The following is a 57,671-nucleotide window of genomic DNA, read 5'->3' on the forward strand; positions in this document are numbered from 1 at the left end:
GCCAGCCAGTACGCCAGCATCGGCCCGGCGACGCCCGCGCCGGAGATCAGTACGGTCTGCTCGGTCATGGTGGTTACCCCCATCAAGGTCCTGACCATCGGTCAGTATCGACCGTACGCTCCTGTCCAACGGTCAGGCAAGGGGGTTAGGCTCGGTCCATGACGGACGACACCCGCGCCCGGATCCTGCGCGCCGCGCTCGAGGAGTTCTCCGAGCGCGGCTTCCACGCGACGTCGGTCCGCGAGCTGGCCGAACGCGTCGGCGTCACCAAGACCGCGGTGCTGTACCACTTCCCCGGCAAGGCCGACATCGTGACGGCGCTGGCCCAACCCCTCCTGGACGACCTCGAAGCGACCATGACGAAGGCCGCGGACGCCGACGACCCCCGCGCGGCGGCGATCGAGGGTCTCCTCGGCGTGTGGCTCGATCACCGCTACCTGCTCCGGATGAACCTGCGAGACCTCGGGATGACCGCGTCGAAGGTCGTGTTCGAGCGGTTCCGCGACGGCATGCTCCAGGCGAACCACCTGGTGGCGGGCCCGGACGCGGACCTGGCCGGCCGGGTCCGCGCGGCACAGGCGATCGCGATGCTCAGCGACCCGGTGGTGTTGTTCGCCGACGCCCCGGTGGACGAGCTGCGCGCCGCGGTCCTCGACGGCGTCGACCGCCTGTACGCGCCGGCCGAGCCTGCGGACCGGCCCCGCGCCCGCCGGGGCCGGCCGCCGGTGATGAGCCCGGAGACCATTGAGGCGGCCCGCCGCCTCTACGACGCGGGCCACGCCCCGGCCGACATCGCGACGGCGCTGGGCGTCTCCCGCGCCACGATCTACCGGCACCTGCCCGGCGTCGAATAATGAGACGCCTTAATGAGACTTATTGAGACGCCACCTCGATGGCGGGCAACGCCGCCAGCTGGGCGGAAGTCAGCTTCGACGCCGCCTCGAAGACCTTCTGCTGGTGCTCCTTGATCCGCTCGTCCACCCGGCGGCTCAGCTCGAAGGCCAGCCGTCCGGTCTGGCGGACCGTGACGTCGTCCACCAGCGGCCGCACCGCCGAGGTGATGACCACTCCCGAGGCTTCCCCGGCCGGGGATTGTGAGACGCCCACCGAGTAGGTCTCGCGCGGGTTGACCGGCCCGTCGATCGAGAAGTCCCGGATCCGGCCGAGCAGCGCGTGCCACTCGGCGATCTCGCCCGGCACCTCGGTGGCCTTGACGTCGTCCACGGTCAGGCCCATCCCGCGGTCGCCGGCGCGGAAACACCGGGCGTAGGAGTTGAGCGCCGACACCCACAGCGCCTCGACGAGCACCGCGTCCACGCGCGGGTGGGCCAGCTCCGCCACCAGCCGTTCGCAGCACTTGAGCGTGAACTGCAGGTCGTCGAAGATCGCGACGAGGTCGGCCAGGCCCAGCGCGCCGGGCGTGGTGAGCTGCCGGGCGCTCGACGGGGCGGTCGTGGAAGAGGACATCCGTCAACGACACCGCATCCGGGAGCGTCCCGGGGTCTCAATTTGCGACACCACCCGCCACGGGCCGCAGCGAAAGGGTGAACGACGTCTTCTGCGGCACCAGCCGGTACGGCGGCAGCACCCCGGGCCCGCAGGCCGCCGTCCCCAGCCCGTGCTGGGCCGCGTCCAGCGTCAGGTGCACCAGCGACCCGGACTCCAGCTCGTCCGTGTGCCGCGCCGCCTCCAGAGCCGCCGCCGTCCAGCGGCGCGCCGTGAAGTCGAACGTGGGGTCGCCGTCGACGCGGAGGCCCGTGCCGTCCGGGTCCGTCAGGGCGGCCCAGCGCACCGCCGTGCGGTTTCCGTTCTCCTGGGGGTAGATGTACGGCGTCTGCAGGCCGTCGACGCTGCTCGAGAACCGCCCGATCCGCACCGCCTGACAGCTGTCCGGATACGCCTCGCCGGGGCCGCCGCCGAACCACTCCGCCGAGCCGAACGTGCCCGGGACCGCCATCGCCAGGCCGAGCCGGGGGAGCGTGCCGGGGAAGTCGCCGTCGGGCGTGACGTCCACGCGCAACCGGAGGCCGCCGTCGAACGCCGTCCACGTGTAGTCCGCGAACAGGCCGAACGGCTGCGCCGGCGGGGCGACCCGGGTCCGGACGACGAGCTCGTCGCCGTCGGCATCGACGGCGATCACGCGGTGCTGCAGCCGGTGCAGCCCCGCTTCGAGCCACTGCGACGCCTCGGGCGGCCCGGGGGACGACCCGCGGTCGTTGTCCGTCGTCGCGCGCCAGACGTCGAGCCGCGGACCCCGGACCGGATGCCCACCCAGTGCCGTCAGCAGGCCGGTCACCGCGTCGAACTCGCCGGCACCGAGGACGAGCTGCCCGGACGTGCGGAACACCGGCCCGCGCGCCTGCGGCGAAGGCCGGGCGGCTGCCGCCGACACCGGCAGCTGCCCCCAGCCGACGACGTGCCCTGCAGGCGCCCACGCGGTCGACGAGGCCAGCGACGCCGACACGGTCAGCCAGGATTCGCCGCGAGTGGGCGGCAAAGACGGCAGCACAACAGTGACGCTCTGTCCGGAGTGGACCGCCGGAACGTCGAGGACGCCCCGGGCGACGGCGGTTCCCTCGTCCTCGAGCACCCAGGCGAACCGCAGGTGCCCGGTGTCGGCGAAGTCGTAGTGGTTCTCGATCAAGACACCGGAGGGGTCCGCGGAGATCCGGACCGGCTCGATGACCTTCGCGAACTCCGTCAGCCCCGGCGACGGCGTCCGGTCCGGGAAGAGCAGGCCGTCGATGACGAAGTTGCCGTCGTGGAGGGGCTCGCCGAAGTCGCCGCCGTACGCGAAGTGGCCCGGCGCGGCGAGGCCGTGGTCGATCCACTCCCAGACGAACCCGCCCTGGCAGTTCGGGTACCGCTCGAACAGCTCGCGGTACTCCAGCAGCCCGCCCGGCCCGTTGCCCATCGCGTGCGCGTACTCGCACAGCACGAACGGCAGGTCCCGGCGCCGCTCGTTGTCGTCGTCCCGACGGCCGATCCGCTCCACTTCGGACGGTGTCGCGTACATGCGGCTGTGGACGTCCACATAGGAGCAATCGTGGTCGCCCTCGTAGTGCACCGGCCGCGTCGGGTCGCGGTGGCGCACCCACTCGGCCATCCGCGCGAGGTTGTCGCCGGTGTGGCTCTCGTTGCCCAGCGACCAGAGGATCACGCTCGGCCGGTTCTTGTCCCGCTCGACGGTGCGCCGCATCCGGTCCAGGTAGGCGTCCGTCCACATCGGCTCGGAGCTCGGGTTGCGGTCCCAGCCGAGCGGCCCGAAGCCGTGGGTCTCCAGGTCGCACTCGTCGACCACCCACAGGCCGTACTCGTCGCACAGCTCGAGGAACGCCGGGTCCGGCGGGTAGTGGCTGGTCCGGACGGCGTTGACGTTGTGCCGCTTCATCAGCAGGACGTCGGCCAGCGCGGTCTCCCGCGAGACGACGCGTCCGGTGCGCGGGTCGTGTTCGTGCCGGTTCACCCCGCGCAGCAGCAGCCGTCGGCCGTTGACCTTGAGCTGTCCGTCCTCGATGGACACCGTCCGGAAGCCGATCCGCACCGGCACGCGTTCGGCCACAGTGGACAGCGTCCCGTCGTACAGGCGCGGCGTCTCGGCGCTCCACGGCTCGACGGGGAGTTCCAGCGGCTCTCCGGCCGGGTGGCCGGCGACGCCCAGCGACGGGATGTCCAGCACGACGTCGGCGCCGGCCTCGACCCGGACCGTGCCCAGGCCGGTCGTGTGGTCGTAGTCCGCGCGGACCCAGAAGTCGCCGATGCCGCCCAGCGGCCGCGCCAACAGCGTGACCGACCGGAAGATGCCGGACAGCCACCACATGTCCTGGTCTTCGAGGTAGCTGCCCGCCGACCACTGGTGCACGCGCACCACGAGGACGTTGTCCCGCGGCCGCAGGAGCGGTCCGACCTCGAACTCCGACGGCAGCCGGCTGCCCTTCGTGACGCCGAGCTCGGTGCCGTTGAGCCAGATCCGGCCGCACGAGTCGATCCCGTCGAAGCGCAGCAGCGCCGAGCCGGACGGCCAGTCCGCGGGCAGGTCGAACCGCAGCCGGTGGTCGCCGGTCGGGTTCTCCGACGGCACGTGCGGCGGGTCGACCGGGAACGGGTAGTGCACGTTCGTGTAGGCGGGCTTGCCGTGCCCGTGCAGCTGCCACAGCGACGGCACCGGCAGCTCGTCCCAGCCGGAGTCGTCCGCGTCGAGGGGGTCGGGGGCGGCCGCGAGGCTCGGCGAGAGCCGGAAGCGCCACGTGCCGTTCAAGGACAGCGACGGGGCGTCGGAGCTGAAGGCCGCGCGCGGGGGCACCGAACCGTGGCCTGGGCCCGGGTCTTCGACGTACGACATGGAGTCCTTTCAGCCCTTGAGGGCACCGGCGGCGATGTTGCGGACGAAGTGGCGGGCCCCGAAGGCGAAGACGACGACCAGCGGCACGATCGCCACGAGCGTGCCCGCCATGACGACGCTGTAGTCCTTGACGTACAGGCCGTTCAGCTGCGAGAGCGCGACCTGGAGCGTCACGTGGTTCGAGTCGATCAGCACGACCAGCGGCCACAGGTAGTCGTTCCAGGCGTTGACGAACGTGAAGATGCCGAGGAACGCCAGCGCCGGGCGCAGCACCGGCAGGGCGACCGAGAGGTAGGTCCGCAAGAAGCCGCAGCCGTCGATCCGGGCGGCTTCCAGGAGCTCGTCCGGAATGGCGGTCTGCGCGTACTGCCGCATCCAGAAGATGCCGAACGCGTTGGCCGCGGCCGGCACGATCAGCGCCTTGAGGTCGCCGACCCAGCCGAGGTGCGCCATGGTCGTGAACTGCGGGATCGCCGACAGCTGCGTCGGCACGACGAACGTCGCGAGCACCACGCCGAACAGCAGGTTCGCGCCGGGGAAGCGGTACTTGGCGAAGGTGAACGCGGCGAGGGAGTCGAAGAACAGCACCAGCAGCGTCGTCACGACCGCGACGAGCAGCGTGTTGAGCAGCGAGCCGAAGAAGTCGATCTTCGCGAACACCTGGCCGATGTTGTGGAAGAACTCCCCGCCGAACGTCCACGTCGGCGGCGACGAGTAGATGTCCGCGGTCGTGTTCGACGCCATCACGACGAGCCAGTAGTAGGGGAACAGCGTGATCAGCGCACCGAGGATCAGCGCGGTGTAGGTGACGGCGCGTCCGGTCATCGGCCCGCCTTCAGGAAGCCGGGGCGCTGGACCAGCCGCCAGTTGAGGACCGCGAACAGCACCACCACGACGAAGATGCCCCACGCGATCGCGGCGCCGTAGCCGAAGTCGCTGTTCACGAACGCGTTGTCGTAGAAGTAGAGGACCATCGTCAGGCCCGCCTCGTCCGGGCCGCCGCGGTTGCCGAGCAGGATCTGCGACTCGGTGAAGATCTGCAGGCCGCTGATCGCCGACATCACCACCGAGAACAGCAGGACCGGGCGCAGCAGCGGGAGCGTGATGCGGAAGAACGTCCGCACCGGGCCGGCGCCGTCGACTCGCGCGGCTTCGTACACATCGGACGGCAGCGCCTGCAGCCCGGCCAGGAAGATGATCGCGTTGTAGCCGACCCAGCGCCAGACGATCATGATCGAGATCGCGCCGCGGATCGCCCACGGGTCGGTCAGCCACGGCACCGGGTCGATGCCGACGAGGCCGAGGAACCAGTTGAGGATGCCGAACTCGCTGCTGAAGATCGAGCCGAAGACCAGCGACATCGCCACGATCGAGGTGACGTTCGGCAGGAAGTAGGCGATCCGGAGCGCGCCCTTGAACCGGATCGAGGAGTGCAGCCCGACGGCGATCAGCAGGGCCAGCGCGGTCATCGGGACGGTCGACATCACCCAGATGACCAGGGTGTTGCCGAGGGAGTCCCAGAAGACCGGGTCGGTCACCAGGAACTGGAAGTTGCCGAGGCCGACGAACTTCATCGGCCCGACGCCGTCCCAGCGCTGCAGGGCGAGGTACAGCGAGTACAGCACCGGGTAGAGGCCGAAGACGGCGAAGAGCACGAAGAACGGCGAGATCGCGAGGTACTGGGGGAGGTACTTGAGCCGTCTGCGACGCGGGGGAGTCGTGACGCGCACCGGCGCTTCGGGACGGGTGAGCGTGGCCATCAGAGCACCCCCTGCCGGGTCAGCAGCCGTTCGACGGCGCGGCGGGCGTCGTCCCAGGCCTGGCCGGGGTCCTTCCCGGCGAGTTCGACGTTCGTGAGCTCGTCGGTGAAGGTGTCGCTGATCGCGATGTCCCACGGGCTGAAGAAGGCGGGCTTGACCTCGCGGGCGGCCCGGCCGAGCACGGCCATCGTGGCCTGGCCGCCGAAGAACGGCTCGGGTTCCAGTAGCCGCGAGTCGGTGAAGGCCGCCGGGCTGGTCGGGAAGAGGCCGGCCTCGAGGTAGGACCGGGGCTGGTTCTCCGGCGAGAGCAGCCAGCGGACGACCTCGAACGCCCGCTCCGGGTTTGGGCAGTACTTCGTGATCGCCAGGAACGACCCGCCCTGGTTGCCGGCGCCGCCGGGGGCGCGGCAGACCCGCCACTTCCCGGCCGTGTCCGGCGCGGACTTCTTGAGCTCGCCGACGATCCACGACGCGTTGACGAAGCTCAGCTCCTTGCCGGAGTTCCAGGCGGCGTGCCGTTCGACCGAGCTGCCGGGGTCCTGCGAACCGGCGTAGCCCGCGGTCAGCCCGGACCGGAACGCAGTGAGCGCGCGGTCCCAGGCGCGGCGGACCTGCGGCGCGTCGCCGAGGTAGGCGTTGTCGCGGGTGAAGTACTTCTGCGGCTCCTGCGCCATCGAGTACGTGTAGACGGTCTTCGTGTCGGTGATCAGGTGCCGCCCGGGCAGCTTCTCCTGCAGCCGTCTCCCGAAGTCGAAGTACGCGTCCCAGGTCGGCACGGCCGCGGCGACGTCGTCCGGCTCGCTGGGGAAGCCGGCTTGGGCGAAGAGGTCGTGCCGGTAGTAGAGGGCGGCCGGGCCGATGTCGATCGGGAAGCCGAGCCGGAACCCGTCCGGGCTCGTGCCGGCCTGCCACTTCCAGGGGAGGTACTGGTCCTTCAGTGCGTCCGCGCCGAGGGTGCGCAGGTCGGTGAAGTGGGCGGTGTCGGCGAAGTAGGTCGCGATGTCGTCGCCGAGCATCGTGATGTCGGGCAGGTACGCCTCGCCGGCGAGGGCGGCCAGCAGCCGCTGCTTGAGCTGACCGCTGACCTGGGACGGGTACAGCTCACCGAACCGCTTCCCGGCGTCGGTGACGACGGTGTCCGCGAGCCCGCCGCTGGTGTACCAGAGCGTGAGCTTGCCGGGGTTGGCGGTCGTCGGGCTGGTGCAGGAAGCGACTCCGAGCGATGCAGCGCCCAGCGTCGCGGCGGTCAGGAAACCACGTCGAGTCAGCGTCATCGAGGACCCTCCGGCAGTCTGCCGTGAACGCTCCCGTGAACGTTCACGGAACGCTCGGAAGTGTGCTTCGCGGCGGGACCGGGTGTCAAGGGATCAGGCGGATTCGCGCAGGTGGAGAGCCGCGCGGACGATCAGCTCGCCGGGTTCCAGGGGCGTGGCACCGGTCACGAGCCGCGCCGCCTGGTCGACGGCCAGCGCGCCGAGCCTGCGGGTGTCGATGGCGACGCTGGAGAGCTCCGGCTCGACGAGGGTGCCGAGCGTCAGGCCGTCGAACCCGATCACGGCGAGGTCGGCGGGCACGCGCAGGCCGAACCGGCGGGCCTCGCGCAGGGCGCCGATGGCGATCACGTCGTTGAAGGCGAACACGGCGGTGACGTCGGGGTGCGCGGCGAGCAGGGTGGCCAGTGCGGCACCACCGCCGTCGACGGTCTGGGCGGCACGCGCGATCCAGCCGGGCGCGACGGCGATGCCGTGCTCGGCGGCGGCCCGGAGGAACCAGGTCTGCCGGATGCTGGGCTCGGGCCGGCGGTCGTGGTCGAGCATCCCGATCCGCCGGTGGCCGCGCTCGACGAGGTGGGCGACGGCCTCGCGGACGCCCTCCTCGCCGTCGATCGAGATGCCGCTGAACCGCGGGGTGCGGGGTTCGCGGCCGATCAGGACCACGGGGATGCCGGGGGTGCAGCGGTCGAGGTCCTCGTCGGACCGGCTGAAGTACCCGACGACGGCGTCGACCTGGGTGCCGATGACGCGGAGGGTGGCGAGCTCCTGCTCGACGTCGTCGGCGGTGTCGTAGACGACGACGTGCCAGCCGCGGGCCCGGGCCGCCTGCAGCGCGCCGGAGGCGACCTCGGTGAAGAAGGGGTTGAGCAGGTCCGGCACGACGAGCCCGATGGTGGTGGTGTCCGGCCGGACGAGCCCGCGCGCGAACCGGCTCGGCCGGTACCCGAGCTCCCGCGCGGCGTCGAGGACGCGCTGCTTGGTCGAGCCGTCGATCTCGGCCTTGTCGTTCAGCGCACGCGACACGGTCTGCCGCGAGACCCCGGCCGAGCGGGCGACGTCGTGGATCGTCACGCGCCGGGGTTCCGTGCTCGAGGACACCGCCCACCTCCTGCTCCGGAGGACGAGTATGCCCGTCTCCGTCCCGCGCGCTACCCGAGCGGGTGCCTCAGAAGACGGACCAGCCGGTCAGCGTCGTGAAGCGGTCCAGCGCCGACACGCCCGCCACCGAGTTGCCGCGCGCGTCCAGGCCCGGGCTCCACACGCACACCGCGCAGCGGCCCGGGACCACCGCGACGATCCCGCCGCCGACGCCGCTCTTGCCCGGCAGGCCGACGCGGTAGGCGAACTCGCCCGCCGCGTCGTACGTGCCGCACGTCAGCATCACCGCGTTGATCCGCTTCGCCGCGCTCAGCTCCAGGAGCCGGGAACCGTCGTTGCGGATGCCGTGACGGGCCAGGAAGAGTGCCGAGCGCGCGACGTCCGCGCAGCTCATCGCGATCGAACACTGGCGGACGTACTGGTCGAGCACCGACGGCACCGGGTGGCGCATGTTGCCGTAGGACGCCATGAAGTACGCGAGCGCGCGGTTGCGGTCGGCGTGACCGGCCTCCGACTCGGCCACCTCGGGGTCGACGCCGATGTCCGCGCGGCCGCTCTCCTCGCGCAGGAACGCCAGCAGCGCGTCGACGGCGTCGCCGTGGCGGGCCAGCTCGTCGGTCACCACCAGTGCGCCCGCGTTGATGAACGGGTTGCGCGGGATGCCGTCCTCGTGTTCCAGCTGCACCAGCGAGTTGAACGGATCGCCCGACGGCTCGCGTCCGACGCGCTCCCACACGCCGTCGCCGCGGGACAGCACCAGCGCCAGAGTGAACACTTTGGACATGCTCTGCACCGAGAACGGCTGCCGCCAGTCGCCGACGCCGTGCAGCGAACCGTCCACTTCGGCCACCGCCATGCCGAACCGGCGGGGCTCGATCCGCGCCAGGGCCGGGATGTAGTCCGCGACGGCGCCGCGGCCGACCTCGGGCGCGACGTCGACGGCGATCCGGTCCAGCAGCGCCGCGAGGTCCACGGCCGTAGCGTAGAAGCCGCGTCCGGCGGGACGAACAGCGCCCCTGTCAAATCGGCCCTGTCAAATCGAAACTGGCGAATACCAGCGAAATGCCACCGGTGATCTCCGGCACACCTTAATTCTTCCTTAGCCCGCTTGGTGACCTGCCGCACACGGCTCTAGCGTCCGTGAACCATGGATTCCTCGCTGCTCACCGAAAAAGGTGAAAGCTACTCGAAAGCACTGGGCAACCGCCAGGTGCAGATGATCGCCATCGGCGGCGCGATCGGCGTCGGGCTGTTCCTCGGCGCCGGCGGCAAGCTCCACCAGGTCGGCCCGTCGCTGGTCCTCTCCTACGCGATCTGCGGGGTGGCCGCCTACTTCGTGATGCGCGCGCTCGGCGAGCTCGTCCTGCACGAGCCGAGCTCCGGCAGCTTCGTCACCTACGCGCGGAAGTTCATCGGCCCGTGGGCCGGCTTCGCGTCGGGGTGGATGTACTGGGTGAACTGGGCGATGACCGGGATCGCGGAGATCACCGCGGTCGCGATCTACGTCCACAAGTGGCTGCCGGACGTGCCCCAGTGGATCACCGCGCTGGTCGCCCTCGGCGTGCTGATCGCGGTGAACCTGCTGAGCGTCAAGCTGTTCGGCGAGCTGGAGTTCTGGTTCTCGGTGGTCAAGGTGACGGCCATCGTCGTCTTCCTGATCACTGCGCTCGGCCTGGTGTTCACCAGCGCCGACATCGGCGGCACCCCCGCCGGTGTGCACAACCTGACCGACCACAGTGGATTCTTCCCGGCGGGCATCGGCATCGCGCTGATGACGCTGCAGGCGGTCATCTTCGCCTATTCCGCCATCGAGGTCGTCGGCATCGCGGCCGGCGAGACCAAGGACGCCCGCAAGGTCCTGCCGAAGGCGATCAACGGTGTGGTGTGGCGGATCGGCGTGTTCTACGTCGGGTCCGTGCTGATGCTGGCGATGCTGCTGCCCTGGCCGTTCTACAACGGCGACGAAAGCCCGTTCGTCACGGTGTTCAGCCGGCTCGGGATCCCGGGCATCGGCGACGTGATGAACGCGGTCGTGCTGACCGCGGCGCTCTCCAGCGTCAACTCCGGCCTCTACTCCACCGGCCGGATCCTGCGCTCGCTGGCGGACAAGGGCGAAGCGCCGTCGTTCGTCGGCCGGATGAGCAGCCGGCACGTGCCCTACGGCGGCATCCTGTTCACCTCGATCGCCTACCTGCTCGGCGTGGTGCTGAACTACCTCGTGCCGAGCGAAGCGTTCGACATCGCGATCGCGATCGCCTCGCTCGGCGTGATCACCACCTGGGCGACGCTCGTGTTCTGCCAGATGCGCCTGCGCCAGGCGGCGTTGCGCGGCGAGCTGGAGCGGCCGTCGTACCGGATGCCGTGGGCGCCGTATTCGGGCTGGGCGACGCTGGCGTTCCTGGCACTGGTCGTCGTCCTGATGGGCTTCTCGGACGGCGCGGAGAAGGTCGCGTTCTACTCGATCCCGGTGCTCGTCGTGGTGCTGGCGGTGGGCTGGCGCGTGGTATCGAAGCGGCGGGAACGCGCCCCGCTCGGGTAAAAGCCGGCCTCCCCGGGAGACCCCGACCTCCCGGGGAGGCCACCCTTTCAGCGCAGGTAGTTGTAGACGCTGGCCCGGGAGATCCCGAGCAGGTCGGTCAGCGCCGGCACCGCGTTCTTCACCTCCAGGAACCCGCGCTCCTTCAGCGTCCGCACCAGGTCCTTCTTCCCCGTGGCCGGCAGGCTGCGCGGGGTGTGGCCGCGCTCGGTCGCGTAGTCCTCGACCAGCGCGCGCAGCTCGTCGGCCGTGCGGGCGCGCAGCGACTCCGTCAGCGGTGCCGGTTCGTCGGCTCGGGCGAGCCGGGTCAGCGCGCGGGCGGCCGAGCCGAGCAGGGAGACGTCGAGGTTGAGGCACAGCGCGGCGACGTACTCGCCGCCCGAGTTGCGGAGACCGATCGACGTGCTCTTCGCCGGCCGTCCGTCGGGGAAGCGGTTCGGGTAGTTCTGCAGCACGTCCGGGAAGCCGGGGTCGGCGATCCGGGCCAGGCCCAGCTCGGTCGCCGGGTCGCCGACGGCGCGCCCGGACAGCCCGCCTTCGATCGCGCGCACCGCGTGGGCCGGGTCGCGCAGGTCGTGCAGCACGACCTCGCACAGCCCGGGGAACATCCGGGCGACGGCCCGCGCGATCTTCTCGGCCTCGCGCAGCAGCAGCTCGTCCTCGGTCATCCGAGCAGCTCCCGCAGCTTGTCGGGTGCCTTGAGCCCGGAGCCGGTGAGGACGACGACGGTCGTCTCGTCCGGCCGGATCGCGCCGCGTTCCCGGAAGACGTCGATCGCCGCGGCGGCGGTCGCGCTGGTCGGCTCCGCGTAGAGGCCGAGCGACGCCAGCCGGCGGGCGGCCGCGGCGATGGCGTCCTCCTCGATCGCCGCGGTGTCGCCGCCGGACCGGCGGATCGCCGCGACGACCTCCGGGAGCCGGACCGGGTGCCGGATGGCGGTCCCCTCGGCGACGGTCGGGGCGAACGCCGGGGCCGGGCGGTCGTGGACGGCGGCGTCGATGGGGGAGCAGTTGCGCGGCTGGGCGACCAGCAGGCGCGGCCGCCGGGTGATCGACCCGGCGGCCAGGAGCTCGCCGAACCCCAGGTCGCAGCCGAGCACGATGCTGCCGGCGCCGGCCACCGTGACGACCGCGTCCGGGGCGCGGAAGCCCAGGTCCTCCCACAGCTCGTAGGCCAGCGTCTTGGTGCCCTGCAGGAAGAAGGGGTGCCAGTTGTGGCTGGCGTAGGTCGTGCGGGACGAGCGGCGGACGGCCTCGGCGGCGGTGTCGTCGCGCGTGCCGGGCACGAGCTCGACCTGCGCGCCGTACGCGCGGGTCTGCAGGACCTTCGCCGCGGACGTCCCTTCGGGAGCCAGCACGGTGGCCGCGATGCCGGCGGCGGCGCTGTAGGCCGCCACCGACGAGCCGCCGTTGCCGGAGCTGTCCTCCAGGAGCTCCGTCACCCCGGCGCCGGCCAGCGCCGAGATCATCACGCTGGACCCGCGGTCCTTGAAGCTGCCGGTCGGGCTGAACCACTCGAGCTTGAACCGCACGTCGCCGTCGCCCCAGGGGCGGGGGACCAGCGGCGTGCACCCCTCACCGAGCGAGACCGGGCGCAGGTCGCCGGGCAGCGCGGCCCGGTACCGCCAGAGCGACCGGACGCCGGTTTCGACGTCACCGGGAGCGAGCCCGGGCAGCGGGGCGACGGACAGCGGCGCACCGTCGTCGCCGCGCCACCGCAGCGGGTCAGCCGGGTAGCGCTTCCCCGAACGCTCGTCGGCGTACCAGTACTCCACGACCACCTCCGTTGCTGGACAGATAGTCGAAGTCTAGACGATACGTCCATAGTTACCGACTGGTACGCGAAACGCTTTCAGCTTTCTCTAAGGAAAATCTGTCACCGGAGTGTGGAAAATCCCTGACGAAGATCGCCGCGGGAGACTGGAGGTACCGATGGTGTCCGGCCGAATACCCGGAGTCGTCCTGGTCGCGACGGGTGCCGCCGCGATCCGGGGCGTCCGGGACCCGGAGCCGCCGTGGGCCGTTTGAGCACGCGGAACCCGGGTCGCGAAGCGGTCCACAGTGGACGTGCGCGATCCCGCCGGGGTAATCGGACGCGTTCCGGGTACTACTTTCGGCTGTGGGTAAAACTGCCGGGGAAATAGCGGCCGGACAATCGGGAATAATGACGTTTCCGCGTTGCCGGCGATCGACGAGTCGTGACCGGATTCACCGTCACGACAGTTTGTGGTGGGCGGCCGGAAACCGATCGGACCGCCGAACGTCGTGGTCCGGTGTGGCCAGTCGCACTCCGTCCACCGGGTGAGAAGGCTTGCCCCATCTGGGCGCGTGTGCCAAGTGAGGCGCAGGTCCGGCCACTGTGGCCGGCCGTTGTCCCCCGTACAACCGCAATCCGGCGTGCCTTCCGGAGTGCGGAACGTGACGGCGACGTTAAATTCTTGCGTCCTCCGGCTGGTCGATCCCGAATTTTCTGAACCATCACGACGAAATCGTGGTGGGTTGTTGACGGAACCCGTCGGAACCCGCTTAAGTACACCCCGTTACCCATCACCCATTCGTGCGTAGCGGGAGTGCCCATGCGTGTCCCGAAAGCCGACCTGATCGTCGCCGTGTCGCCGGTGCGGTGGCCGTCGGCGCGCGGGGTCGCGGCCGCCGCGCGCGGGGGCGCGCTCGGTGTGCTCGACCTGACCGGCGGGGCCGCCAGTCCGTTCCAGAATGACGAGCTCGCAGCGCTGGGCGAATGGGGCGTTCCGGCCTTCGGCGTCCGGGTGAGCGGCCCGGCGACCGAGCTGCCCGAAGCCGCGACGACCGTCCTGCTGACCGAGGACTCCCCGTGCACCGCGGCGGACTTCCCCGGTCGCCGGGTGCTGGCGGAGGTCACCGGCCGGGAGTCCGCGGCGCGAGCCGTCGCCGGCGGTGCCCACGGCCTGATCGCCCGCGGTCACGAGTGCGGCGGCCGGACGGGTGAGCTGAGCACGTTCGTGCTGCTGCAGGCGCTGCTCGCTTCGGTCGACGTCCCGGTGTGGGCCGCGGGCGGGATCGGCCCGCACACCGCGGCCGCCGCGATCGCGGGTGGGGCGGCGGGCGTGGTCGTCGACACCCAGCTCGCCCTCCTGCCCGAAACCGAGCTCCCATCGGCGCTCACCCGCGCGTTGACCGGGCTGGACGGCTCCGAAACGACGGTCGTCGACGGCGTCCGGCGCCTCGCGCGACACGGCTTCGAGCCGGTCGAAGCCGGCCAGGACGTCTTCCTCGCCACCCGCTTCCGGGACCGCTGGGGCACCGTGACCGCCGCGGTGCGTGGCCTCCGCGACGCGATCGGAGCAGCCCTGCGCGTCGAGGTTCCGGTGCTGGGGCCCGGCAGCGCGGGCAGTCGCGCGCTCGGCACGGCGCTGCCGATCGCGCAGGGACCGATGACCCGGGTGAGCGACCAGCCCGCGTTCGCCGCCGAGGTCGCCGCGGGCGGCGCGCTGCCGTTCATCGCGCTGGCCCTGTCCGGCCCGGACCAGACCCGCGACGTCCTGGAACGGACCCGCGAATCCGTCGGCGACGCGCCCTGGGGCGTCGGCGTGCTCGGGTTCGCCGCCGAAGACGTCAAGGCCGCGCAGCTCGAGGTGATCCGCGAGCTGCGCCCGACGCACGCGATCATCGCCGGCGGCCGCCCCGCGCAGGCCGCGGCGCTGGAGGAGGCCGGCATCGCCACCTTCCTCCACGTGCCCTCGCCGGGGCTGCTGAAGCAGTTCCTCGAAGCCGGCGCCCGCAAGTTCGTCTTCGAAGGCTCGGAATGCGGCGGTCACGTCGGGCCGCGCACGAGTTTCCCGTTGTGGGAGGCGCAGCTCGGCGTCCTCGCCGACTTCCTCGCGTCCACTCCGGACGCTGCCGCGGACCTGCGGCTGCTGTTCGCGGGCGGGATCCACGACGAGCGCTCGGCCGCGATGGTGGCGGCGCTCGCCGCGCCGGTGGCCGCGCGCGGTGCCGCGATCGGGGTGCTGATGGGCACCGCCTACCTCTTCACGCGCGAGGCCGTCGACGCCGGCGCCGTGCTCCCGCTGTTCCAGCGGAGCCTCCTCGGCGCCGAGCACACCGACCTCCTCGAAACCGCGCCCGGCCACGCGACGCGGTGCGTCCGCAGCCCGTTCACCGAGGAGTACGCGGCGATCAAGGCCGACCTGGCCGAGCGGGGCGTGCCGAGCCGCGACGCCTGGGAGCGGCTGGAACAGCTCAACGTCGGCCGGCTTCGCCTGGCGAGCAAGGGCATCGAGCGCGTCGGCGCCGAACTGCGGGACGTCGGCGAAGACCGGCAGCTCGCCGAAGGCATGTTCATGGCGGGCGAGGTCGCCGTGCTGCGCTCGGCCGTCACCACGATCGCCGACCTGCACCACGCGGTCGGTGAAGGCGCGAACGCCGTCCTGCGCGAGCGGGCCGCCGCGTTCGGCGTCGCGACGCCGGAGCCCCCGGCGCCCGAGCCCCTGGACATCGCGATCGTCGGCATGGCCTGCATGTTCCCGCAGGCACCCGACCTGGCCACGTTCTGGGCGAACGTCCTGGCCGGCGCCGACGCCGTCACCGAGGTCCCGCCGCAGCGGTGGGACACCTCCCTCTACTACGACCCCGAAGGCCAGGGCGAGAAGACGCCGTCGCGCTGGGGTGGGTTCCTGCCCGAAATCGGCTTCGACCCGCTGAAGTACGGCATCCCGCCGTCGTCGCTGGCCAGCGTCGAGCCGGTGCAGCTGCTGGCCCTGGAGGCCGCGCACCGCGCTCTGGTGGACGCCGGTTACGAAGACCGCGCGTTCGACCGCGCCCGGACGTCGGTGGTGTTCGGCGCCGAGGCGGGCAGCGACCTGTCGAACGCGATGAGCCTGCGCACCGTGCTGCCGTCCTATGTGGGCGAACTGCCGTCCGAACTGGACGACCGGCTGCCGCGGATCACTGAGGACTCCTTTCCAGGCGTGCTGGCCAACGTCATTGCTGGCCGGATCGCGAACCGGCTCGACCTGGGTGGCGCGAACTACACGGTCGACGCCGCGTGCGCGTCGTCACTGACCGCCGTCGACGTGGCCTGCAAGGAACTGACCGCCGGCACCAGCGACCTCGTCCTCTGCGGCGGCGCGGACCTGCACAACGGCATCAACGACTACCTCCTGTTCGCCTCGGCGCACGCCCTTTCGCCGACCGGGCGCTCGGCGACGTTCGACAGCGCGGCGGACGGCATCGCACTCGGCGAGGGTGTCGCCTGCGTCGCGCTGAAACGCCTCGCCGACGCCGAACGCGACGGCGACCGCGTCTACGCCGTGATCAAGGGCGTCGGGGCCGCGTCGGACGGCCGGGCGCTCGGGCTGACCGCGCCCCGGCCGGAAGGTCAGCACAACGCGTTGACCCGCGCTTATCGCAACGCGGGGGTCTCGCCGGCGGACGTGGGGCTGGTCGAGGCGCACGGCACCGGGACCGTCGTCGGCGACCGGACCGAGCTGGGCACGCTGACGAAGGTGTTCACCGAGGCCGGCGCCGCGCCGGGCGGTTGCACGGTCGGCTCGGTGAAGTCGCAGATCGGCCACACCAAGTGCGCCGCGGGCCTGGCCGGGCTGATCAAGACCGCGCTCGCCCTGCACACCGGCGTCAAGCCGCCGACGCTGCACCTCACGGCGCCGAACGCGGCGTGGGACGCCTCGAGCAGCCCGTTCGTGTTCCAGACGGAGGCTCGGCCGTGGGCCGCGCCGGCCGCCGAGCGGATCGCCGGGGTCAGCGCGTTCGGCTTCGGTGGCACCAACTTCCACGTCGTGCTGGGCGCGCACGACAGCGTCCCGCCCGCTCTGTCCGCCGACGAGTGGCCGGCGGAGCTGTTCGTCTTCACGACGGACGCGGCGGTCCGCGACCTGCTTTCGCTCGCCTCGGACGTCCCGGCGGGCCGGCAGCCGTGGCGGCTGCGCGACCTCGCGCTGTCGGCGTCGGTGCGCGCTCAGGGCCGGCCGGTGACGCTCGCCGTCGTGGCGTCCACTGTGGACGAGCTGGTTTCGTTGCTGCGGCAGGCTCTCGCGGGCGAGGACGCGCCTGGCCTCCACCGCGCCGGTGGCGGCGAACCCGGCGATGTCGCGGTGTTGTTCCCGGGCCAGGGCAGCCAGCGGCCGGGCATGTTCGCCGAGCTGTTCGTCGCCTTCCCCGAGCTGCAGCGCTACTTGCGCCTGGACCCGCCGACGGCGGACGTGGTGTTCGGCCCGGCGGTGTTCGGCGAGGCGGCGCGGCAGGAGCTGGCCGACCGCGTCACCGACACCCGCGTCGCGCAGCCCGCGCTGGGCCTCGCCGGGCTGGCCGCGTTCCGGCTGCTGACCCGCGCGGGGGTGCGGCCGGCGATGGTCGGCGGGCACAGCTACGGCGAGCTGACGGCGCTGGCCGCGGCGGGCACGTTCACGCCGGAGGCGTTGCTGCACGCGAGCCACGCCCGGGCGGCGGCGATCCTGGACGCCATCCCGGCCGGAGACCCGGGTGCGATGGCGGCGGTCGCGGCGTCGGCGGCCGCGGTGGGCGCGGTACTCACGTCGTCCACGGTCGTGCTCGCCAACCACAACTCACCCGAGCAGACGGTGATCTCCGGCCCGACGGCCGACGTCGAGGCCGCGGTCACGCAGCTGCGCGCGGCCGGGCTCGGCGCGAAACGGATCTCGGTCGCGTGCGCGTTCCACAGTCCGCTGGTCGCCGCGGCGGGCTCGACGTTCGGGCGTGCGCTGGAGGCGATCGGCGTCGTCCAGCCTGTCGTCCCGGTGTACGGGAACCGCACCGCGGGTCCGTACCCGGCTTTGCCGGAGGCGATCCGCGACGAGCTGGCGGCGCAGGTGGGCTCGCCGGTCCGGTTCGTCGAGCAGGTCGAGGCGATGTACGCGGCCGGAGCGCGGGTGTTCGTGGAGGCCGGGCCGGGCGCGGTGCTGGCCAGGCAGGTCGGCGCGATCCTCGGCGACCGTCCGCACCGGACGGTCGGGTTCGAGCAGCCGGGCCGTCGTGGTGTGCCGGGCTTCCTCACCGCGCTGGCCCAGCTGGCGGCGGCGGGGGTCCCGGTCGAGACGGGCTGGCTGTTCCGCGGCCGCGACGCGGTCGACGCGGCTTCCGTCCCCCGGTCGAAGCGTCCCGGGTGGACGGTGGACGGTCACCTCCTCCGCACGGCGGAAGGGTCGATCCCGGCGGGTGCCCTCCAGCCGGCTTCCCGCGTTTCCCTCGGGTTGCCCGCGGCGCCGGCGGACAGCACGGCGGAGGCGATGGTCACCGACTTCCTGCGGACGAGCCGCGAGATGATCGCCGCTCAGCGTGACGTGCTGCTCGGGTTCTTGGGCAGCGAGGCACCGATGGCACGGGTCGTCGAGGCGGTTCCGGCGCTTCCGGTCGCTTCGGCGGTCCCAGCGGTTCCGGTCCCGGTTTCGACTGGGCGGTCGGTGCTGGAGACGATCGTCGAGGTGATCGGGGAGCGGACCGGGTATCCGGTGGAGATGATCGAGCCGGACTTGGATCTGGAAGCGGATTTGAGCATCGACTCGATCAAGCGGGCGGAGATCGCGGGCGAGCTGGCGACCCGGCTGGACCTCGCGGGCGGCGACGTGGAGGAGTTCGCGAAGGCCCGCACGGCGGCGGCGATCGCGGAGCTGATCGGCGAGGAACCCGCCGAGGCGGCGCCGTCGGTGCTGGGCACCGTGGTGGCGGTGATCGGGTCACGGACGGGCTATCCGGTGGAGATGATCGAGCCGGATCTCGATCTGGAAGCCGATTTGAGCATTGATTCGATCAAGCGGGCGGAGATCGCGGGCGAATTGACGATCCGGTTGGGCATCGGTGAGGTCGAGGAAATAGCGAAGGCTCGCACGGCGGCCGGGATCGCCGAGCTGCTGGGCGCCGGTTCCGCCGCGAACCTCGCCGCGACGGATGCGGCGGTCGGCCGGCTCGCAGCCAACGGCGCCGGGCCGGTGGTCGGCCAGGCCGCCGCGAACGGTGCCGGGCGCGACGTAGCGGTCGGCCGGATCCCCGCGAATGGTGCAGGGCCGGCGGTCGGCCAGGCCGCCGCCAACGATGCCGGGCGCGACCTGGCGGTCGGCCAGGCCGCTGCGAACGGTGCTGGGCCGGTGGTCGGCAGGGGCGCCGCGAACGGTTCCGGGCTGGAAGTCGGCCAGGCCGCCGCGAACGGTTCCGGTCCGCGGTCGGAGGTCGGCGAGACCCCTGCGAACGACTCCAACCCTCACCCGGCGATAGCCGAGCCCGCCGCGGACCACGCGGAACCGCAGCCGGTGATCGTCGCGCCGAAGCGGTACCTCATGACCGAGGTCGACCTCGCCCCCGCCACCACACCCGACATCGACGGCCGTCGCTTCCTCATCCTCGGCACCAGCCCGCGGGCCGAAGCCGTCCAGACCGAACTCACCGCCCACGGCGCCGAAGCCGACCTCGGCAACGACGTCCGGCTCGGCTACGACGGCTACCTCCACCTCCCCGGCGGCGACGGCACCTCCGTCCTGCCCGCCGCCTTCCCGCTGTACCAAGCCGCCCTCGCCCAACGGCCGCGGTGGCTGCTCACCGCCGGGCCGGCCGAAGGACTCCGCGGCTTCTACCGCAGCGTCTCCCGCGAGTACCCCGACACCCTCGCCCGGGTCGTCGAAGGCGCACGACCCGCCGAGCTCGTCGCCGAACTGTCCACCGTGGACCGTGAGCCCGTCGTCATCCGGGACGGCCACGCCCGGCGCGGACTCGAGCCCGCCGCGCAGGACCTCGGCCTCCTCGGCAGCAGCGGCGCTGGCCCGGCCGGCGACGGTGCCGCCGAAGCGGCCGCCATCGGCCTGGACCGTGACTCCGTCGTCCTGCTCGTCGGTGGGGCCAAGGGCATCACCGCCCGGTTCGCCGGCACCCTCGCGGCCGCCACCCGCTGCCGCGTCGAACTTCTCGGCCGGACGCCGGTGCCGCCGGACGAGGACGCATACCCGCACGCCAGGGACGCCAAAGAACTGCGGAAAGCGCTCATCGAAGCCGGGCTGAAGATCCCCGCCGAGATCGAGAAGGCCGTCCGGCGCATCGAGAGCGAACGCGAAGTCCGGACGACCCTCCGGCAGCTCGACGCCCTCGGCAGCCCGGTCCGCTACCAGTCCGTCGACATGCTCGACGCCGAAGCCGTGCACCGCGCCGTCAAGGAGATCCACGCCGAGTACGGCCGGCTCGACGGCATCGTCTACGCGGCCGGCGTCATCGAGGACAAGCTCGTCGCCGACAAGACCCCGGAGTCGTTCGCCCGCGTCTACACCACCAAAGTGGACGGTGCCAGGACCCTCCTGGAAGCCACCGCCGACCTGCCCGACGAGCCGAAGTTCGTCGTGCTCTTCGGTAGCATCGCGGCCACCCTCGGCAACCGCGGCCAATCGGACTACGCCGCCGCCAACGACGCCCTCGAATCGCTCGGCCGGCGGTGGCCGGCCGGGCGCGCGGTGACCGTCCACTGGGGACCGTGGGCACCGACCGGCGACCACGACGGCATGGTGACCCCCGCGCTGATGCGCGACTACGCCCGCCGCGGCATCGAGCTGATCGACCCGGAGGAAGGCACCCTCGGCCTGCTGCGCGAGCTGGCCTGGGGCCGCCCCGACGTCTCCGCTGTCGTCCACACCGCCTCAGGCTGGTGACGGACATGCGCGTGGCGATCGTGGGGATGTCGGTTCTGCTGCCCGGCGCCCCCGACCTCGCGGCGTACTGGCGCAACCTCGCCGGCGGCGTCGACGCGATCACCGAGGTGCCGCCGGAGAAGTGGGACGTGGTCCACTACGCGCCGGACGAGCGCCGCGCCGACCGGGTCTACTGCCGGCGCGGCGGGTTCGTCGACGAACTGGCCGAAGTGGACGTCACGGGGTTCGGGATCATGCCGAACTCCGTGTCCGCCACCGAACCCGACCAGCTGATCGCGCTGCGGGTCGCGGCGCAGGCCATCGCGGACGCGGGCGGGCCCGGCCGCCTGCCCGCGGACCGGGCGAAAGTCGGCGTCGTGCTCGGGCGCGGCGGCTACCTGACGCCCGGGCTGGTCCGGCTCGACCAGCGCGTCCGGACCGCGAGCCAGCTCGTCCGCACGCTCGGCGAGCTGCTGCCGGACCTGGACGAAGAACGGCTCGACGCCGTCCGCCAGGCCTTCACCGACCAGCTCGGCCCGGAAGCCCCCGAGTCCGCGATCGGGCTCGTGCCCAACCTCGCCGCGTCGCGGTTGGCCAACCGCCTCGACCTCCGCGGTCCCGCGTACACCGTGGACGCCGCCTGCGCGTCCTCGCTGATCGCCGTCGACCACGCCGTGCGGGAGCTCGCCACCGGACGCTGCGACGTCGTGTTGGCCGGCGGCGTCCACCACTGCCACGACATCACGTTCTGGAGCGTGTTCACGCAGCTCGGCGCGCTGTCGCCGTCCGAGCGCATCCGGCCGTTCCACCGCGACGCCGACGGCGTGCTGATCGGCGAGGGCACCGGCGTCGTCGTGCTCAAGCGCCTGGCCGACGCCGAACGGGACGGCGACCGCGTCTACGCCGTGATCAGCGGCACCGGCGTCGCCTCCGACGGCCGCACCGCGAGCCTGGCCAACCCGGACTCCGGCGGCCAGGTCCGGGCGGTGCGCCAGGCGTGGGCGGCCGCGGGCCTGGACCCGGCCGCGCCGGACTCGATCGGGCTGCTGGAAGCGCACGGCACCGCGACCCCGGCCGGCGACGCGGCCGAGCTCGCGACCTTGGCGGAGGTCTTCGGCAGCGCGGGCGCCGCGGTGCTCGGCTCGGTCAAGTCGATGATCGGGCACACGATGCCCGCCGCCGGGATCGCCGGCCTGGTCAAGGCCGCGCTGGCCGTGCACCACGGCGTCCTGCTGCCCACCCTGCACTGCGACGACCCGCACCCGATGCTCGCGAAGACCCGGTTCTCGACTTTGGACACCGCGCGCCCGTGGGACGCCGACGTGCGCCGGGCCGGGGTCAACGCGTTCGGGTTCGGCGGGATCAACGCCCACGTCGTCCTCGAACAGGCGCCCGGGCGCGTGACGCCGGTCGTCGTCCGGGAGCCCGAACGCGTGCTGCGGCTCGCGGCCCGGAACGTCGACGAGCTGCGCGACCTGCTGGACCGCCCTGGATCACGCGGGACCGGCGACGGTCCCGTCCGGCTGGGCATCGTCGACCCAACGGAGAAGCGGCTGGCACTGGCCCGCAAGGCGGTCGGCCGGGGGAAGCCCTGGCGCGGCCGCAACGACGTCTGGTTCGCCGACCGCCCGCTGCTCGGGCCGGGCGGCGGCAAGGTCGCCTTCCTGTTCCCCGGCCTGGAGTCGGAACTGGCGCTCAACTGCGGTGACGTCGCCCGCCACTTCGGGCTGCCGTGGGACCACGACGACGTCGAGGTCGGCGACGTGGGCCGCCAGGGTGCCGCGGTGTTCGAACTGGGCCGCCTGCTGAACTCCGCGCTCGGCCGGCTGGGCGTCACCCCGGACGCCGTCGCCGGGCACAGCCTGGGGGAGTGGACGGCGATGGCCGTCGCCGGCCTGCACGCCGAAGCCGAGGTCGACGCGTTCCTCGCCGGGTTCGACCCGGACGCGCTCGTCGTCCCCGGCCTCGCCTTCGCCGCGATCGGCGCCCCCGCGCCCCGCGTGCTCGACGAGCTGGCGGGCCGCGACGACGTCGTGCTCTCCCACGACAACTCACCGAACCAGGCCATGGTCTGCGGTCCGGCGGCGGCGGTCGACACGCTCGTGACGCGCTTCCGGGACGCCGGGATCGTGGCCCAGGTGCTGCCGTTCCGGTCCGGGTTCCACACGCCGATGCTGCGGCCCTACCTCGACCCGATCCGCGAGGCGGCCGCCGGGTTCACCCTGCACCCGCCGACGCTGCCGATCTGGTCGGCGACCACGGTGGCGGAGTACCCGGTCGCCGAAGCGGACGTCCGGGACCTGTTCGTGCGGCACCTGCTGGAACCGGTCCGGTTCCGGCCGCTGGTGCGCGCCCTGCACGCGGCCGGCTTCCGGGCGTTCGTGCAGGTCGGCGCGGGACAGCTCGGCTCACTGGTCGGCGACACCCTGCACGGCGAAGACCACCTCGTCGTGGCCGCGCACTCCGCGCACCGGCCCGGCCTGGCCCAGCTGCGGCGGGTCGCGACGGCGCTGTGGGCCGACGGCGCCGACATCGACTTCTCGCGGCTGCCCGGCGACCGCCCGGCCCCGCAGCGGGCCGTCAAGCTGGATCTCGGCGGCCGCCTGATCTCCCTCGACGACGAGGTCCGCGCGCGGATCGCGCTGCCGGCCACCCGGACGTCCACTGTGGACAGTCTGGCCGGCAAGGGGCCCCTCGCCGCCGAGTTCGCCGCGCTGCTCGCCGACACCGCCGAGCTGGCGTCCACCGTGCTCTCCGGCCGTTCTGCCCCGAAGAAGCAGCTCCCGCCGCCGAAGGACCTCGACACCACGCTCACCGTGTCCGTCGAGACCATGCCGTACCTGCTGGACCACTGCTTCTTCAAGCAGCCGGCCCAGGCCGACCCGGGTGACCGCTGGCCGGTCGTGCCTGCGACGACGGTGATCGACCACCTGATGGGCTTCGCCGAGCAGGCCGCGCCCGGCCGCCGCGCGGTCGCGGTGCACGACGTCCGGCTGACCAAGTGGATCACGGCGGTGCCGGCGGTCACGGTCGGCGTGCGCGTCCGGGCGCAGGGCCCCGGCCGCGTGCTCGCGGTCGTCGACGGCTACTCCCAGGCCACCGTCGAGCTCGCCCCGGCCTACCCGGCGGACGCGCCCGCGCCGTGGCGGTTCCCGGCGTCGGCCGAGCAGGTGCCGGAGACCACGGCGGCGCAGCTGTACGACGAACGCTGGATGTTCCACGGCCCGCTCTTCCAGGGCGTCAGCGAGCTGACCGCGGTCGGCGAACGGCACGTCCGCGCCGTGCTGACGACGCCGGCCGCGCCCGGCGCGCTGCTCGACAACGTCGGCCAGGTGCTCGGCTACTGGATCATGTCCCGGCTGGCCGAACGCACCACCGTCTTCCCGGTCGGCATGCGCGAGATCCGGTTCCACGGCCCGCGGCCGGCGCCGGGGGAGCGGCTGGAGTGCCTGGTCAAGATCACGGCGCTGACCGGCGAGTTCCTCGACGCCGACATGCAGCTCGTCCACGGCGGACGGGTCTGGGCCGAGTTCACCGGCTGGCGCGACCGCCGGTTCGACAGCACCCCGCACATCCGCCAGGCCGACCGGACGCCGGAGCGTTCGACGCTGTCGCGGGAGCAGCCGGGCGGCTGGGCGCTGGTCCACGAGCAGTGGCCGGACCTGGCGACCCGCGAGCTGATCATGCGCAACTACCTCGCCGGCGCCGAGCGCGACGCCTACGACCAGCGGCCGCCGCGCGGACGGCGCCAGTGGCTGCTCGGCCGGATCGCGGCGAAGGACGCCGTCCGCCAGTTCCTCTGGGCCGGTGGCGAACCCGAGATGTTCCCGGCGGAGCTGCGCATCGGCAACGACGACGCGGGCCGTCCCCACGCGACCGGAGCGTACGGCCGTGAGCTGCCCCCGCTGACGGTTTCCCTCGCCCACCGCGGCGAAGTCGGCGTGGCGATCGCCCGCAATGGACCTTGCGGCATCGACGTCGAAGAGGTCGCCCCGCGCGCGGAGTCCACTGTGGACGCCGCACTCGGCGCCGGCGAGCAGGCCCTGTTCGCCGGCCTGACCGGCGACCCGGAACGCTGGTTCGCCCGGTTCTGGACCGCCAAGGAAGCCGTGGCGAAGCTGCTCGGCACCGGCCTGCGCGGCGAGCCCCGGAACTTCGAAGTCGTCGCCGCGGCGGCGGACGCGCTCACCGTGCGCGCCGCCGGAACCGACCACGCCGTGCACTGCGCCGACGTCGACAGCCTGCCCGGCGCGCCACCGCGCCACTACGTCGTCGCCTGGACCGAAGAGATGAAGGAGACCGCGGAATGAGCATCGAGACCACGGCAACGGACGAGTCGACCGTGCTCGCGCGGCTCAGCGGGATGCTGCAGGAGCTCTTGGAGGAGTACGGCCTCGACGACGCCGAGATCACCATGGACACGACGTTCCACGACGACCTCGAGCTGGAGAGCGTCGACCTGGTGGCCCTGTCCGGGCAGCTGCGCGAGCACTACGGCGAGCGCGTCAACTTCGCGACGTTCATCGCCGAGCGCGACCTCGAGGAGATCATCGCGCTGACCGTCGGCGAGCTGGTCCGCTACATCGTGACCTCCCTGCGGGCGACGGCGTGAGCAAGATCCGCGCGGGCGAGCTGGACGTGCACGTCCAGCGACTCTCCCCGGACGTCCCGCTCGACGGCGACGCGCCGATCGTCGTGTGCGTCCACGGGCTGCTCACCGACAGCCTCGCCAGCTACTACTTCACCCTCGGCCCGGCGTTCGCCGAACGCGGGCTCGACGTGCTGATGTACGACCTGCGCGGGCACGGCCGCACGACGCGCCCGGCGTCCGGCTACCACCTCGAGGAGTTCGTCGGCGACCTCGTCGCGGTCCTCGACGCGAGCGGGGTCACGCGGCCGGTGCACGTCATCGGCAACTCGTTCGGCGCATCCGTGGCCTTCGGACTGGCCGCCGCCCGGCCCGACCGGGTCGCCAGCGTCATCGTGATCGAAGGCGAACCGCCGACCGAAGAGTGGACGCGGCACATGGCCGACGGGCTCGCCGACGCCAAGACCCGGCTCGCGATCGACGAGGTGATCGGCTGGATCGCCGACAACCACGGCGCGCACACCGCGCGGCTGTCGAAGGCGGCGAACAAGATCCTCCAGACCACCACGATCGCCGAGGACATACCGCGCAGCGCGACGATCGCCGCCGACCTCTCGGCCGTGCGCTGCCCGGTGTTCGCGATCTTCGGCGGCGACTCGGGCCTCGCCGAGCAGGTGCCGCACTTCGAGTCGCACCTCGACCCCTGCCGCTGCGTCGTGCTGCCCGACCAGGGCCACTCGGTGCTGGTCGAGCGGACCGCCGAGACGATCGACCTGATCTTCGACTGGGTTCGCGACACCTCGCGCGTCCCGCAGCGGGTGCGGTAGTGGCCCGGTTCCTGTTCGTCGTCCCGCCGCTGGTCGGGCACATCAACCCGGCCGCCGGCGTCGCGGCCGAACTGGCCGCCCGCGGCCACGAGGTCGCCTGGGCCGGGCACGACGAGCTGCTGTGGCAGCTGGCCGGCCCGGACGCGCTCGTCTTCTCCTGCGCCCTGCCGGCCGGGGCCCCCGCGCGCCCGGCCGGGCTCAAGGGACCGGCCGCGCTGCGGTTCCTCTGGGAGGACTTCCTCGTCCCGCTGGCCGACGAGATGGCCCCGGGCGTCGCCGCGGCGATCGACGCGTTCGCGCCGCACGTCGTGGTCGCCGACCAGCAGGCACTGGCCGGCGGCCTGCTGGCCGAGGCACGCGGCCTGCCGTGGGTCACCTCGGCGACGACGTCCGCCGAGCTGATCGACCCCCTTTCCGGCATGCCGAAGGTCGCCGAGTGGGTGGGCTCGCTCGTCGCCGGCCTGCGGACGCGGATCGCCGGCGGCCGCGGTTCGGCGGACCCGCGGTTCTCCCCGCACGGCGTGCTGGCGTTCACCACCCGCGAGCTGCTGGGCGCGACCGCGCTCCCGCCGCGGGTGCGGCTCGTCGGACCGGCACTGGGTTCCCGTCCGTCCACAACGGACTTCCCGTGGGAGTGGCTCGACCCGCTCCGGCCGACGGTGCTGGTTTCCTTGGGCACGGCCAACACCGAAGCGGGGGCGAGCTTCCTCGCGACCGCGGCGGAGGCGTTCGCCGGGATGGAGGCGCGGGCGATCGTCGTCGACCCCGGCGAGGTGCTGGGGCCGGTGCCGCCGAACGTCCTGGTGCGCCCGCGGGTCCCGCAGCTGCCGCTGCTGCCGCGGGTGGACGCGGTGCTGTGCCACGCGGGGCACAACACGGTGTGCGAGGCGTTGTGGCACGGAATCCCGTTGGTGGTGGCCCCGATCCGCGACGACCAGCCGATCGTGGCGGCCCAGGTGGTGGCCGCGGGCGCGGGCATCCGGCTGCGGTTCGGCCGGGCCGGCGCGGACCGCATCGCCGCGGCGGTCGAGGAGGTCCTGACCGAGCCGTCGTACCGGCGGGCGGCGGAAACCGTCGCGACGTCGTTCCACGCGGCGGGCGGAAGTGCCGCCGCGGCAGGCCATTTGGAACAGCTCGCCCTGGAAAGCCTGGCCCATTTGAAGCTCTGAAGTCGGCATTTACTTCGAAAAAACACGCGGATACGGTCGAAGACATGACTGTTTCCGTGTGTACCGTCCAAGACGTTCCGGAACTGGTGAAGTCGGCGGAGGCGTTGTTCGCCGAAGACGCGGGGAGCCACGACCCGCTCATGGACCTCGGCTGGCCGGCCCGGGAAGGCGCGGCCTACTACGGCGACCTGGTCACGGATCCGGCCTGCCTGTGCCTGCTCGCCCCGGCCGGGGCCGGCCACCTGATCGGGCGGATGCTGCCGGCCAGCTCGCTGCGTCCCGGCGGGGTGCGGGCCGCGCTGGAGAGCATGCGGGTCGCGGCGGACCGGCGTCGCGAAGGGGTGGGTGAGGAACTCGTGTCCGCGTTCGTGGAGTGGGCGCGCGAGCAGGGGGCGAACGAACTGGTCGTGCAGGCGTACGCGGGCAACGAAGGCGGGATCGCGTTCTACCGGGCGCAGGGCTTCCGGCCGTTCGAAGTGCGGCTGTCGCGTCCGGCCTGAGTGCTGCGGTCCGGACCTTTCCCGGTCCACACTGGGACCATGGGAATCCTGGACAGCCGGGCCGTGGTCATCACCGGGGCCGGCCGCGGCCTGGGGCGGGCCTTCGCGCGGCACGCGGCCGGCAGCGGTGCCGCGGTCGTCGTCAACGACGTCGACGCGGACCCGGCGCACGAGACCGTCGCCGCCATCGAAGCGGACGGCGGCACGGCCGTCGTGAGCGTCGGCTCGGTGGCCGACCCGGCGTACGCGCGAGAGCTGATCACCTTGTGCCGCACCCGGTTCGGCCGGCTCGACGGCCTGGTGAACAACGCCGCGATCGGCTACCACGCCCGGCCGTGGGAGGACGACGACGCCGAGCGGACCCGCGCACTGGTCGAGACCAACGTGCTCGGCCCGTTGCACTGCGGCACGGCGGCGGCCAAGGTGATGGTTGCCCAGGGCAACGGTGTCATCGTCAACGTGACCTCGGGGTCGATGATCGGGCAGCGCGGCGCCGCCGCCTACTCGGCGTCGAAGGGCGCGGTGGCGTCGATGACGTACTCGTGGGCGGCCGACCTGGCCAAACGCGGCATCCGTGTCAACGCCGTCAGCCCGATCGCCTGGACCCGGCTGATGGCCGCCGACCCGCACGGGAACCCGGACGCGCACCCGCCGGAACGGGTGGCGCCGCTGGTGACGTACCTGCTCAGCGACCTCTCGGCCGGGATCACCGGGCAGGTGCTGCGGCTGGCGGACGGGCACCTGCACGCCGTCCGGCAGCCCGCGATCATCCGGCCGGTCCTGCACCAGGACGTCTGGACGGTCGAGGAGATCGCCGCGGCGGTCGAGGGCGAGCTCGTCCTCGAGTCACCGCCGCCGGATCGCTGGACACTCTGACCGGCCCGGACCACCGGAACGGGTGGCTATCCACAGTGGACTACGCGCACTAGCCTCGGAGGCCGAGCGAGGAGGGTGCGGATGACGGCCACCGCGGAGGTCGCCCACCAGCCGGGGCCCGCCCCGCTGAGCAAGGGGCGGGTCAACGCCGTGTTCGGCGCCGTGCTGCTCGGAATGCTGCTGGCCGCGCTGGACCAGACCATCGTCGGCACCGCGCTGCCCACCATCGTCGGGGACCTCGGCGGCGCCGGGCACCTGTCCTGGGTGGTCACGTCCTACCTGCTGGCCGAGACGATCATGACCGTCGTCGTCGGCAAGCTCGGCGACCTGTTCGGCCGCAAGCTGATGTTCCAGCTGTCGGTGGTCGTGTTCGGCATCGGCTCGTTCTGCGCCGGCTTCGCCGACAGCATGACCTGGCTGATCATCTGGCGAGCCGTGCAGGGCCTGGGCGGCGGCGGGCTGATGGTCACCTCGACCGCGCTCATCGCCGACGTCGTCCCGCTGCGCGAGCGCGGCAAGTACCAGGGCGTCCTCGGCTCGGTGTTCGGCGTGGTGACCGTCGCCGGGCCGATGCTCGGCGGGTTCTTCGTCGACCACCTGTCGTGGCGGTGGGCGTTCTACGTCAACATCCCGCTGGTCATCGTGGTGCTGGTGGTCGCGTCGTCGGCGATGCCGAACGCCCGCGCGGCGATCAAGCCGGTGATCGACTACGCCGGGATCCTGCTCATCGGCCTCGCCGCGACGGGCCTGACGCTCGTCACGAGCTGGGGCGGCACGCAGTACGCGTGGGGCTCGCCGACGATCATCGGGATGGCGATCGGCTCGGTGGTCTTACTCGGGGCGTTCGTCTTCGTGGAGCTCAGAGCCGCGGAACCGATGCTGCCGATGCGGCTGTTCCGGAACCCGGTGTTCACCGTCGGCGGGATCATGAGCTTCGTCGTCGGCTTCGCGATGCTGGGCGCTTTGTCCTACCTGCCGACGTACATGCAGTACGTCCAGGGCACGTCGGCGACGTCGTCCGGGGTCCGGCTGCTGCCCATGGTGCTGGCGCTGCTCGTCGCGTCGATCGCCGCGGGCAACGCGGTGAGCAAGACCGGGCGCTACAAGATCTTCCCGCTGGTCGGCGCGGCCGGGATGACGATCGGGCTCTACCTGCTCTCGCGGCTCGACACCGACACCGGGTTCTGGGAGGCGTCGGCGTACATGGCGGTGCTCGGTCTCGGGATCGGGCTCGGCATGCAGGTGCTGACCATCGCCGTGCAGAACACCGTGGACTACGCCGATCTCGGCGTCGCCACCTCGGGTGTGACGTTCCTGCGGTCGATCGGCAGCTCGTTCGGCGCGGCGATCTTCGGGACGGTGTACGCCAACCAGCTGACGCCGAACCTGGCCGCGGCGGTGGCCGCGCACCCGTTGCCGCCGGGTGTCGACCCGCGGGCGATCCAGGTGCCCACCGCCCTGCACGCGCTCCCGGACGCCGTGTCCGCGCCGGTGATCCAGGCGTACAGCGATTCCCTGCACGTGGTGTTCCTCGCCGCGGCGCCGGTCGGACTGGTCGCGTTCGTCCTCGCGTTCTTCCTGAAGGAGGTCCCGCTGCGCGACACGGCGCGGGCGGCGGCACCGGACCTCGGCGACGGCTTCGCGATGCCGGAGGCGCGCACGGACGACCGCGAGCTGGAACGCGCCGTCGCGACGCTGTTCTTCCGCGAACGCCGCGAGGTGGCCCCGGCGATCGTCGAACGGGCCGGGTCGGACCTCGACGAGGGCGGGATCTGGTGCCTGCTGCAGGTCCACCTGCGCCGGCGCCGGGGCGAGCCGGCGACGCTCAAGGCGATCGGCGAGTACTTCGGCGTGCCGGCGTCGGTGCTGGAACCGGCGTTCAACCGGCTGGAGCTGACCGGTCACCTGCGTTATGCCCGTGACCACTGGGAGCTGACCGACGCGGGCCGTGCCGAGTTCGGCAAGGTGGTCAGCGCGTGGCACGACTGGCTCGTGGACCGGCTCGGCGACTGGGGCACGGGCAACCGGGCCGAACTGGACGCGGCGATCGGCCGGGTCGCCGCGAGGCTGCTGGACCAGAGCGCGGAGGTCCGGACCCACGGGCGGCACGCCCTGGCCTGACCCGCGGGTCAGCGGCGCCAGAAGTCGTGGGGTGTGCGGCCCGGCCGGAAGCCGCAGCCCTCGACCAAGGCCGCCGCTTCGGCGAAGCCATGGCCGACCAGTCCCGGCTCGTGGGCGTCGCTGCCGAACGCGACCGCGTCGCCGCCGGCCTCGAACCACCAGCGCACCACCTCGCCCGGCAGCGGCACCTTCGTGTTGACCTCTAGGGCCCGGCCGCTCGAGGCCAGCGCGCGCAGCACTGTCCGGAACTCCTCCTCGAAGTCCGCCGCGGCGAACGGCGGTCCCTCGCCCGGCCACGAGCGCAGCGCGTAGTCGATGTGCGCGAGGACCGCGAAGTCGGCCGTCGACTCGACCAGCCCGAGCACCTCGGCCAGGTACGCCCGCAGGAGCTCGCCGGGCGGCCGTCCCGCGATCACGGTGATCTCGTGGTGGTGCCCGTCGCCGGGCAGGGAGTGGACCGAGCCGAGCACCCGGTCGAAGTCGTGGGCCGCGAGCAGCGCGTCGGCGCGGGGGCGATGCCAGTGCGGCTCGCTCAGCTCCACCCCGGACAGGATCCGCAGCGACGGGAACCGGGACCGGCACTCGTCGACGCACGCCAGGTAGCCCGCGACGTCCAGATCCGGCGGCTCGAGGACGCCGTCCGCGCGCAGCCGCACCCGGAAGTGGTCCGGGAGCAGCGGGCGGACCGGCTCCGGGATCAGCCACGGCGTCAGGTCCGCGTGCTCGGTGAAGGCGACCGACGGCAGCCCCAGCTCCAGCGCCCGTTCGCACGAACCGGTCATCGAGCCGGTGACCGTGTCCCACGACCATTCGGTGTGGACGTGACCGTCCGGCGGCAGGCTCATGATTCCCACCGTAACGCCGGAGTTGGGCTAGCGTCTGGGGCATGGCACAGAAGTCGGCGGCGGTGGAGCTCGAGGTCGGCCCGCACACGGTGCGGATCTCGAACCCGGACCGGGTGTACTTCCCGGCCCGCGGCGAGACGAAGCTCGACCTGGTCAACTACTACCTTTCCGTGGGCGACGGCATCGTCAACGCCCTGCGCGAGCGGCCGTGCATGCTGCACCGCTTCCCGTCCGGCGTGGCGGGGGAGAAGGTCCACCAGAAGCGCGTCCCGAACGGCGCGCCGCCGTGGCTGGAAACCGTCCGGGTGACATTCCCGCGCTACAACCGGCACGCCGACGAACTGTGCGTCACCGAGCTGGCGCACGTCGCGTGGGCGGTGCAGATGTCCACAGTGGAGTTCCACCCGTGGAACTCCCGCCGCGCCGACACCGAGAAGCCGGACGAGTGGCGCATCGACCTCGACCCGATGCCCGACTGCGGCTACGACCGCGTCCGGCGGGTCGCGCACGTTGCCCACGAGATCCTCGACGAGCTCGGCGCGGTCGGCTGGCCCAAGACGTCGGGCGGCCGCGGCTTGCACATCTACGTCCGGATCGAGCCGAACTGGGGCTTCAAGGACGTCCGGCGCGCGGCGCTGGCCTTCGCGCACGAGGTGGAACGCCGGGCCCCGGACGACGTCACGACGACCTGGTGGCGCAAGGACCGCGACCCGCGGCTGCTGTTCGTGGACTACAACCAAAATGCCCGCGACCACACCGTCGCCAGTGCCTACTCGGTGCGCGGCAACCCGGAGGGCACGGTGTCGGCGCCGATCCGCTGGGACGAGATCGACGCCGCCGAGCCCGGCGACTTCACCATCGCCACCGTCCCGGCCCGCTTCGCCGAGCTGGGCGACCTCCACGCCGGCATCGACGACGCCGTCTTCTCCCTCGACCCGCTGCTGGAGTGGGCCGACCGCGACGGCGTCGAGGAACCGCCCGAAGACTGACGTATTTCCGGGCGGGTTCGCGGATCTGCCCGAGGTGAAGATCGTGCTGTCCGGTTTGGACGCGGCCGCGTGGAGCGTGGTCGCGTTGCAGGTGGTCCTCGAACGCGCGGGCCACGAGGTGTGCGTGGCGGCCGAAGCGCTCGAGGCGTGCCGCCGGGAGCGGCCGGACTGCTTGGTGCTGTCCACGACTCAGGGCGCTTCGGGGCTCGACGTGCTCCGCCGCGTGCGTGCGGATCCGGCGTTGACCGGGCTGCCCGTGGTGCTCGGCGGCCGGCTGGACAGCCCGCGCGCGGACCTGCTCGCGTCCGGCTACGACGAGGTCTTCCCGGTCGCCGCCGCGGATCCCGGGGGAGCCGTGGCGGCGCTGCGGGAGTACCTCGGTCAGTCCAAGCGCTCGATGATGGTCGCGTTGGCGAGGCCGCCCGCCTCGCACATCGTCTGCAGGCCGTAGCGGCCGCCGGTCTGCTCCAGCACCGACAGCAGCGTCGTCGCCAGCCGCGCGCCGCTGCCGCCGAGCGGGTGGCCGAGGGCGATCGCGCCGCCGTTGACGTTGACCTTCGCCAGGTCGGCGCCGATCTCGGCCTGCCAGGCGAGCACGACGCTCGCGAACGCCTCGTTGACCTCGAAGGCGTCGATGTCCCCCACCGAAAGCCCGGCCCGGGCCAGTACCTTGCGGGTCGCCGGGATGACGCCGGTCAGCATGTACAGCGGGTCGTCGCCCACGACGGCGAAGCTGTGGATCCGGGCCCGCGGCTGCAGTCCGAGCGCCTTCGCCGTCTCGGAGCTGGTGATCATCAGCGCGGCGGCGCCGTCGTTGATCGGCGACGAGTTGCCCGCGGTGACGTGCCAGCCGAGGTCCGGGAACCGCTGCTCCCAGACGTCGGCGCGGAACGCCGGCTTCAACCCGGCGAGGATCTCCGGGGTAGTGCCTGGCCGGACCGTCTCGTCGGTCGTGACGTCGACGAGCACGCCGTCGGGCCCTGGTGCCTTGAGCGGCGCGACCTCGCCGGCGAACTTCCCGTCGGCCCACGCCTTCGCGGCCCGCTGGTGGCTCTCGGCGGAGAACTCGTCCAGCTGCGCCCGCGTGAAGCCCCACTTCGCGGCGATCAGCTCCGCGCTGATGCCCTGCGGGACCAGGCCGTCCGGGTAGCGGGCGGCGACCTGCAGGCCGAACGGGTCGCGCCCGGCCACCTGGCTGCCCATCGGCACCCGGCTCATCGACTCGACGCCGGAGGCGATGACGACGTCGTACGCGCCGGCGATGACGCCCTGCGCGCCGAAGTGGACGGCCTGCTGGCTGCTGCCGCACTGCCGGTCGACGGTCACCGCCGGCACCGACTCCGGCAGGCCCGCGGCCAGCGCGGCCCAGCGGGCGGTGTTCATGCTCTGCTCGCCGATCTGACCGACCGCGCCGCTGATGACGTCGTCGATCCGGGCCGGGTCGACGCCGGTGCGTTCGACGAGCGAGCGCAGGGCGTGGGCGTGCAGGTCGACCGGGTGCACCCCGGCCAGTGTTCCGTTCGGCTTGCCCTTGCCGATCGGGGTCCGTACCGCGTCGACGATCACCGCGTCCGTCATGGCGTCTGCCTCCTCGCAGATCGGGGATACGTTCGGTATACGCCGGGTGAGTTGGATACCACAACTGACCTGTTCGGCACGTCACAGGAGGTTGACGTGCTAGGTTGGATTTTCAACCCCATGGAGGTGGCATGGTCCGGCGTGGTCGCGAGTGTTCGGTCGCCGAGGCGCTCGAGGTCGTCGGCGAGCGCTGGAGCCTGCTCGCGCTGCGGGAGATCATGCTGGGGGAGCGGCGCTTCAACCAGATCGCCGAGAACACCGGCGCCAGCCGCGACATCCTGGCCGCGCGGCTGCGCAAGCTCGTCGACGCGGGCGTGCTCGAGAAGGTCCAGTACGAGGCCCACCCGCCGCGCCACGAGTACTACCCGACCGAAGCCGGCCGCGCGCTGCAGCCGATCCTGCTCGGCCTGATGGCCTGGGGCGACAAGTACGTCCACCAGGGCGAACCGCCGACGCTGTGGCGCCACGCCTGCGGCGAGGTGCTGGAACCGGCGACCGTCTGCGCCCACTGCGGCGACCCGGTCAACGCGCCGGGCACCCACGCGATCCGGCTGGGTGCCGTGCACTGACCTCGTTCTCCGGAAAGGCCTCCTCGCATCCCCCGCGAGGAGGCCTTTTCGACGTTTGGGCGTTGACTTGAGACCGCCGTCACGGTAACTCTTGAACGAATCAGTGCAAGAACCTGACAACTGAGCGAGAAATCGCGGCAGACGTCAGGAATATCCCGCCCAGCCCTCGACGAAGAGGTGCCCATGACGGCTGTTCCGTGCTGCCCGCGTGCGCCCCCGGACCCGGTCCGCGCGTGTCCCGTTCCCCGGTTGTGCCGTCCCGACGCGTCTCCCTCCTCCCCGGATCAGAGGAAACCCATGAGAACGAAGCGACTTCTGTCGCGTGCGGCGACCTACGCCGCCCTGTCCCTCCTGCTGGCCACCCCCGCCGTGGCCGCGAGCGGCGCCCCGGCCGCCACGCCTTCCGTCCAGGCAGTGCAGCCGGCCGCCGAAGCCGCCGCAGCGACCTACACCGCGAGCAGCCAGCTCGCCGGCTACCCCGTCTCGAACGTCGGCGACGGCAACCAGGCCTCCTACTGGGAGAGCACGAACAACCAGTTCCCGCAGTGGGTCCAGGCCGACCTCGGCGCGGCCACGAACGTCGCCCAGCTCGTGCTCAAGCTGCCGGCCGGCTGGGAGGCCCGCACCGAGACCTTCAACGTGCAGGGCAGCACGAACGGCACCACCTTCAGCGACCTCAAGGCCTCGGCGGGCTACCGGTTCGACCCCGCCACCGGCAACACCGTGACCGTCGACGTCACCGGGAACACCCGGTACGTCCGGCTGAACGTCAGCGCCAACACCGCCTGGCCCGCCGCGCAGCTGTCGGAGTTCGAGGTGCACGGCCCGGCCGGCGGGGACACGCAGCCGCCGTCGGCGCCCGCCAACCTCGCCTACACGCAGCCGGCGAGCGGCCAGATCCGGCTCACCTGGTCGGCCTCCACCGACAACACCGGGGTCGCCGGCTACGACGTCTACGCCAACGGCCAGCTCCGCGGCAGTGTCGCCGGGACGGTCCTGACCTACACCGACAGCCAGCCGGACGGCACGACCGTCGCCTACTACGTCCGCGCTCGCGACGCGGCCGGCAACCAGTCGGGCACCAGCAACACCGTGACGCGCACCGGCACTCAGGCCGGCACGAACCTCGCGGTGGGCAAGCCGATCACGGCGTCCTCGACGGAGTTCACCTTCGTCGCGGCCAACGCCAACGACAACTCGACCAGCACCTACTGGGAGGGCGGCGGCGGGACCTACCCGAACCTGCTGACCGTCGCGCTCGGCTCGAACGCCGACCTCAACCAGGTCGTCGTGAAGCTCGACCCGGACGCGTCCTGGGGCCCGCGGACCCAGACGATCGCCGTCGAAGGCCGTGACCAGAGCGGGACCGCGTTCACCACGCTGTCCGCCGCGCAGACCTACAGCTTCAACCCGTCGTCCGGCAACACCGTGACGATCCCGCTGAGCGGCCGGGCCGCCGACGTCCGGCTGCGCGTCACCGCCAACTCCGGTGCCGGCGGCGGGCAGGCCGCGGAGTTCCAGGTCTTCGGCGTCCCCGCGCCGAACCCCGACCTGACGGTTTCGGGTGTGTCCTGGTCGCCGCAGAACCCCGTCGAGACCGACGCGATCACCGCGTCGGCGACCGTCCGCAACGCCGGGACGGCGGACTCGGGCGCGACGAACGTCAACCTCTACCTGGGGACGACGAAGGTCGGCACCGCGAACGTCGGGGCGCTGGCCGCCGGCGCGTCGGCGACGGTGTCGGCGAACATCGGCACCCGGGACGCGGGCAGCTACCAGCTGACGGCGAAGGTCGACGAGGCCAACGCCGTCATCGAACAGAACGAGGCCAACAACTCCTACACCGCGTCGACGGCGCTGGTCGTCAGCCCGGTGCAGAGCTCCGACCTCGTCGCGGCCACGGCGTGGTCGCCGAACAACCCGTCCGCGGGCAACACGGTCACGTTCAGCACGACCCTGCGCAACCAGGGGACGGTCGCTTCGGCGGGTGGTGCCCACGGCGTCACGGTGACGATCGCCGACCAGAACGGCACCGTCGTCAAGACGCTCAGCGGGACGTACACGGGCGCCATCGCCGCGGGAGCCACCGCTTCGCCGGTGAACGTCGGTACGTGGACCGCGGCCAACGGCCGGTACACCGTCAAGACGGTCGTCGCGAACGACGCCAACGAGCTGCCGGTGAAGCAGGCCAACAACACCAGCACGCAGGCGCTGTTCGTCGGCCGGGGCGCGAACATGCCCTACGACATGTACGAGGCCGAGGACGGCGTCGTCGCCGGCGGCGCGTCGGTGGTCGGGCCGAACCGCACGATCGGCGACCTCGCGGGCGAGGCGTCGGGCCGCAAGGCCGTGACGCTGAACTCGACCGGCTCGTCGGTGGAGTTCACGACCCGCGCGTCGACCAACACCCTGGTCACCCGGTTCTCCATCCCGGACTCCGCGGGCGGCGGCGGGCAGAACTCGACGCTGAACGTCTACGTCGACGGCACGTTCCTCAAGGCCATCGACCTGACCTCGCACTACGCGTGGCTCTACGGCGCCGAAACCGGCCCGGGGAACTCGCCGGGCGCCGGGCCGCGCCACATCTACGACGAGGCCAGCGCGATGCTCGGCACCACCGTGCCCGCCGGGCACAAGATCAAGCTGCAGAAGGACGCGGCCAACAGCACGAACTACGCGATCGACTTCGTGAACTTCGAGCAGGCCACCGCGACCGCCAACCCGGACCCGGCGCACTTCGCGGTCCCGGCCGGGTTCACGCAGCAGGACGTGCAGGCCGCGCTCGACAAGGTCCGGCAGGACACGACGCTCACCGGCGTCTACCTGCCGGCCGGGAACTACGCGCTGTCGAGCAAGCTGAACGTCTACGGCAAGGCCGTCACGGTCACCGGCGCCGGGCCGTGGTTCACGAAGTTCTCCGCGCCTTCGGGCCAGGAGAACACCGACATCGGCATCGACGTGCAGCCGACCGCGAACGGCTCGACGATCAGCGGGTTCGCGGTGTTCGGGAACTACACCTCCCGCATCGACGGCCCCGGCAAGGTGTTCAACCTGGCGAACGTCGCCAACCTGACGATCGACAACATCTGGGTGGAGCACCAGGTGGTCATGGTCTGGGGCACCAACGTGGACAACACCACGATCAAGAACTCCCGGATCCGCGACACCTTCGCCGACGGGATCAACCTCACGAACGGGAGCACCGGCAACCACGTCACCAACGTCGAGGCCCGGTCGACCGGCGACGACAGCTTCGCGCTGTTCGCCGCCACGGACATCAACCAGGGCAACCAGTACGACAACGTGTTCGAGAACCTGACTTCGCTCACTCCGTGGCGCGCGGCCGGGCTGGCGGTCTACGGCGGGTACAACAACACCTTCCGCAACCTCTACATCGCGGACACGCTGACGTACTCGGCGATCACGATCAGCTCGCTCGACTTCGGCTACCCGTTCCTCGGGTTCGGGCCGCAGCAGACGACGGTCCAGAACGCCTCGCTCGTCCGGGACGGTGGCCACTTCTGGGGCCAGCAGACGTTCCCGGCGATCTGGCTGTTCTCGGCGTCGAAGGAGTTCCGCGGTATCCGGGTGTCCGACGTGGACATCCAGAGCCCGACCTACAGCGGCATCATGTTCCAGACCAACTACGTCGGCGGGCAACCGCAGAACACGGTCCAGGACACGGTGCTGACGAACGTGTCGATCACCGGCGCCCACCGCAGCGGTGACCAGTTCGACGCGAAGTCCGGGATCGGGATCTGGGCCAACGAGCTGCCGGAACCGGGTCAGGGCCCGGCCGTCGGCTCGGCGACGTTCACCGGGCTCACGCTGAGCGACAACGACCAGGACATCCGCAACACGACGTCCACCTTCACGATCAACCGCAACTGACGTTCGGGCCACCTTGCGGGTGCGTGTCACCCGTAAGGTGGCCTGGACGGCTTCACGGCGGGAGGCGGCTCGTGCGGATCCTGGTCACCGGTGGCACCGGACAGCTCGGCAGACCGATCGTGGACCGCCTGCGCGCGGCGGGGGAGGAGGTCCGCGTGCTGAGCCGGCGGCCCGCACCCGGCGTCGTCCCCGGCGACCTGCGGACCGGCCGCGGCATCGACAGCGCGGTGGCGGGGGTGGACGTCGTCGTCCACTGCGCCACCGACTTCTTCGGCCGGGAGACGGACTTCGCGCGCACGCTCGCCGAGGCGGCGCGCTGGGCGGGCGGCCCGCACCTGGTGTACGTCTCAATCGTCGGCGTCGACCGGGTCCCGCTCGGCTACTACCGGAGCAAGCTCGAGACCGAGGAGTTCATCGCCGCGTCCGGGCTGCCGTACACGATCCAGCGGGCAACGCAGTTCCACGCACTGGTCCGGACGCTGTTCGCCGGCGCGTCCCGGCTGCCGGTGCTGCCCGTTCCGCGGCTTTCGTTCCAGCCGGTGGACGTCCGGGACGTCGCCGGGCGCCTCGCCGACCTCGCGCTCGGCGAGCCGGCGGGGCGGGTGGACGACTTCGGCGGTCCCGAGATCATCGCGGCGGCGGAGCTGGCCCAGGCGGTCGCGGAGGCGAGCGGCCGGCGACGGAAGATCGTGCCGGTGAGCGTGCCGGGCGAGACGTTCCGCGCCTACGCCGGCGGCGGCCACCTGGCACCCGACCACCGCGACGGGACGATCACGTTCGGGCAGTACTTGGCCGGCCAGGCTGACGCGGGCGTGCTGCGCTACCGGAACCGTCACTCGACGGGGACGTAGTCACCGCCGAGCTGAGCGGAGGCGAGACCGGGGTGCGTGGACGCACTGGTCAGGAACCGTCCAGGGGACAGGCGAGCACGACCTTCGCCCCGCCGTTCCCGCGCAGAAGAGCTCCCTGTCTCAGGTTGTCGAGGAACTCGATGATGTCGCGTTCGATCTCGTCGGCGAAGTCGTGCTGCTCATCCCGCGCGATGTCGTAGGTAGCGCGCTTGCCGTCACCGGATCCCGCTCCTCGAAGTCGAGCAGGCGTCGCGGCTCGACGGCGACGGTCGTCTGCCACCTCGACCAGGCGACCGCCGCCGTCCACGTGGTGGTCGCCTGGAACTTGAGGAGCCGACCGCCCACTCCGGATGTCATGACTTCTCGCCGCGGGACGTGACCAGCAGCTTGAGCACGTCGCTGAACAGCGTCGGCGGAACCGCCGCCGGATCGACGCCGCGTTCGACGGCCAGGCCGTTGGACAACGCCAGCACCACCACCGCCAGGTGCTCCGGTGCCAGCGGAAGGTCGACCCCGTGCAACGCCGCGGCCTTGCTGATCGCGGCGGTGACCGCCTCCCGCAGGCGGGCGCGGCGCTCGGCCAGTCCGCTGTGGACGGTCGGGTTGCGCATCGCCAAGCCCCAGTACTCCAGGAGCAGCCGGTGCCAGGTGGCGTCGGCGTCGATGCCCGACAGGAGGCGTGCGCCGGCTTCGGTGGTGGCTTCGTCGAGGTCGGCCAGGTCGGTGAACGCCGTTGTCGCGCGGTCCATCCGCTCGACCAGGTGCTCCTCCATGATCGTCAGCACGAGGTCGTCGCGGCCGGTGAAGTTCGAGTAGACGGCGCCCTTCGTCAGGCCCGCTTCGGCGGCGATGTCGTTGAGCGACGTCGCCGCGATGCCCTGGCGGGCGAACACCGCGGTGGCGGCGTCGATGATCCGCCGCCGGGTCTCGGCGCGGCTCGGGCGGCGGCGCTGCGGGCCGGTCATGGGGCGCAACGGTACAACCTCGCCCGCGCGGAGCTGATTCGTTGACCGTGATCGGCGTCACGTGGTAATTCCTTCACCCGATACCGGTCGGTATCGAAACCGGGAGGTCCCGTGCTCACTGTCAACGCCGACACACGCCGAACCCTCGTCGCCGCCGTCGTCCTGGCCGCCGCGGCGCTCACCGCACCCGCCGCTTCCGCTGCGACGCCCGCCGGACTGCCGCCGAACCCCGCCGCGGATCCCTTCTACGCCCAGCCTTCACCGTTTCCGGACGTCGCCCCGGGCGCGGTCCTCGACTCTCGCCCGATCACGATCCGGGCGCTCGCCCTGCCCGTCCCGATCCGCGCGTGGCAGGTCAAGTACCGCTCGTCGGACACCCGGGGCGCCGCGATCGCCGACGTCGCGACGATCATGCAGCCGCTTTCGCCACCGAAGGGACCGCGGACGCTGGTCTCGTACCAGACCGCGCAGGACGGCCTCAGCCTGGACTGCGCGCCGTCGTACGTGCTGGCCACCGGGACCGCGCTGCCCGCCGAGGAACTGGCGCTCATGGTGCCGCTGCTCGCCGCCGGCCACACCGTCGTGACCGCCGACTACGAAGGCCCGCAGTCCGAATGGACCGCCGGCCTGAACACCGCGCACGGCGTCATCGACGGCATCCGCGCGGCCCAGTCCTTCGCGCCCGCCGGCCTGGCCGGGGCGGCGACGCCGACCGCGCTGATGGGCTACTCGGGCGGCGCGCTGGCCAGCCAGTGGGCGAACGAGGTGCAGCCGTCCTACGCGCCGGAGCTGACGTTCGCCGGGGTCGCCGCGGGCGGTGTGCCGGCCGACATCGAGTACGTCGCGCGCCGGATCGACGGCGGGCCGCTCTCGGGCGTCTACATCGGCGCCGCCGTCGGGCTCAGCCGGGCCTACCCCGAGATCGACACGGCCACGCTGCTGAACGACCGCGGGAAGCAGGCCTTCGCCGAGGTCGGGAAGCAGTGCATCAGCCAGTTCAGCGTCACGCAGGCGTTCCGGCGGATGGCGGACTACACGACCGTGCCTCAGCTGCTCGACGTCCCCGCGGTGCGGCAGGTGATCGCGCAGAACGTGATGGGCACCCGGAAACCGGGCTCGCCGACGTACTTCTACCAGGGCATCTTCGACGAACTGGCGCTCACGCCGCCGGTCGACGCGCTCGTGCGGAAGTACTGCGCGGAGGGTGTCACGATCCAGTACGACCGGATCCCGATCGGCGACCACGTGACGGTCGCGGTCCAGGGCGCACCCGGCGCGCTGGCCTACGTCCACGACCGGCTGGCCGGGAAGCCCGCGCCGCGGAACTGTTGATGTCTCGTATGTAATCGGATTAATTACGAAGAATCTTGACCTCGGATCCGGATAGGTCATATGTTTGGCGGGCTGCACGCCGGTCCCCGCCTTCAACGCCGAACGGATCCGACATGTCGAACCCTTCCCTCCCGCCCTCGCGCCGCACCTTTCTCAAGCTCGGTGGCGCGGTCGGCGCCGGGATCGCCCTGAGTGGCGTTCCTCCTTTCACCGCAAGCGCGGACGTCGTCCGCCCGGCTGACGCGGAGCTGGTTCCCGACAGCCGGGCGACGACACTGTGGTACCCGGCTCCCGCCGCCGAGGACAAGATCATCGAGCAGGGTCTGCCGATCGGTAATGGTCGGATCGGTGCCCTCGTCGGCGGCGACCCGGCCGCCGACTTCCTCTACCTGGCCGACGCGTCACTGTGGACCGGCGGCGCCAACGACGTCCTCGAAGACGACGGTCAGTTCCCGTACGAGCGCGAGAAGTTCGGCACCCTCGGCCTGCTGGCGAAGGTGCGGATCTCGGTGCCCGTGCACACCGGCGTCACGGACTACCGCCGCACGCTCGACCTGAGCAACGGCGTCGTCCTGATCACCTACCGGCACCAAGGCGTCCTGTACCGCCGCGAGTACTACGCGAGCCACCCCGACGACGTCGTGGTGATCCGGCTCAGCGGCGGGCCCGTCACCGGGTCGGTCTCGCTGGAGCCCACCCGGGGCGAGACCATGACCGGCACCACGGCGTTCACCGGCACCTTCGCCAACGGCCTGAAGTACGCGTGCACGGTGGCCGGCGGCGTGACCTTCAGCGGGAGCCGCGAGGTCGTCATCGTCGTCAGCGGCGGCACGAACTACGTGCCCGACGCGGCCCGGAAGTTCCTCGACGCGTCGCTCGACCCCCTGGCGCTCGCGAAGCAGAAGGCGTCGAAAGCGCTGCGGGCCGGGGGAGGGGCGCTGCTGGCCACACACGCCGCCGACTACCGGCGGCTCTACGACCGGATGACCGTCGACCTGGGACAGTCGCCGTCGGCGAAGCGGGCGCTGGACTCGTGGGCGCGGCTGCTGGCCCGCCACGACGACCCCGCCACGCCCGATCCGGAGCTCGAGGCGAGCTACCTGCAGTTCGGCCGGTACCTGACGATCACCGGCTCGCGCGACGGGCTGCCGATGGGCCTGCAAGGGCTGTGGCAGAACAACAACACGCCCGACTGGATGAGCGACTACCACACCGACATCAACCTCCAGATGAACTACTGGCTGGCCGACCGCGCGGCGCTGCCCGGGAGCTTCACTGCACTGGCCGACTACTGCCTGGCGCAGCTTCCCGTGTGGACGGACAGCACGAAACGCCTGTTCAACGACCCGCGCAACCGGTTCCGGAACACCAGCGGCAAGATCGGCGGCTGGGCCATCGCGTTCTCCACCAACATCTACGGCGGCTCCGGCTGGTGGTGGCACCCCGCCGGCAACGCGTGGCTGTGCAACTCGCTCTGGGACCACTACGCGTTCACCCAGGACAAGGCGTACCTCGCGCGGATCTACCCCCTGCTCAAGGGCGCGGCCGAGTTCTGGGAGGCGCGGCTCGTCCCGATGACGGTCGACGGCCGCGAGGTGCTCGTCGACGACCACGACTGGTCGCCCGAACACGGCCCGCAGGACACCCGCGGGAACACCTACTCGCAGGAGATCGTCTGGGATCTCTTCGCGCACTACCGCGAAGCCGTCACGGTCCTCGGCCGGGACCGCGCGTACGGCGACCGGATCGCCGGACTGCAGAAGAAGCTGTACCTGCCGAAGGTGAGCCCGACGACCGGCTGGCTCGAGGAGTGGATGTCGCCGGACAACCTCGGCGAGACGACCCACCGGCACCTGTCCCCGCTGATCGGCTTCTTCCCGGGCGACCGGATCGCGACCGACACCGCGCCGGGCGAGCTGCTGGACGGGATCCGCGAGCTGCTGGTCGCGCGCGGGATGGACAGCTTCGGCTGGGCGTGCGCGTGGCGCTCGGCGTGCTGGGCGCGGCTCAAGGACGCCGACAAGGCCTACCGGCTGCTGCTCACCGTCATGCGGCCGTCGGTCGCCAACGGCAACGGGACCGCGCCGAACTTCTTCGACATGTACAGCCAGGGCAGCTACACGATCTTCCAGATCGACGCGAACCTCGGCGCGCCGGCGGCGATGGTCGAGATGCTCGTCTACTCGCGGCCGGGGGTGCTGGAGCTGCTGCCGGCGCTGCCCTCGGCGTGGGCCCGGTCGGGCCGGGTGACCGGGATCGGCGCGCGCGGCGGGTTCGAGGTCGACCTGTCCTGGCGCGACGGGCAGGTGACGCGGGCGGTGGTCCGGAGCGTCGGCGGGACCCGGACGGAGGTGCGCGCGGGAAAGTGGCGTCGCACGATCTCGCTGCGGCCCGGGCAGTCGGTCACGGTCCAGCCAAGTTGAGGTGTAGCCTCCGGAAACTGATGCAGTGTTCAATCAGTTTCCTCGGACCGGAGGTTCACCGTGAACGTCGTCCTGTGGGTCGTGGCGGGTCTGCTCGCCGCGCTGTACCTCGCCGCCGGCGGTATGAAGCTCGCGACGCCGCGGGAGAAGCTGCTCGAGAACCCGAACATGGGCTGGACGGCGGACTTCTCCGACGCGGGCGTGAAGGCCATCGGTGCCGTCGAGATCCTCGGCGCGCTCGGGCTGATCCTGCCGTGGGCGCTGGACATCGCGCCGGTGCTCACCCCGCTGGCCGCGACCGGACTGGCGGTGATCCAGGTCGGTGCGATCATCGTGCACGCACGGCGCAAGGAGACCAAGGCGCTGCCGATGAACGTCGTGCTGCTGGTGCTGGCGGCGTTCGTCGCGATCGGCCGGTTCGCCGGCTGACGAGTTCGGAGGACCGATGACGCTTCCCGCCTACACCGATCACGGTGGCGACGGCCCGGTGGTCGTGCTGCTGCACAGTTTCCTGATGGACGGCCGCATGTTCGCCCCGCAGCTCGCGGCGTTCGACGGCTTCCGGTGCGTCACGGTCGACGAGCGCGGCCACGGCGGGACACCCGCCACCGGGCCGTTCGACTACTGGGACGTGGCCCGGGACGTCCTGGCCGTGCTGGACGAACTCGGCGTCTCGCGCGCGGCGGTCGTCGGGACGAGCCAGGGTGGGTTCGTCGCGCTGCGGATGGCACTGCTGGCGCCGTCGCGGGTCACCGCGCTCGCGGTGCTCGGGACGTCGGCGGCCGCGGAGGATCCCGCGGTCGCCGCCGGGTACCGGGCGGTGCTGGACGCGTGGGTGAGCGGTGGCGCGCCGCCCGAAGTACTCGACGGCGTCGCGCAGATCTGTTTCGGCGGCTTTCCCGTGGACGAGTGGAAGGAACGCTGGACGTCGGTCGCGCCCGACCAGCTGAAGCTGACCATGGGGGCGCTCGTCGACCGGGACTCCGTGCTTTCGCGCGTGGGTGAGATCGCGTGCCCGGCCTTGGTGCTGCACGGTTCGGCGGACCTCGCGTACCCGGTGGAGCGGGCCGCCGAGCTGGCGGACGCGCTGCCCGCGGCCGAGCCCCTGGTCGTCGTCGACGGCGGTGCCCACTTCCTCAGCTACACCCACCCGGACGAGGTGAACCCGGCGCTGACCGGGTTCCTCGGCGCGCACGCGTAATACCCTGGGGGTACCAGGGAGGTCGGGTGGACGTCGATCTGCGCAAGCTGCGGTACTTCGTCGCGGTCGCCGAGGAGCTGCACTTCGGGCGCGCCGCGGCCCGGCTGCACATCGCGCAGCCGGTGCTGTCGCGGCAGATCCGCGCCCTCGAAGGTGAGCTGCGCGCGCAGTTGTTCGTGCGGGACAAGCGGTCCACGTCCCTGACCGAAGCCGGGCGTCAGCTGCTGGAGGACGCGCGTCCGCTGCTGGCCTCGGCGTCGGCGCTGCGGCGGCGGGTCGCGACGGCCGCGCGCGGGACGTTCACCGTGGCGTTCATGCCGGGCATCATCGTCACCGACGCGGTCCGCTCGCTTTCCGCGCGGTATCCGGACGTCACGGTGGAGCTGCTCCGCACGACGTGGGCCGACCAGACCGAGGTCCTCCACGACGGCCGCGCCGACGTCAGCGTGATCCGGCTGCCGGTGGACCGGCGCGGGCTGAGCCTGCGGCCGCTGTTCCGGGAGCCGCGGGTCGCGGTCCTGCGGGCGGACCACCGGCTGGCCGGCAAGGAGTCGGTGCTGGTCGGGGACCTCGCCGGCGAGCACGTGCTCAACGACCCGGACGCGGTGCCGGAGTGGCGCGACGTCGCGGTCGAGCTGCGGGACGGGACGGCGCCGCGGCGGCGGGAGTTCGGGAGCGTCGAGGAGAAGCTGGAGCACGTGGCGGCCGGGCGGGGGATCGCGGTGATCCCGCTGTCGACGTCGGAGTACTACACGCGGCCCGGCGTCGCCCACGTGCCGGTCGAGGACCTGCCGCCGAACGAGGTGTGCCTGGCGTGGGTCGCGGCCCGGCGGTCGCCGCTCGTCTTCGCGATGGCCGACTTGCTTTCGGTATAACCGTATAGCAGTCTGACGGTATGACTCGTTGGGCGACGTTCGACTGTTTCGGCACGCTGGTGGACTGGCGCCACGGCATCGCCACCGGGATCGAGCTGCTGTTCCCCGGGCGGGGCGCGGAGCTGCTGGAGGTCTACAACCGGATCGAGCCGCACGTGCAGGCCGAACAGCCGGTGCGGCGGTACCGGGAGGTGCTCGCGGAGTCGCTGCGGCGGACCGCGGCCGAAGCGGGTGTCGAGCTGGTGCCCGACGACGCGTCCGTGCTCGGGACCGGGCTGCCGTACTGGCCGGTGTTCCCCGACGTCCGGCCGGCGCTGACGGCGTTGCGCGAGGCGGGCTGGCGGCTCGCGCTGCTGACGAACTGCGACCGTGACCTGATCGGCGAGACCCAGCGCCGGCTCGTCGTGCCGATCGACGCGATCGTGACCGCGGAGGACGTCGGGTCGTACAAACCCGGCTACGCGCACTTCACGCGTTTCGCTTCGTCTTTCGATGCGACGCGCGACAACTGGGTCCACATCGCGCAGAGCCACTTCCACGACATGGTGCCGGCGCAGGCGCTCGACATCCGGCGGGTCTGGATCAACCGGCACGCGGACCCGAGCGACCCGTCGATCGCCGACGCGGTGCTGCCGGACCTCGTCGACCTGGTCGCGACGGTGGAGCGGGTGCACGCGTCCTGATGGTGCTGCAGACGACGAACACCCGCGACGCGCTGGTGGCGGAGGTGCGCGGCCAGATCCTCAGCGGCGTGCTGGCCCCGGGGACACCGCTGACCGAGCAGGGCCTGGCGACGACGTTCGGGGTGGCGCGCCCGACGGTGCGGTCGGCGTTGCAGGAGCTGGTCGCCCGCCACCTGGTGGAGCGTTCCGACGGCCGGTCGCTGCGGGTGCCGGTGGTGACCGACGCCGACGTCCGGGACTTGTTCACGGTCCGGCTGCCCCTGGAGCTGACGGCGGTGCGGCTGCTCGCCGGGCGTCCGTTGGACGGGGTGCGGGCAGCACTGTCGGTGCTGGAGGCGTTGCCGCCGGGGGCGGGCTGGAGCGAGCGGGTGGAGGCGCACACGGCGTTCCACCTGGCGCTCGTCGACGCGGCGGGGAGTGTGCGGTTGAGCCGGATCTACCCGCCGCTGCAGGAGGAGATGCAGCTGTGCCTGGCCCGGTTGCGCGGGTCGTACCCGGATCCGGCGGAGCTGGCGGTGGAGCACCGGAGGTTGCTGGAGGCGATCGCTTCGGGAAACCCGGCGAGCGCGGAGGCCGAGATGGGGGACCACCTGGAGCGCGCTCGCCGCGGGTTGCTCGACCTCTGAGCCGGGGGGTGGCTGCCGCGCGCGGGCGGCCAGCCGTCGCGGTGTGGTTCCTCCGTGCTCGCCCGGACAATCTGCCCCTCGCCGTCAGCAGCCGGCCGGGGAACTCCTGTGTCGCACCTCGGCGCGGTGGCTCGTGAACAGCCCTGCCCACAACGCCGCCCAATGCCGGGGTGCCGGGCGGGGTGCGCGGGCCGCCGGCGGCGGCCCCGCCCGGTACTCCATCTCCACCCGCACCCAGTCGTAGATCCAGTCGCCTCGCATGGCCGTTCCTCACGTCGTTCTTCCGAGGAACCCCACTTTCATCCTGAGGGGACCGCCGCCGCATCGGGTGATCGCGTGCTTCCGGGGCCGCCGCGATCCCTTACCCGCGCAATTCCCTCAGTGCGTCCAGGTGCCGCGGCGTCCACCCCAGCTCGCGGCGCGCCCGGGCCGGGGTCAGCTGCTGGTCCAGTGCGAACGCCTCCGCGATCGGGCCCATCCGCTCCACCGCCTCGGCGAGACTGAGGTGCGTGATCGGGCCGCCGGCCGCGAGCGCCGAGACGATGTCCGTCAGCCGCACGTTCTGCCCGCTCACCCCCGCGTACACCGACTTCGGCGGCGCCTGCAGGGCCAGCGCGTACAGCTCGGCGATGTCGGACGCGTGGACCAGCGCCCAATGGTTCTCGCCGTCGCCGATGAGGGGCACCGGTGCCCGGAAGAACGTGTCGATCAGCCCGCCGCCGAGGCCGTACACCAGGCCGGGCATCACCAGCACCGGGTGCCCGCCGTGGGACAGCACGCGTTCCTCGTTGGCCCGGCGCCACGCCGTGATCGCCGGCGGGTTCTGCGGCGCGTCCTCGTCCACGACGCCCGCGGTGTCGCCGTAAACCCAGACCCCGCCCGTGTGCACGTACGGCCCGCGGTCGCCCAGGCCCGACTGCATCGCCTCCGCCGCCGCGAGATCGACCTCCGCCGTGTCGTCGCCGTAGTGCTGGCCGAGGTGTATAACGCCGTCGACGGCCGAAGCTGCTGTGCGGAGAACGGACAGGCTGGTCAGGTCGCCGCGGACCGGGGACGCGCCCAGTGAGGCGAGCACCCGCGCCGAAGCGTCGCTGCGGGCCAGGGCGCTCACTTCGTGACCGTGCCGCGTGAGCGCCCGGACCGTCGGACGGCCGACGTACCCGGAGCCGCCCGTCAGGAAGACCTTCATCGTGGGACCTTTCGTGGTCGTGGTGGTTCCCTTCCGACTCTCGGCGCCACGAGCCCCCGCGTCCAAGACCCTTTCCGGTCGCTCTGATACCCGCAGAGCATTACGCTGGCGCCGTGCCCGCGACCACGTTCCTGTTCGTCCCCGGCGACCGCCCCGACCGCTTCGGCAAGGCCGCCGCGAGCGGTGCCGACGTCGTGATCCTCGACCTCGAGGACGCCGTCGCCCCGGCGGACAAGGACTCCGCGCGCGCCCACGTCGAAGCGTGGCTCGAGGACCACGAGGCCATGGTCCGGATCAACGCCCCGGGCACGCCCTGGTTCGAGGCCGACGCCGCTCTGGTCACCGCCCGCGGGATCCCGGTGGTGGTCCCGAAAGCCGAGACGCCCCGGGTGCTCGCCGGCTTCCGCGACGTCGTGGCCCTCGTCGAGACCGCGCGCGGCGTCGAACGCGCCGGTGAGCTGGCCGCCGTCCCGTCGGTGACGCGCCTGGCGTTCGGCAGCGTCGACCTGGCCGCGGAGCTCGGCGTCGCGCCCGAAGACCCGGAGCCGTTCGCCTACGCGCGCTCGCGGCTGGTGATCGCGTCGGCGGCCGCCGGGCTGGCGCCGCCGGTGGACGGCGTCACCACCGATCTGCGCGACGACGCCACGCTCGAGGCCGACGTCCGCTACGCGCGCCGCATGGGCTTCGGCGGCAAGCTGTGCATTCATCCGCGCCAGATCTCGCCGGTCCGAGCCGGATTCGCGCCGACGGAAGCCGAGCGGGAGTGGGCGCGCCGTGTCCTCACAGCGGGGGAGTCGGCGTCCACTGTGGACGGCCGGATGGTGGACAAGCCCGTGCTCGCCCGGGCCCGGCGGATCCTGGGAGACTGAGCGCATGGTCCGCAAGACGCACAAGGTCGCGCTGCGCCGGCTCCGGTCCGGCGACGACGAGTTCTGCTTCCAGCTGCACCGCAGCGCGCTCGGCGAGTACGTCGAGGCGATCTGGGGCTGGGACGAGGCGGCGCAACGCGAGCTCCACGAGAAGACTTTCGACGCGGAGCACACGCAGATCATCACCGTCGACGGCCACGACGCCGGCGCGCTGACGGTCGAAGACACCGGGACCGACGTCGTCCTCGGCCGGATCGAGCTGGACCCGGTGTACCAGGGCCGCGGCTTCGGCGGGCACGTCGTCCTGAGCCTGGTCACCGAAGCGGCGTCGCGCGGGCAGGCCGTCGTGCTCGAAGTCCTCGACTTCAACAAGCGCGCGAAGATCTTCTACGAACGGATCGGCTTCGTCGAGACCGGCCGCCCGCGGCCGCACAAGATCGCCCTGCGCTACCCGCCGCCCTGACCTCGCCGCAGCGCTTCCGCGTCGAACCCGAACTCGGCCAGCACGGCGTCGGTGTGCTCGCCCAGCGCCGGCACCGGGTCCATCCGCGGCGTGCGGCCGGGCACCGTGATCGGCGGCAGCGTGGCCCGGATCGGCCCACCCGGCGTCGAGACGTCCGCGAAGCGGTCGCGGTCCGTCAGCTGCGGGTGGGTCAGGACATCGGGCAGTTCGCGACGGCGCGCGTGCGCGATCCGGCCCGCGCGGAGCCGCTCCTCCAGCTCGGTGCCGGTCAGCTTGGCGAAGATCGCGTCGATCTCGCGCTCCAGGGCCGGGCGGTGGGCGACGCGGGCGCTGCCGGTGGCGAACCGCTCGTCGGTCACCCACTCCGGCCGCTCGACGGCGTGCTCGCAGAACGCCGCCCACTCGCGCTCGTTCTGCACCGCCAGCACCAGCTCGGTCCCGTCACCCGTGGCGAAGGTGCCGTACGGCGCGATCGCCGGGTGGCTCGTGCCGGTCCGCGGCGGGGGAGTGCCGCCGTAGCCGGCGTAGGTGAGCGGGAACCCCATCCACTCGACCAGCGAGTCGAACAGGCTGACCTCCAGCTCGGTGCCCTGCCCGGTGCGTTCGCGGTCGTAGAGCGCGGAAAGGATGCCGGAGAACGCGTACATCCCGGCGCCGATGTCCGCCGCCGGGATGCCGCTCTTGGCCGGCTCGGCCTCGGACCCCGTCACCGAAACCAGGCCGGCTTCGGACTGGATCAGCAGGTCGTACGCCTTCGCGTCGCGGTACGGCCCGCTCGAGCCGTAGCCCGACACCGAGCAGGTGATCAGCCGGGGCCGGGTGGCGCGCAGGGCCGCCGCACCGAGCCCGAGCCGCTCGGCGACGCCGGGGGCGAAGTTCTGGACGAACACGTCGGCCCGGTCGAGCAGCGCCGCCATGACCGGGCCCGCGGCGTCGCTCTTGAGGTCGAGCGTGACGCTCTCCTTGGACCGGTTCAGCCAGACGAAGTGGCTGGACTGGCCGTGCACCGTTTCGTCGTACGCGCGGGCGAAGTCGCCGGTGCCCGGGCGCTCGATCTTGAGCACCCGGGCACCGAGGTCGGCCAGGTGCCGGGTGGCCAGCGGCGCGGCGACCGCCTGTTCGCAGGACACGACCGTGACGCCGTCGAGGGGCAAACCGAGGGGCAGGGAGCGCATGGCCGCATCCTGCCACCCCAGTTCCCGATCCGACCGAAAGTAGGCGACACGGTCCGCCGCCGATCCGCACGAGGCAACTGTTTCCGCCGTGGCTGCCGTCGGATCGGGAACCGACGGCACAGTCAGACCGCGCGGGCGATGGCGATGTTCCCGGCCAGCCGCTCACCGGCCTCGTAGATCATGTACTCGCGGCCCTGGTAGGTGCCGAAGCTCGGGGCCGCGGACCGGCCGTTGTCCGGGGCGCCGGCGAGCGGGGTGTGGAAAGTGCCGAGGTGGGTGCGCTTCGAGAAGTCGTTGCCGACCTCGGTGATCATCAGCTTCCCGCCGTGCGCGATGTCGGTGTTGTAGACGACGTAGGTGCTGTTGTTGCGGTAGAGCAGGTGCGGGCCGCCGATGTCGTTCGCGCCGACGTCGGTGTGGCGCACGAGCGGCGTCTGCGAGAACGTCCAGTTCAGCGCGTCAGGCGACCAGCCCCAGCCGATGTCGCGGTGGTTCGTGGTGTTGTTGAGCATGAAGACCATGACGTAGCGGGCGTTCTTCGACGGCAGGTCCTGGCGGAAGACCCGGGCGTAGGACGTCTCGGTGGTGCCCGCGGGCTGCAGGCGCGTGGACAGGACCTCCTTCTCGTAGGTGAAGTGGATGCCGTCGGCGGAGCTGGCGAGGCGCGTGACGGTGTTCTCGCCGTGGAAGTACAGGTAGATCCGGTTCACGTCGTCGTTCCACAGCGCGTGCGGGGAGGAGACGTGGCTGACGGAGTACTCGCCGGGCCAGGAGTTCTTGATGATCGGGTTGCCCGCGTACTCGGTGAACTCCTCGTCGAGGGAGTTCGCGTAGGCCAGGCAGATCCCGCCCGGGGCGTCGTGGGGCGCGTAGTAGAGGTAGTACGCGCCGAGGGCGTTCGGGATGCGGTCCTTCGTGCCGCGGACGCACGGGAAGATCAGCTCGCCGGTCGGGTTGTAGCGCAGCTTGCTCTTGACGAGCGCGAGCCGCTGGTACCGGTAGCCGGGGAAGCCGGCGGGGGCGGCGAGGGCGGGTGCCGGGATCAGGGCGCCGGCGCCGAGCGCGGCCGCGCCGGCCAGCAGGCCGCGTCGGGTGAGGGTCATGACCGCTCCTTCGAGGTCTCGTGTCCGGCGACGGTGGCACGCGTCCGACGGCGTGGTCAATGGAGTAATACGTATTAGTACGGTCGGGACAGGTTTGCTGGTGTTTCGGGCAAAACGGTTGACGGTCCCCGCGGGGGCACGCACGCTGAATCGGATCAGCTGACTCCCGGCGAGGTGGCGATGGGCAAGGTCCGGCAGGCCGACATCGCCCGCGTGGCCGGGGTTTCGCAGGCGACGGTGTCGGTGGTGCTGGGCGGCAACCGCACCGGGGTCCGGCTGTCGGAGGGGACCAGGCTGCGGGTCCTGGAGGCGGCCGAACGGCTGGGGTACGTGCCCGACCCGACGTCGTCGCGGCTGGCGGCTTCGGGCAACAACCTGCTCGGGGTGTACACGTTCACGCCGGCGTTCCCGGACATCGCCGACGCGTACTACCCGATCCTGGCGGGGGTGGAGGCCGAGGCGGCCGCACTCGGCAAGGACCTGATCATGTTCACGGCGTCGAGCGCGGCACCGGACCGGATCCGCCGCACCCGGCTGGCCGACGGCTGCCTGTTCCTCGGCCGGCACGTCCCGGTGGACGCGATCGCCGACCTGCTGGCCGCCGGCTTCCCGATCGTCTACATCGGACGCCGGACGGAACTGGGCGGCCGCATCCCGCACGTGGGAGCGGACTACGTGTCGGCGTCGGCGGAGGTGATCACGCGGCTGGCGCGGGCGGGCCACCGGCGCGTGCGGTACTTGCGCGAGCCGGACGACGCGCCGTCATCGTGGGACCGCGAACGCGGAGTCCGCGCGGCGGCGGCCGACGCGGGACTGTCGTTGACGGTGACCCGCACGGTCGGCGTGGATCTTTCCCCGGAGGTGTTCCGCGGCTGGCTCGACGACGGCGTGACGGCGCTGGTGGTGGAGGAGACCGACACGGGCGCGGTGTTCCAGGCGACGTGGCGGGCCCTGGACGAGGCCGGTATCTCGGTGCCTGGCGACGTCTCGCTGGCGGTTTTGGGCCGGCCTCCTGGTGGGGTGACGGGGCCGGAGATCAGCGGGTTCGAGGTGCCGAGGCGGGCACTCGGGCGGGCGGCGGTGCGGCTGCTGGCGTCGCTGGTCGAGCCGAGGGCGGGTGAGCCGTCGCCGCACCGGTTGCTGACGTGCCCACCGGTGGCGGGGGAGACGATCGCGACGATCGCCTGAGCCGGCGCGGGCGGGCGACGCCCGGGTCAGAGGCAGTCGGCCAGGGCCTCCAGCAGGAGCGAGCCTCGCAGGTCGGTGTCCTCGGGTTGCAACTCGCTCGTCGTGAACGAAAACCCCAGTTCCTCCTCCGGCCACGCCCCGTGCCGGCCGCCGCCTGCTCCCGAATGGCCGAACGCCACCTTCGCCGGGCCGTACGTTCCCAGCGAGTCGGCCAGCTCGTACCCCAGGCCGAAGCGGACCGGGCGGTCGTTGATCGCGTCCGTGCCCGAGGACCACGTCGACGTCGCCGATGCCAGGACCGGAGCCGGGACCAGCCCCGAGCAGATCCGGTCGTACAGCCGGGCCATCGCCGCCGCCGTGCCCGTCGCGCCGCCCGCCGCCAGCTCTGCCCTCCGATACTCCGGAGAGTTGATCGTGGCCGGCTCCAGCAGCCCGCGGTACATCTTCTCCACGATCCGGCGCCGGACGGGGTCGTGCAGGAACGTGCTGATCCGGTAGTCCGGCGACCGTGTCAACCGCGCGACGCGGTGGTCCTCCGATGCCGGTGTGCCGAGATGGATGTCGAACTCGCCCAGCAAGGAACGCACGACCGACCCCGCGGAACGGCCCGTCGCCCGCCGGATCAGTTCCGTGCACAGGTAGCCGTACGTCGCCGCGTGGTAGGCGACCCGGGAACCCGGCGTCCACAAGGGACGCTGCGAAGCCAAGGCGAGCGCACAAGCCCGGTTGTCCAGAAAGGACACCTCCGCCTCGACGTACGGCAGGCCCACGGTGTGGGACAGCACGTGCGAAACGTCCCCCGCGGAGAACTCCGGCCAGTATCGCGACACCGGCGCCGACGGGTCGAACCCCAGCAGCGCCATCACCGTGGCCACCACGCCCTTGGTACCGGAGAACAGCACGACCAGCGTGTCCCGCGTCCAGCCCGGCCCGCCCCACAGCTCGGCCAGGACCTCGCCCCGGCGCACGACGCTGAACGCCGCTCCGCCGTCGGTCCGGGCCAGCACCGACGCGAACGCGTCGCGCACCGGCTCGAACCCCGGCGCCACCGCACCCTTCACAGGCGCGGGGTCGCGGCCAGCAGCTCGCGCGTGTACGCGTGCGATGGCGCGTCCAGCACCGTCCGGACCGGACCCTCCTCGACGATCGCGCCGCCCTGCAGCACCGCGATCCGGTCGGCGACCTCGCCGGCCAGGGCGATGTTGTGCGTCACGAACAGCATCGCCATCCCCAGCTCCCGGCGCAGCTCGCCCAGCAGCTCGACGATCGTCGCCTGCACGGAGACGTCCAGCGCCGACGTCACCTCGTCGCACACCAGCACGTCCGGGGTGGTCACCAGCGCGCGGGCGATCGCGGCCCGCTGGCGCTCGCCGCCGCTGAGCTGGTCCGGCAGCCGGTCGGCCAGCGCGCGCCCGAGCCGGACCCGGTCGAGCACCTCGGCGACCCGCGCGCGACGTTCGGAACGCGACATCGACGTCAGCCGCGTCAACGGCACCTCGATCGACTGCGCGACCGTCTTACGCGGGTTGAGCGAGGAGAACGGGCTCTGGAACACGTACTGGATCCGGCGCCGCTGCTCGTCCGTCCGGTGCCGCGTGGACACCGCCAGTCCGGTACCCGCCAGCGAGACCGTCCCACCGTAAGACGCGGTCAGTCCTGCGATGCACTGCGAGAGCGTCGTCTTCCCGGAGCCGGACTCGCCGAGCAGCAGCAGGCACTCGCCGCGCGCGACCGAGACGTCGACGCCGCGCAGCACCACGTTCTGTCCATAGGAGACGGACACGTCCCGCGCCGCGAGCACCGGATCTTCGGGCGGCGGCGGTACGCAAGCCGCGTCCGGGTCGGGCACCGCGTCCAGGAGGCGGCGCGTGTAGGCGTGCGACGGCGTCCGCAGCACCGACGACGCGGGGCCGCACTCGACGATCGAGCCGTGGTACATCACCGCGACGCGGTCGGCGATCTCGGCGACCACCGCGAGGTCGTGGGTGATGTACAGCGCCGCGACGCCGTGCTCGGCGGTCAGCGCCCGGATCGTTTTCAGGACCAGCGCCTGCGTGACGACGTCCAGCCCGGTGGTCGGCTCGTCGAGCACCACGACGGCGGGCCGGCACGCGAACGCCATCGCGATGCCGACGCGCTGCTGCTGCCCGCCCGAGAGCTGGTGCGGGTAGCGGCGCCGGTACGCCGGGTCCGACGGCAGCCCGACCTCCGCCAGCACCGAGCCGACGCGCTCGTCGACCGAACCCGGGAACCCGTGGGTCTCGAGGACCTCGGCGATCTGCCGCCCGATCCGCAACGCGGGGTTGAGCGACAGCGCCGGGTCCTGCGGGATGTAGGCGACGGTGCTGCCGCGCAGCCGTCGCCGGCCCCCGGCGTCCAGCGAAAGGACGTCGGTGTCGCCCACGGTGATCCGCCCGCCGGTCACCTTGAGCCCGCGCCGGAAGCGGCCGAGTGCGGCGAGCCCGGCGGTGGTCTTGCCGGACCCGGACTCGCCGACCAGCGCCAGGACCTCGCCGGGTGCGACTTCGAAGGAGACGTCGTCCAGAACGGACACCCCGGCCACAGTGGACACGGCGAGCCCGGTGACCTCGAGAGCGGCGTTCATGCGCGGGCCTCCCGCTTCCGGCCGGCGGCGGCCGAAGCCAGCGCGTCGGCCACCAGATTGGTTCCCACGGTGAGGGCGGCGATCGCCAGCACCGGCAGCAGCACGCCCCAGGGCTGGACGACCAGCGCGATCCGGTTCTCGTTGATCATCAGGCCCCAGTCGGCCGACGGCGGCTGGATGCCCAGGCCGAGGAACGACAGCGACGCGATGTACCCGATCGAGTAGGTCAGCCGCAGCCCGATCTCGACCATGAGCGGGCCGGTGATGTTCGGCAGGATCTCGCGCAGCAGGATCCGCGACCGCGGCACGGCGTACATCTCGGCCGCGCGGATGTAGTCCTGGCCGCGCACGGCGACGGTCGCCTGCCGGGCCACTCGCGCGGTCCGTGGGGCGTGCGTCAGCCCGATGACCAGCACGAGCAGCCAGCCCTCCGGCCCGATCACCGCGATCGCGAGCAGCGCGATCACCAGCTGCGGGAACGACAGCAGGACGTCGTTGCCGCGCATCAGCAGGCTGTCGAGCCGGCCGCCGCCGTACCCGGCGACCATGCCGAGCAGCGCGCCCAGGACGATCCCGAGCACGGTCGCGAGCACAGCGTAGAGCAGCAACGTCGTCCCGCCGGCGAGGAACCGGGTCAGGACGTCGCGGCCGAGGCCGTCGGTGCCGAAGACGCCGTCGTGCTTGAACGGCTTCCCGGCGAAGTCGGTCGTGGTGTGCCCGGTCAGCACCGGCCCGAGCCACGGCCCGAGCAGGGCGATCAGCACCACGACGAGGGTGAGCGCCGCCCCGATCTTGGCCTGCGGGAACGTCCACGCGCTGCGGAAGAGCCCGCCCGGGCGGGCCGGCGGCGCGTCGGGGGTGGCGGTGCGGGGGAGTTCGACGGCGGTCATCGGCCTGCCTCCGTGCGCAGTTTCGGGTCGGCGAGGATGCCGACGACATCCGCGAGGAGGTTCACCACGATGTAGACGCCCGCGATGAGCAGCGTGATCGCCTGGACGACGGCGACGTCCCGCTTGGCGACCGCGTCGATCAGCGCCTGGCCGATCCCGGGGTAGCGGAACAGGAACTCGACGACCACGACCCCGCCCGCGAGCCACGCCAGCTGCAGCGCGACGACCTGCGCGACCGGGCCGATCGCGTGCGGCAGCGCGTGCCGCACGAGTACCGTCCGCTCGCGCACGCCCTTGAGCCGCGCCATCTCGACGTACCCGCTGTCGAGGACCTCGTTCATGGTCGCCCGCATCATCCGCGTGATGTACGGAGTCACGACCAGTACGAGCGTGAGTACCGGCAGCACGAGCTGCGCGGGTTGCCGCCAGACCGCCTCGCCGGGCGGCGTGATCGTCACCGACGGGAAGATCTTGAACACCGTCGTGGAGAGCAGCACGACGAGCGCGACGCCGATGACGAACTCGGGAAGCGCGGCGATGACCAGGCTCACCCCGGAGATCGCCTGGTCGGTGGCACGGTCGCGGCGGATCGAGCTCCACGTGCCGAGGCCGAGCCCGAGCGGGGTGGCGAGCACCGCGGCGACCACCAGC

Annotated in this window: 47 protein-coding genes (2 of these 47 running past the window's edge); 25 read left to right on the forward strand and 22 right to left on the reverse strand. The window is 72.1% G+C overall.

The genetic code is table 11. The features are described from left to right. A protein-coding gene (locus ACZ7OU_RS31315; RefSeq protein WP_470257958.1) for an FAD-dependent monooxygenase crosses the window boundary here: on the reverse strand, positions 1-68 show its 5' end (the start). Its footprint begins 1,069 nt before the window's first position; only the first 68 of its 1,137 coding nucleotides appear in the window; its start codon is at positions 66-68; the stop codon falls past the left edge of the window. Positions 69-158: 90 nt separating this feature from the next. On the opposite strand from ACZ7OU_RS31315, the gene ACZ7OU_RS31320 reads away from it, so the two are divergent. Continuing rightward, positions 159-854 carry a TetR family transcriptional regulator gene (locus ACZ7OU_RS31320; protein ID WP_470257959.1) on the forward strand — a complete coding sequence of 232 codons (696 nt, stop codon included), beginning with the start codon at positions 159-161 and terminating at the stop codon, positions 852-854. Positions 855-873: 19 nt separating this feature from the next. On the opposite strand, the gene ACZ7OU_RS31325 is transcribed toward ACZ7OU_RS31320, so the two are convergent. From ACZ7OU_RS31325 to ACZ7OU_RS31355, 7 genes are all read right to left on the reverse strand, one after another. After that, positions 874-1,467 (reverse strand): hypothetical protein, encoded by a 594-nt coding sequence (locus tag ACZ7OU_RS31325; RefSeq protein WP_470257960.1) that lies wholly within the window; start codon positions 1,465-1,467, stop codon positions 874-876. Between the two features lie 37 nt (positions 1,468-1,504). Then, positions 1,505-4,342 carry a glycoside hydrolase family 2 TIM barrel-domain containing protein gene (locus ACZ7OU_RS31330; protein WP_470257961.1) on the reverse strand — a complete coding sequence of 946 codons (2,838 nt, stop codon included), beginning with the start codon at positions 4,340-4,342 and terminating at the stop codon, positions 1,505-1,507. Between the two features lie 9 nt (positions 4,343-4,351). Beyond that, positions 4,352-5,167 carry a carbohydrate ABC transporter permease gene (locus ACZ7OU_RS31335; RefSeq protein ID WP_470257962.1) on the reverse strand — a complete coding sequence of 272 codons (816 nt, stop codon included), beginning with the start codon at positions 5,165-5,167 and terminating at the stop codon, positions 4,352-4,354. Continuing rightward, the gene (locus tag ACZ7OU_RS31340; RefSeq protein WP_470257963.1) at positions 5,164-6,102 is read right to left on the reverse strand and encodes a carbohydrate ABC transporter permease; all 939 of its coding nucleotides are present in this window, start codon (positions 6,100-6,102) and stop codon (positions 5,164-5,166) included. Before ACZ7OU_RS31340 ends, ACZ7OU_RS31335 begins: the two co-directional genes overlap by 4 nt. Next, positions 6,102-7,376, reverse strand: a complete 1,275-nt coding sequence (locus tag ACZ7OU_RS31345) for an ABC transporter substrate-binding protein (protein WP_470257964.1) — start codon at positions 7,374-7,376, stop codon at positions 6,102-6,104. Before ACZ7OU_RS31345 ends, ACZ7OU_RS31340 begins: the two co-directional genes overlap by 1 nt. Positions 7,377-7,469: 93 nt before the next feature. Continuing rightward, entirely contained in the window at positions 7,470-8,474 is a 1,005-nt protein-coding gene (locus tag ACZ7OU_RS31350) for a LacI family DNA-binding transcriptional regulator (RefSeq protein ID WP_470257965.1), read from the reverse strand. 67 nt (positions 8,475-8,541) lie between these two features. After that, entirely contained in the window at positions 8,542-9,447 is a 906-nt protein-coding gene (locus ACZ7OU_RS31355) for a glutaminase (RefSeq protein ID WP_470257966.1), read from the reverse strand. Positions 9,448-9,621: 174 nt separating this feature from the next. On the opposite strand from ACZ7OU_RS31355, the gene ACZ7OU_RS31360 reads away from it, so the two are divergent. Continuing rightward, positions 9,622-11,013, forward strand: a complete 1,392-nt coding sequence (locus ACZ7OU_RS31360; RefSeq protein ID WP_470257967.1) for an amino acid permease — start codon at positions 9,622-9,624, stop codon at positions 11,011-11,013. A gap of 47 nt (positions 11,014-11,060) precedes the next feature. Here the strand turns inward: ACZ7OU_RS31360 and ACZ7OU_RS31365 are convergent, their stop codons facing one another. Beyond that, positions 11,061-11,678, reverse strand: a complete 618-nt coding sequence (locus ACZ7OU_RS31365) for a helix-turn-helix transcriptional regulator (RefSeq protein WP_470244044.1) — start codon at positions 11,676-11,678, stop codon at positions 11,061-11,063. Continuing rightward, positions 11,675-12,784: a threonine synthase gene (locus tag ACZ7OU_RS31370; protein WP_470257968.1), complete on the reverse strand. Its 1,110-nt coding sequence runs from the start codon at positions 12,782-12,784 to the stop codon at positions 11,675-11,677. The genes ACZ7OU_RS31365 and ACZ7OU_RS31370 overlap by 4 nt, the downstream gene beginning before the upstream one ends. An 801-nt stretch (positions 12,785-13,585) precedes the next feature. Between ACZ7OU_RS31370 and ACZ7OU_RS31375 the strand changes: the two genes are divergently transcribed. The 8 genes from ACZ7OU_RS31375 to ACZ7OU_RS31410 all read left to right on the forward strand — a co-directional run bounded on the left by ACZ7OU_RS31375 (position 13,586) and on the right by ACZ7OU_RS31410 (position 30,710). After that, positions 13,586-20,650, forward strand: coding sequence for an SDR family NAD(P)-dependent oxidoreductase (locus tag ACZ7OU_RS31375; protein WP_470257969.1), 7,065 nt, complete (start codon positions 13,586-13,588; stop codon positions 20,648-20,650). Positions 20,651-20,655: 5 nt separating this feature from the next. After that, positions 20,656-24,939: a beta-ketoacyl synthase N-terminal-like domain-containing protein gene (locus ACZ7OU_RS31380; RefSeq protein WP_470257970.1), complete on the forward strand. Its 4,284-nt coding sequence runs from the start codon at positions 20,656-20,658 to the stop codon at positions 24,937-24,939. Then, positions 24,936-25,241, forward strand: coding sequence for an acyl carrier protein (locus ACZ7OU_RS31385; RefSeq protein WP_470257971.1), 306 nt, complete (start codon positions 24,936-24,938; stop codon positions 25,239-25,241). The genes ACZ7OU_RS31380 and ACZ7OU_RS31385 overlap by 4 nt, the downstream gene beginning before the upstream one ends. Then, entirely contained in the window at positions 25,238-26,044 is an 807-nt protein-coding gene (locus ACZ7OU_RS31390) for an alpha/beta fold hydrolase (RefSeq protein WP_470257972.1), read from the forward strand. The genes ACZ7OU_RS31385 and ACZ7OU_RS31390 overlap by 4 nt, the downstream gene beginning before the upstream one ends. Further along, positions 26,044-27,213 carry a glycosyltransferase gene (locus tag ACZ7OU_RS31395; RefSeq protein ID WP_470257973.1) on the forward strand — a complete coding sequence of 390 codons (1,170 nt, stop codon included), beginning with the start codon at positions 26,044-26,046 and terminating at the stop codon, positions 27,211-27,213. The genes ACZ7OU_RS31390 and ACZ7OU_RS31395 overlap by 1 nt, the downstream gene beginning before the upstream one ends. Positions 27,214-27,257: 44 nt before the next feature. Continuing rightward, complete coding sequence (locus ACZ7OU_RS31400) at positions 27,258-27,713, forward strand: GNAT family N-acetyltransferase (RefSeq protein WP_470257974.1); 456 nt, start codon at positions 27,258-27,260, stop codon at positions 27,711-27,713. A gap of 39 nt (positions 27,714-27,752) precedes the next feature. Next, complete coding sequence (locus ACZ7OU_RS31405) at positions 27,753-28,589, forward strand: SDR family NAD(P)-dependent oxidoreductase (RefSeq protein WP_470257975.1); 837 nt, start codon at positions 27,753-27,755, stop codon at positions 28,587-28,589. 81 nt (positions 28,590-28,670) lie between these two features. Further along, entirely contained in the window at positions 28,671-30,710 is a 2,040-nt protein-coding gene (locus tag ACZ7OU_RS31410; RefSeq protein WP_470257976.1) for a DHA2 family efflux MFS transporter permease subunit, read from the forward strand. A gap of 8 nt (positions 30,711-30,718) precedes the next feature. Here the strand turns inward: ACZ7OU_RS31410 and ACZ7OU_RS31415 are convergent, their stop codons facing one another. Continuing rightward, positions 30,719-31,555 carry a PHP domain-containing protein gene (locus ACZ7OU_RS31415; protein ID WP_470257977.1) on the reverse strand — a complete coding sequence of 279 codons (837 nt, stop codon included), beginning with the start codon at positions 31,553-31,555 and terminating at the stop codon, positions 30,719-30,721. Between the two features lie 41 nt (positions 31,556-31,596). Here ACZ7OU_RS31415 and ligD point away from each other — a divergent pair, with 41 nt between their 5' ends. Together ligD and ACZ7OU_RS31425 are read left to right on the forward strand one after the other, a co-directional pair. Beyond that, complete coding sequence (gene ligD, locus ACZ7OU_RS31420; protein ID WP_470244055.1) at positions 31,597-32,544, forward strand: non-homologous end-joining DNA ligase; 948 nt, start codon at positions 31,597-31,599, stop codon at positions 32,542-32,544. Between the two features lie 43 nt (positions 32,545-32,587). After that, positions 32,588-32,995 (forward strand): response regulator, encoded by a 408-nt coding sequence (locus ACZ7OU_RS31425; protein WP_470257978.1) that lies wholly within the window; start codon positions 32,588-32,590, stop codon positions 32,993-32,995. On the opposite strand, the gene ACZ7OU_RS31430 is transcribed toward ACZ7OU_RS31425, so the two are convergent. Further along, entirely contained in the window at positions 32,926-34,122 is a 1,197-nt protein-coding gene (locus ACZ7OU_RS31430; protein ID WP_470257979.1) for a thiolase family protein, read from the reverse strand. The genes ACZ7OU_RS31425 and ACZ7OU_RS31430 overlap by 70 nt on opposite strands. Before the next feature lie 131 nt (positions 34,123-34,253). On the opposite strand from ACZ7OU_RS31430, the gene ACZ7OU_RS31435 reads away from it, so the two are divergent. The 3 genes from ACZ7OU_RS31435 (at position 34,254) to ACZ7OU_RS31445 (ending at position 39,433) form a co-directional block, all read left to right on the forward strand. Then, the gene (locus tag ACZ7OU_RS31435) at positions 34,254-34,691 is read left to right on the forward strand and encodes a winged helix-turn-helix transcriptional regulator (RefSeq protein WP_470257980.1); all 438 of its coding nucleotides are present in this window, start codon (positions 34,254-34,256) and stop codon (positions 34,689-34,691) included. Between the two features lie 297 nt (positions 34,692-34,988). After that, the gene (locus tag ACZ7OU_RS31440; protein ID WP_470257981.1) at positions 34,989-38,582 is read left to right on the forward strand and encodes a discoidin domain-containing protein; all 3,594 of its coding nucleotides are present in this window, start codon (positions 34,989-34,991) and stop codon (positions 38,580-38,582) included. A 71-nt stretch (positions 38,583-38,653) separates the two neighbouring features. Continuing rightward, the gene (locus ACZ7OU_RS31445; RefSeq protein ID WP_470257982.1) at positions 38,654-39,433 is read left to right on the forward strand and encodes an SDR family oxidoreductase; all 780 of its coding nucleotides are present in this window, start codon (positions 38,654-38,656) and stop codon (positions 39,431-39,433) included. Positions 39,434-39,482: 49 nt separating this feature from the next. On the opposite strand, the gene ACZ7OU_RS31450 is transcribed toward ACZ7OU_RS31445, so the two are convergent. Continuing rightward, on the reverse strand, positions 39,483-39,713 hold the full coding sequence (locus ACZ7OU_RS31450) for a hypothetical protein (protein WP_470257983.1): 231 nt from the start codon (positions 39,711-39,713) through the stop codon (positions 39,483-39,485). 73 nt (positions 39,714-39,786) lie between these two features. Continuing rightward, on the reverse strand, positions 39,787-40,398 hold the full coding sequence (locus ACZ7OU_RS31455; protein ID WP_470257984.1) for a TetR/AcrR family transcriptional regulator: 612 nt from the start codon (positions 40,396-40,398) through the stop codon (positions 39,787-39,789). Positions 40,399-40,509: 111 nt separating this feature from the next. On the opposite strand from ACZ7OU_RS31455, the gene ACZ7OU_RS31460 reads away from it, so the two are divergent. The 7 genes from ACZ7OU_RS31460 (at position 40,510) to ACZ7OU_RS31490 (ending at position 47,538) form a co-directional block, all read left to right on the forward strand. Continuing rightward, positions 40,510-41,730, forward strand: a complete 1,221-nt coding sequence (locus ACZ7OU_RS31460) for a lipase family protein (protein ID WP_470257985.1) — start codon at positions 40,510-40,512, stop codon at positions 41,728-41,730. 113 nt (positions 41,731-41,843) lie between these two features. Further along, positions 41,844-44,153, forward strand: coding sequence for a glycosyl hydrolase family 95 catalytic domain-containing protein (locus tag ACZ7OU_RS31465; protein WP_470257986.1), 2,310 nt, complete (start codon positions 41,844-41,846; stop codon positions 44,151-44,153). A 60-nt stretch (positions 44,154-44,213) separates the two neighbouring features. Next, positions 44,214-44,582, forward strand: a complete 369-nt coding sequence (locus ACZ7OU_RS31470; protein WP_470257987.1) for a DoxX family protein — start codon at positions 44,214-44,216, stop codon at positions 44,580-44,582. 16 nt (positions 44,583-44,598) lie between these two features. Then, positions 44,599-45,354, forward strand: coding sequence for an alpha/beta fold hydrolase (locus tag ACZ7OU_RS31475; RefSeq protein WP_470257988.1), 756 nt, complete (start codon positions 44,599-44,601; stop codon positions 45,352-45,354). 26 nt (positions 45,355-45,380) lie between these two features. Beyond that, positions 45,381-46,229, forward strand: a complete 849-nt coding sequence (locus ACZ7OU_RS31480) for a LysR family transcriptional regulator (RefSeq protein WP_470257989.1) — start codon at positions 45,381-45,383, stop codon at positions 46,227-46,229. 20 nt (positions 46,230-46,249) lie between these two features. Beyond that, the gene (locus tag ACZ7OU_RS31485) at positions 46,250-46,912 is read left to right on the forward strand and encodes an HAD family hydrolase (RefSeq protein WP_470257990.1); all 663 of its coding nucleotides are present in this window, start codon (positions 46,250-46,252) and stop codon (positions 46,910-46,912) included. After that, the gene (locus ACZ7OU_RS31490) at positions 46,912-47,538 is read left to right on the forward strand and encodes a GntR family transcriptional regulator (RefSeq protein ID WP_470257991.1); all 627 of its coding nucleotides are present in this window, start codon (positions 46,912-46,914) and stop codon (positions 47,536-47,538) included. The genes ACZ7OU_RS31485 and ACZ7OU_RS31490 overlap by 1 nt, the downstream gene beginning before the upstream one ends. Positions 47,539-47,622: 84 nt before the next feature. Here the strand turns inward: ACZ7OU_RS31490 and ACZ7OU_RS31495 are convergent, their stop codons facing one another. After that, positions 47,623-47,799 carry a hypothetical protein gene (locus tag ACZ7OU_RS31495; RefSeq protein WP_470257992.1) on the reverse strand — a complete coding sequence of 59 codons (177 nt, stop codon included), beginning with the start codon at positions 47,797-47,799 and terminating at the stop codon, positions 47,623-47,625. A gap of 100 nt (positions 47,800-47,899) precedes the next feature. Further along, on the reverse strand, positions 47,900-48,727 hold the full coding sequence (locus tag ACZ7OU_RS31500) for an NAD-dependent epimerase/dehydratase family protein (RefSeq protein WP_470257993.1): 828 nt from the start codon (positions 48,725-48,727) through the stop codon (positions 47,900-47,902). A 113-nt stretch (positions 48,728-48,840) separates the two neighbouring features. Here ACZ7OU_RS31500 and ACZ7OU_RS31505 point away from each other — a divergent pair, with 113 nt between their 5' ends. Together ACZ7OU_RS31505 and ACZ7OU_RS31510 are read left to right on the forward strand one after the other, a co-directional pair. Then, positions 48,841-49,596, forward strand: coding sequence for an HpcH/HpaI aldolase/citrate lyase family protein (locus ACZ7OU_RS31505; protein ID WP_470257994.1), 756 nt, complete (start codon positions 48,841-48,843; stop codon positions 49,594-49,596). A 4-nt stretch (positions 49,597-49,600) separates the two neighbouring features. Beyond that, on the forward strand, positions 49,601-50,059 hold the full coding sequence (locus tag ACZ7OU_RS31510; RefSeq protein WP_470257995.1) for a GNAT family N-acetyltransferase: 459 nt from the start codon (positions 49,601-49,603) through the stop codon (positions 50,057-50,059). Here ACZ7OU_RS31510 and ACZ7OU_RS31515 read toward each other — a convergent pair. Together ACZ7OU_RS31515 and ACZ7OU_RS31520 are read right to left on the reverse strand one after the other, a co-directional pair. Beyond that, a complete protein-coding gene (locus ACZ7OU_RS31515) occupies positions 50,044-51,234 on the reverse strand; it encodes a CaiB/BaiF CoA transferase family protein (protein WP_470257996.1) in 1,191 nt (396 codons plus the stop codon). The genes ACZ7OU_RS31510 and ACZ7OU_RS31515 overlap by 16 nt on opposite strands. 122 nt (positions 51,235-51,356) lie before the next feature. Further along, a complete protein-coding gene (locus tag ACZ7OU_RS31520) occupies positions 51,357-52,337 on the reverse strand; it encodes a hypothetical protein (RefSeq protein WP_470257997.1) in 981 nt (326 codons plus the stop codon). A gap of 180 nt (positions 52,338-52,517) precedes the next feature. Between ACZ7OU_RS31520 and ACZ7OU_RS31525 the strand changes: the two genes are divergently transcribed. Next, positions 52,518-53,525 (forward strand): LacI family DNA-binding transcriptional regulator, encoded by a 1,008-nt coding sequence (locus tag ACZ7OU_RS31525; RefSeq protein ID WP_470257998.1) that lies wholly within the window; start codon positions 52,518-52,520, stop codon positions 53,523-53,525. Between the two features lie 26 nt (positions 53,526-53,551). Here ACZ7OU_RS31525 and ACZ7OU_RS31530 read toward each other — a convergent pair whose 3' ends face one another. The 4 genes in view from ACZ7OU_RS31530 to ACZ7OU_RS31545 are tightly spaced (each overlapping or abutting the next) and all read right to left on the reverse strand, a layout consistent with a single transcriptional unit that may run on beyond the window. Beyond that, positions 53,552-54,586 (reverse strand): serine hydrolase domain-containing protein, encoded by a 1,035-nt coding sequence (locus ACZ7OU_RS31530; protein ID WP_470257999.1) that lies wholly within the window; start codon positions 54,584-54,586, stop codon positions 53,552-53,554. Next, entirely contained in the window at positions 54,583-56,130 is a 1,548-nt protein-coding gene (locus ACZ7OU_RS31535; protein ID WP_470258000.1) for an ATP-binding cassette domain-containing protein, read from the reverse strand. Before ACZ7OU_RS31535 ends, ACZ7OU_RS31530 begins: the two co-directional genes overlap by 4 nt. Next, positions 56,127-57,020 carry an ABC transporter permease gene (locus ACZ7OU_RS31540; RefSeq protein WP_470258001.1) on the reverse strand — a complete coding sequence of 298 codons (894 nt, stop codon included), beginning with the start codon at positions 57,018-57,020 and terminating at the stop codon, positions 56,127-56,129. The genes ACZ7OU_RS31535 and ACZ7OU_RS31540 overlap by 4 nt, the downstream gene beginning before the upstream one ends. Next, positions 57,017-57,671, reverse strand: the 3' portion of a protein-coding gene (locus tag ACZ7OU_RS31545) for an ABC transporter permease (RefSeq protein ID WP_470258002.1). The gene runs 302 nt beyond the window's last position; the window shows 655 of its 957 coding nt (coding positions 303-957); the start codon falls outside the window, past its right edge — the gene reads right to left on this strand; the stop codon is at positions 57,017-57,019. The genes ACZ7OU_RS31540 and ACZ7OU_RS31545 overlap by 4 nt, the downstream gene beginning before the upstream one ends.

The organism is Amycolatopsis sp. NPDC114505 (genome assembly GCF_055633615.1).

Excerpts from the sequence above, each read along its gene's own strand:
- ACZ7OU_RS31320 (WP_470257959.1), top strand. The coding sequence starts at position 159 with ATGACGGACGACACCCGCGCCCGGATCCTGCGCGCCGCGCTCGAGGAG.
- ACZ7OU_RS31325 (WP_470257960.1), bottom strand. The coding sequence starts at position 1,467 with ATGTCCTCTTCCACGACCGCCCCGTCGAGCGCCCGGCAGCTCACCACG.
- ACZ7OU_RS31330 (WP_470257961.1), bottom strand. The coding sequence starts at position 4,342 with ATGTCGTACGTCGAAGACCCGGGCCCAGGCCACGGTTCGGTGCCCCCG.
- ACZ7OU_RS31335 (WP_470257962.1), bottom strand. The coding sequence starts at position 5,167 with ATGACCGGACGCGCCGTCACCTACACCGCGCTGATCCTCGGTGCGCTG.
- ACZ7OU_RS31340 (WP_470257963.1), bottom strand. The coding sequence starts at position 6,102 with ATGGCCACGCTCACCCGTCCCGAAGCGCCGGTGCGCGTCACGACTCCC.
- ACZ7OU_RS31345 (WP_470257964.1), bottom strand. The coding sequence starts at position 7,376 with ATGACGCTGACTCGACGTGGTTTCCTGACCGCCGCGACGCTGGGCGCT.
- ACZ7OU_RS31360 (WP_470257967.1), top strand. The coding sequence starts at position 9,622 with ATGGATTCCTCGCTGCTCACCGAAAAAGGTGAAAGCTACTCGAAAGCA.
- ACZ7OU_RS31365 (WP_470244044.1), bottom strand. The coding sequence starts at position 11,678 with ATGACCGAGGACGAGCTGCTGCTGCGCGAGGCCGAGAAGATCGCGCGG.
- ACZ7OU_RS31375 (WP_470257969.1), top strand. The coding sequence starts at position 13,586 with ATGCGTGTCCCGAAAGCCGACCTGATCGTCGCCGTGTCGCCGGTGCGG.
- ACZ7OU_RS31380 (WP_470257970.1), top strand. The coding sequence starts at position 20,656 with ATGCGCGTGGCGATCGTGGGGATGTCGGTTCTGCTGCCCGGCGCCCCC.
- ACZ7OU_RS31385 (WP_470257971.1), top strand. The coding sequence starts at position 24,936 with ATGAGCATCGAGACCACGGCAACGGACGAGTCGACCGTGCTCGCGCGG.
- ACZ7OU_RS31400 (WP_470257974.1), top strand. The coding sequence starts at position 27,258 with ATGACTGTTTCCGTGTGTACCGTCCAAGACGTTCCGGAACTGGTGAAG.
- ACZ7OU_RS31405 (WP_470257975.1), top strand. The coding sequence starts at position 27,753 with ATGGGAATCCTGGACAGCCGGGCCGTGGTCATCACCGGGGCCGGCCGC.
- ACZ7OU_RS31410 (WP_470257976.1), top strand. The coding sequence starts at position 28,671 with ATGACGGCCACCGCGGAGGTCGCCCACCAGCCGGGGCCCGCCCCGCTG.
- ACZ7OU_RS31415 (WP_470257977.1), bottom strand. The coding sequence starts at position 31,555 with ATGAGCCTGCCGCCGGACGGTCACGTCCACACCGAATGGTCGTGGGAC.
- ligD (WP_470244055.1), top strand. The coding sequence starts at position 31,597 with ATGGCACAGAAGTCGGCGGCGGTGGAGCTCGAGGTCGGCCCGCACACG.
- ACZ7OU_RS31430 (WP_470257979.1), bottom strand. The coding sequence starts at position 34,122 with ATGACGGACGCGGTGATCGTCGACGCGGTACGGACCCCGATCGGCAAG.
- ACZ7OU_RS31435 (WP_470257980.1), top strand. The coding sequence starts at position 34,254 with ATGGTCCGGCGTGGTCGCGAGTGTTCGGTCGCCGAGGCGCTCGAGGTC.
- ACZ7OU_RS31440 (WP_470257981.1), top strand. The coding sequence starts at position 34,989 with ATGAGAACGAAGCGACTTCTGTCGCGTGCGGCGACCTACGCCGCCCTG.
- ACZ7OU_RS31455 (WP_470257984.1), bottom strand. The coding sequence starts at position 40,398 with ATGACCGGCCCGCAGCGCCGCCGCCCGAGCCGCGCCGAGACCCGGCGG.
- ACZ7OU_RS31465 (WP_470257986.1), top strand. The coding sequence starts at position 41,844 with ATGTCGAACCCTTCCCTCCCGCCCTCGCGCCGCACCTTTCTCAAGCTC.
- ACZ7OU_RS31475 (WP_470257988.1), top strand. The coding sequence starts at position 44,599 with ATGACGCTTCCCGCCTACACCGATCACGGTGGCGACGGCCCGGTGGTC.
- ACZ7OU_RS31485 (WP_470257990.1), top strand. The coding sequence starts at position 46,250 with ATGACTCGTTGGGCGACGTTCGACTGTTTCGGCACGCTGGTGGACTGG.
- ACZ7OU_RS31490 (WP_470257991.1), top strand. The coding sequence starts at position 46,912 with ATGGTGCTGCAGACGACGAACACCCGCGACGCGCTGGTGGCGGAGGTG.
- ACZ7OU_RS31495 (WP_470257992.1), bottom strand. The coding sequence starts at position 47,799 with ATGCGAGGCGACTGGATCTACGACTGGGTGCGGGTGGAGATGGAGTAC.
- ACZ7OU_RS31500 (WP_470257993.1), bottom strand. The coding sequence starts at position 48,727 with ATGAAGGTCTTCCTGACGGGCGGCTCCGGGTACGTCGGCCGTCCGACG.
- ACZ7OU_RS31510 (WP_470257995.1), top strand. The coding sequence starts at position 49,601 with ATGGTCCGCAAGACGCACAAGGTCGCGCTGCGCCGGCTCCGGTCCGGC.
- ACZ7OU_RS31515 (WP_470257996.1), bottom strand. The coding sequence starts at position 51,234 with ATGCGCTCCCTGCCCCTCGGTTTGCCCCTCGACGGCGTCACGGTCGTG.
- ACZ7OU_RS31520 (WP_470257997.1), bottom strand. The coding sequence starts at position 52,337 with ATGACCCTCACCCGACGCGGCCTGCTGGCCGGCGCGGCCGCGCTCGGC.
- ACZ7OU_RS31525 (WP_470257998.1), top strand. The coding sequence starts at position 52,518 with ATGGGCAAGGTCCGGCAGGCCGACATCGCCCGCGTGGCCGGGGTTTCG.
- ACZ7OU_RS31535 (WP_470258000.1), bottom strand. The coding sequence starts at position 56,130 with ATGAACGCCGCTCTCGAGGTCACCGGGCTCGCCGTGTCCACTGTGGCC.
- ACZ7OU_RS31540 (WP_470258001.1), bottom strand. The coding sequence starts at position 57,020 with ATGACCGCCGTCGAACTCCCCCGCACCGCCACCCCCGACGCGCCGCCG.